Genomic DNA, 57,417 nt, shown 5'->3' with positions numbered 1-57,417 from the left:
TCTCTCTTCATGCGTGCGATGTGCGCATCGAGGCGCTGCTTGGCCTCGACATCGATCACCGGCCCGATATGGGTCGCGACGTCGCTTGGATCGCCGATCTTCAACTCGCGCGCCGCGCCCGCGATCATCTCGATCATGCGGTCGGCTACGTCCTCCTGCACGAACAGCAGCCGCAGCGCCGAGCAGCGCTGGCCGGCGGAACGAAACGCCGAGGTGACGACGTCGTCCGCGACCTGCTCTGGCAACGCGGTCGCATCCGCGATCATGGTGTTGATGCCGCCGGTCTCCGCGATCAGCGGCACGATCGGCCCGTCCTTGGCTGCCAGCGCCCGGTTGATGCTGCGCGCGACCTCGGTCGATCCGGTGAAGACGATTCCACCGATATCGGGGTGCGCGGCCAGTGCGGCGCCGATGCGGCCGTCGCCAGTGACGAGGTGCAATGCGCTTGCGGGGATGCCGGCCTCGTGCAGCAGCCGCACCGCCTCGACCGCGATGCGCGGGGTCTGCTCTGCGGGCTTGGCCACCACGCTGTTGCCGGCCATCAGCGCCGCCGTGACCTGGCCGAGGAAGATCGCCAGCGGAAAATTCCATGGCGAGATTGCCACGAAGACGCCGCGGCCGCGCATGGCCAGCGCATTGCTCTCGCCGGTCGGGCCCGGCATCGCCACATCGTTGCCGAACAGCTTGCGACCCTGCGCGGCATAATAGCGGCAGAAGTCGGTGGCCTCGCGCAGCTCCGACAGCGCATCGTCGAGCGTCTTGCCGCCCTCGCGTTGCAGCAGCGCTATGAAATGGGGCGCGCGGTTCTCCAGAAGATGCGCGGCCTGCTCCAGCGCCGCCGCGCGCGTGGCTGCGGGTGTCCGGCTCCAGGCGGCAAAGCCGGCGCGCGCCGCAGCCACTGCCGCATTGGCCTGATCCGGCGTTGCGTCCGCGATCGGCTTGAGGTCGATCGTCTCGGCTTTGACCTCCGTCAGCAACCGGTCGAGCGCGGCGCGCGCGCCGAATTCGACGCCGCGCGAATTGCGCCGCTCGGGCGCGAACAGGTCGCCCGGCAACGGAATCTTGGGATGGGCCGCGTGCTGCGGCCGGACGATGGCATCCGCCGGGCGCTGCAACAGCGCCGTAACCGGCACGCGATAATCGGACGCTTGCGCCACGAAGGAGGAGTTGGCGCCGTTCTCCAACAGTCGCCGCACCAGATAGGCGAGCAGGTCGCGATGGCTGCCGACCGGGGCGTAGGTGCGGTAGGCGATGTCCGGGTGATCCTTGGCGAGCTGCTCGTAGAGCGCCTCGCCCATGCCGTGCAGGCGCTGGAATTCGAAGCCGCCGTTCGCACCGGCAAGCTCCAGCACGGTCGCGACGCTCAGCGCGTTATGGGTGGCGAATTGCGGGAAGATGCGTGGCCGCAGACTCAACAGCTTTTGAGCGCAGGCGACGTAGTTCAGATCCGTCATCGCCTTGCGGGTGAACACGGGATAGCCGTCGAGCCCGCGCTCCTGCGCGCGCTTGATCTCGGTGTCCCAATAGGCGCCCTTGACCAGCCGCACCATCAGCTTGCGGTCGTGCGCCCGGGCGAGCGCATCGACATAGTCGATCACGTCGCCGGCGCGCTTCTGATAGGCCTGGATCGCGAGGCCAAATCCGTCCCAACCGGCAAGCGAGGGATCGGCGAGCGTTGCCGCAATCACGTCGAGGGACAATTCCAGCCGGTCGGCTTCCTCGGCGTCGACGGTGAAGTTGAGATCATGGACCTTGGCGCGCTGCGCCAGGTCCAGCAGTTGCGGCACCAGCTCGGCCATCACACCGTCGCGGCTGATTGCCTCGAAGCGCGGATGCAGCGCCGACAGCTTGACGGAGATGCCGGGCCGATCGGGCAGGGGATGGCTGCCCGCCGCCTTGCCGATAGTCAGAATCGCGCTGGCATAGGCGTCGAAATATCGCCTTGCGTCGGTGGCGGTGCGGGCGCCTTCGCCGAGCATGTCGAAGGAATAGCGCTGCCTCTCGCCGGAGCGCGGCCGGGCCCGCTCCAAGGCCTGCGCGATGGTCTCCCCCAGCACGAAATGATTTCCCATCAGCCGCATCGCCTGGCGCGTGGCGGTGCGCACGGCGGGTGCGCCCAGCCGCTTCACCAGCCGGCCGATGGTGCCATCGGGCGTCTCGCCGGGCTGGATCACCCGCGCCGAGAGGCCCAATGCCCAGGCCGAGGCGTTGACCAGGAAGGCGGTGGACTTGGTCTCGTGGTGGATGAAGTCGCCCTCGCCGAGCTTGTCCTCGATGAACTGGTCGGCGGTGCGCGCGTCCGGCACGCGCAACAGGGCCTCGGCCAGCACCATCAAGGCCAGCCCTTCCTTGGTCGAGAGCGCAAATTCCCGCAGCATATCCTCGACTCCACCAAGCCGGTCGTCGCGCTTGCGGATGGCTTCGATCAGCCGCGTCGCGGTGCGATCGATCCGCGCCTCCTGCGGCGGGCCGAGATGCACAGATGGCAAAAGGCGCGCGGCGATATCGGCGTCATCGGGCGCGTAGGCGGCGGAGAAGGGAGGCGGAATGTTCGGCATGGCGTGTCCTGTGGCTTCAATTCAGGATAATGCCCACGCTACCTTAGCTCGATAGACAATTTAGCTCATTCGGCTTAGAAAATGAAGTCGCCCAGTCATTTGACCTTACGGAATATGGAATTAGATCGAACCGACCGGAAGATCCTCTCGATTTTGCAGCAGGACGGGCGAATCGCCAATGTCGAGCTCGCGGAGCGCATTGGGCTGTCGCCGACCTCGATCGGCGAACGGCTGAAGCGTTTGCAGCGAGAGGGCTTTATCGAGGGCTATGGCGCGCGGCTAAACCCGCACCGGCTCGGCCTCGGCCTCCTGGTGTTTGTCGAAGTGCTGCTCGACAAGACCACGCCCGACAATTTCGAGCGTTTTGCCCGCGCGGTGAAGCTGGCGCCCGAGGTGCTGGAGTGTCACATGGTCGCCGGCGGCTTCGACTATCTTGTGAAGGCGCGGCTGGCAGACATGGCTGCGTATCGGCGCTTCCTCGGCGAGACCTTGCTGTCGATGCCCGGCGTGCGCGAAACGCGAACCTATGCGGTGATGGAGGAGATCAAGCGCGACGCACCATTGCCGGTGGACTAACGAAGTGCCGTCGCGATTGTCATTGCTGTGGCGTCCAATGGGCGGTCTTCGCGGGCAAATAGTTCTCCCTGTGCAATCGCAACGCCTGTCGTCGAGTGCACTGACCGTTTCTAAAATTTCTTGGCCCGGCTCCCGGATCGATCCGGGAGTTAGCAAAAGCCGGCGGGCTTATACTTTGAGGTTCTCTGCGGAGCTTTTGCCTCGGTTTGCGATCTCTTCATATTCAACCGTCTGTCCTTCGTTCAGGGACGACAGACCGGCTTTCTGCACTGCCGAGATATGCACGAACACATCCTTGCCGCCCGACGCAGGCTGGATAAATCCATAACCCTTCGTCGGGTTGAACCACTTGACCGTACCTTTAGCCATCACGACTTCTCCGCGGGTCTTCCTCCGAGATCTCGAACCGCCAGTCCCCGCCAACCGGCCGGTTCGGTCCTAATACGATACGCGGAATGTGGCTGGCTTGGTAGCTCAAACCACATCGGCATTTCGGCGAATTCCGCTCAACTTCGCGGCGTTTTTGCCGGATTTGCCCTTTTCGCGGTCACTTGGTCGGCGCGCCGCGCGCCATCCGTCAATAAGTCGCGGCCAGATAATCGACGATCTTGCTGACATCGGCATCGTCGATGGGGGCGCCATAGACCTTGATCATCTTGGTCACCTCGGCCTGCCAGAAACCTTTCTTGTCCTTCATCGGCGGCTGCGTGTTGATGTAGTCGGCGGAGTGGCAGGCGCTGCAATTGCCCTGCACGACTTCGAGATTGGGCCCGAGCTTGAACGCCGCGACCTCATCGGGGGTCTTGTAATTGACCGGTGCTGCAAGTGCCGAACCCACCACGGCGGCGAGGGCGAGCGTGATGGCGAGGAAAACGGTGCGCTGCATGATCATTCCCCTCAAGCCACGGTAACGCGGACGGTTTCGACGACGTTGCGCAAGTAACCCGCCGGATTCCAGCGCGGCGTATCCGGCTGGGTTTCGCCGCCATTGCCGGTGGCGCGCACCTTGAGCTCGTGGGAGCCCGCCGCGAGCTTCACCGGCAGCGTCCATTCACGGAATGAGTATTTGCCGAGATCCTTGCCGAGCCTGGCGTTGGTCCAGGTCTTCCCGCCGTCGGTGGAGACCGCGACCTCCTTGATACCCTTGCCGCCGTCGAAGGCGATGCCGCGCAGCGTCGTGCCGCCTGCTTTCAGCTTGGCTCCGTCCGGGACGCTGGTGATGAAGGAACGGATGGTGAAGCGGTTGATCGGGATCGTCGCCTTCGGCGCGGTGCCCGGCTCGACCGCATTGTTCGGCGTGTCCGGAATGCGATAGGCCGACTTCATCCAGAACCCGTCATAGACATTGTCGACGACGGTGATCTCGTTGAGGTGCTTGACCCAATAGGTGCCGAAATAGCCGGGCACGATCAGGCGCAGCGGAAAGCCGTTGAGGAACGGCAGGTCTTCGCCGTTCATGCCATAGGCCAGCATCACCTCACCGTCGTTGGCGTGATCGATATCGAGCGCCTTGACGAAATCGGGCGTTTTGTCGCTGACCGGACCGTCCATGCCGTTGAAGGTGACCTGCTTGGCGCCGCTCTGCACGCCCGCCATCGCCAGCACGGCCTTCAGCGGCACGCCGCGCCAGCGCGCATTGCCCATCGCGCCGTTGGCGAGCTGACCGCCGGCCACGCGCGGATCCAGGAAGCCGCGGCTGTTGCCGGAGCACTGGTTGACGGCGACGATCTCGGTCGCCTTCATCTTCCTTATATCCTTCAGCGACAGCTTGAGCGGCTTGTCGACCTTGCCCTTGACCTCGAGCGTGAACTTGTCGGGGTCGAGACTGTAGGGCAGGTCGGAAAGGTGATAGCGCACGAAGAACGCGTTATTCGGCGTGATCGGGCCGTCGTTGAACACCGCGAACGGCGTCTCGAGCTGCGGCGGGCGGCTGGTCAGGCCGATCATCGGCCGCTTCTGCGGATATTTCACCAAAGGCCGTTCGCCATTGGCAAAGGGCAGGGCGACGGTGTCGAGTGCCAGCGCTTTGGTCGAGTTCAGTGCAGTCGCAACAGCGGCAAGGCCCGCTCCTTTGAGCAGGTCGCGTCGATCGAACATGTGGTCTCCTCCCGGAGCTTTTCGTTGGATCACGGTCATCACCGCGATCTCTCACTCATCTGTCGCAACGACTCAGATGAAGTCAATTCGTGCTTTCGCAGCAGGCCCATGCCGCTGCGTTGCAGCAAGCCGGTGTTACGCCGCGACGCGTTCGCCGGGATCGACGAGCGCCGACAGCTCCCTCGCGTCCGCAACCACACGCACGGCCATCGGTTCGTCGCGGCCGCGGATCGCGACCTCCTGCTGCGGCAGCGCATCGTCGGCAAGGCCGGCGGTCCGGCGGACTTCCTCCGAGACGATCGCTTCGCAGGCCAGCGTCTTGGTCATGTCCTGGAGGCGGGCCGCGACGTTGACAGCATCGCCCAGCGCCGTGAAGACGATGTGATCGCGATACCCGATGTCACCGATGATGACCTCGCCGCCATGGATGCCGATGCCGAAGCGGATCGGCTGGCGTAGATCGTGGGACAGGAGCTCGTTGAGCTCATCGATATGCCTGGCGATGCCGGCGGCGGCCTTCAGCGCCTGCCGGCAGGCGGTTTGCGGATCGGCGCTCAGTCCGAACAGCGCCAGCATGCCGTCGCCGACAAATTGGTTCGGCTGGCCGCCATTCTCGATCACAGCCTGCGAGACGGCGCCGAGGAAGCGGTTGACGATGAACACGGTGTCGAACGGCAGCCGCTTCTCGGCCAGCTGCGTCGAGCCGCGCATATCCACGAACAGGCTGACGAGATAGCGCTCCTGGCCGATTCTGGCAGGCGTCGAGGCCTGTGTGTTCGCCGAAAGCGTATGCGCGGTGAAGAGCTGGAAGAAGGAGAGATCCGACGTCGGCCGCAGCTGGCAGGCCAGCCTGATCGAGGGGTCACTGGTGCCGACACGGGTGAGCACGAACGCCTCGCGCTGCGACGGCTCGGGCAGGGCGCCATGATCGCCGATGATGCGGATGCGGCAGGTCGAGCAGCGGGCGCGGCCGCCGCAGACGCTGGCATGCGGCACATTGTGGCGCAGGCTCGCTTCCAGCACGGAGAGGCCCTTGGGGACGCGCACCGTCTTGCCGTTGCCGTAGGACAGCGCGATCATGCCGCCGCGCCGCTCGCACAGGGCGCGCGCGCCACGCGCCAGCAGCGCCAAAGCGAGCAGTCCGAGATAGCCGGCGGTGAGGCCGCCGGTGATGCGGTCGAGCATCGCGGCCTCTGCCGTGGTGCCCAGCTGGCGGCGCGTGAGATTGTGCGTCCGCCATTCCCCGTCGTCGGCCTCGACCTCGACGCTGCGGCCACCCTGGTAGACACCCAGCAGCGACAGCGTCGGGATCAGCACGGCAGCCGCGAGCAGATAGGGCGCCGCGCGCGTGAAGAACGGTTTGAGGCGAAGCCAGAAATAGATGCCGATGCAGCCGTGCACCCAGGCGATGAGAAGCAGGATCGTCATGGTCCAGATACGGTTCGACGCGACGAAGAACAGATAGAGTTCCTGCGGATAGAGTTTTTGGTGTCCGTAAAGCGTCTGACCGAGCCGCACCCCGATCACATGCGCCATGACCAGCGCGGGGATGCTCAAGCCCAGCACGAGCTGCAGCGGCTCGACCGTCCGCCAACGGAACTGCCGGCGCTGATACAACGCGTAGATGCCGAGCCCCATATGCGTGAGCGCCGCCGTGTAGAACACGATCGCAACCGGCAGGAACTGCCAGAACAGCATGTGGTAGTAGACCCCGATCTCCATGGCATCGACCGAGATGTTGCCGAGCGCATGGTTGAGGAAATGGCTGACCACATAGGCGAACAGGATGACACCGCAAACCAGCCGCACCTGGCGTACGCTGATGGCGCGGGAAAGATCGGAAAATCGTGTGGATGCGGTTGCGGCCATGATTCTGTTGTATCAGTTCATGAAGGAGAACAGCCAGCGTCGCGTTTAATTCCGGGGGTGGATAGCGCGCCCGATCACATGCGCGGCAAGCGGCCGCAATCTCCGTGTCGTCCTGGACAAGCACCCCCGGGGGCGCACGCGGATCCGGGACGACGGTACCCAACATTGACTCCCCCTCCCAGGTTGGCGAAAAGCGCCGCCGTGAGGACAGCTCCCGACATCACGATGCTCCCCGCCGGCGCGGCGCGCCGGCCGCTCGTCATGGCCGCGGCGATCATCGCCGCGATGACGCTGCTGCGCATCGTCTACGCCTCGGTCATCGAGCTGCGCACGGACGAGGCCTATTACTGGACCTGGTCGCAGGAGACGGCGCTCAGCTTCCTGGATCATCCCCCCGGCATCGCCTGGCTGATCCGGTTCGGTACTGCGATCTTCGGCGACACCACACTCGGTGTGCGCTTCGGCGGCATCGTCGCGATGCTGGTGACGCAGCTCCTGCTCGCGGACATCGTCCGCCGCCTCACTCATGATGTGCGCGCCGTCGTGCTCGCGGTGCTGATGCCGGAGGCCGCGCTCTATTACGGACTGCTGATGGCCAAGGTCGCGCCCGATGTCGCCATGATCCCGTTTGCGGTGGCAATGATGTGGTGCCTGGTGCGGCTCGCGCAGGGCGGCGACGGCCGCTGGTGGCTCGCGGCCGGCCTGTTCGCCGGGCTCGCGATGCTGTCGAAATTTACCGTGATCATGTTCGCACCGGCGGTTGCCGCCTTTCTGCTGGTGCCGGATTGGCGCTGGCGCTGGTTGCGCAGCCCCTATCCTTATCTCGCGGTCCTGATCGCAATCGCCGTGTTCTCGCCGGTCCTGATCTGGAACGTGCAGCACGACTGGGCCGCGATTCGCTTCCAGGGTGTGCGCGCCACCACCAGCTACGGCATCTCGCTCCGCACATTCGGCGACTACATCGGCCTGCAATTCGGACTGGTCGGCTTCGTCATGCTGCCGGTGGTACTGACGGGGGTGGTGCTGACGGCGTGGCGCGGCTATAGCACGCGCGAGCCGGTCGCGATTTTGCTGTCGACCGCGGTCCTGGTGCCGTTTCTCTATTTCCTGGCGAAATCGCTGACCCTCCGCGTCGGCGACACCTGGCCGATGTTCATGTGGCCGGTCGGTTTCGCCGCCGCCGCTGTCAACCTCACCATGCTGTCGCGTGAAAAATGGTCGGCGCGGATGATCAGATCGTCGCTGTTCTGGGTCAACACGGCGGTGGTCTCCGGCACCGCCTTTGTCGTCATCGTGTTCCTCTACTACGTCGCCGCGCCCTGGAATTTACTTGGCAAGATCGATCCGATCGGTGCCGAGTCCGGTTACGAGCAGGTCGCCGCGCGCGCACAGGCCGCATTGGACGAGACTGGCGCGACCTGGATCGCCACCACGGACTACCGCACCTATGCCATGATGCGCTGGCTGTTCAGGGGCCGGGTGCCGGTGATCGAGATCAACGAGCGCGGCCGCTTCCAGGACTTTCGCGATCCGGGCATGGACCGGATCAAGGGCCACGTCGGCATCTATGTCGGGCGCGAGCCGGACAATCGCTCATCACTGTGGGAGAACATCCCCGCCAAGCGCGAGCCGCTCGGTCAGGTCGAGCGCCGCTGGCGCGGTCTCGTGATGGACACGTACACGCTGGAAAAGCTCACCGGCTGGACCCCAGAGCTGTCGCCGCCGAAAGACTCGCCGCTGTTCCGGTGGCGCGTGCTGGCGGGCGAGTTTGAGCGGCGTACGCTCGCCTAGCAAGGCGGCCTTCTTCCTTCTCCCCTTGCGGGAGAAGGTGGCGCGAAGCGCCGGATGAGGGGTCTCTATCCGCTAAGACGACTGCGAGAGGCGCGCGCGGAGAGAACCCCTCACCCGTCTCGCCGCTCTGCGGCGAGCCACCCTCTCCCGCAAGGGGAGAGGGGAAAACGAGTCCGCCGCGCAAGATGGCGTTCTACTCTTCCTCGTCCTTCTTCCGCAGCAGATCCGTCGCGAGGTCCGACAGCTTCGGCGGCGGCAGTGCGGCGAACGGCAACGGCCGTGTGACGTCGATTGCGGCGAGGCCGAGCCGCGCCGTCAGTAATCCATTCAGCATGCCTTCGCCCAGCCGCTGCGACAGCTTCGCCGCAATGCCGTGGCCGAGCATCTGCTGCACCAGGCTGTCGCTCGCCGCCATGCCGCCGGTGATGGCGAGATGGGCGATGACATGGCGGAGCAGGCGGATCATGCCCAGCGCGCCAGGCCGGCCGCCATAGAGGAAAGCGAGCTGGCGGATCAGGCGCAGCGACACGATGAACACAAACATCACGTCGATCGCCGCTCGCGGGCTCACCGCCGTGACGATTGAGACTTTTTGCGCGGCTGACGACACCAGCCGCCGCGCCTCGATGTCCAGCGGCGACATCAATTCGCGCTCGGCGAGCCGGATCATGTCGGCGCCGTCGATGATCTCGCCGGCGTGGCTCTCCAGGGCGGCACGGGCGCGCGCGAGCTGCGGGTTCTGATGCGCTATCTTGAGCAGATCCTGCACGATGATGCGGCTCTCCTTGCGATCGTCGCTGGCAAGAACAGCGGCTGCGCGCTGATGCAGCTTTTCGATGGTTGCTAGCCGCGCCAGCCCGAAAGCCTCGCGTCCGGTCACCACCGCGAGCGCAAGCGCGGTGATGAAGGCAAGGGCCACTCCGACGAAGCCGAGGCTGTCGCTGCGCGCAAACAGATCCTCGATCAGACGGACGACGCCGAGTCCGACCCCGAGCAGCGTCAGCCCGGCAACGCCGGACCAGAACATTGGGCCCCAGGGAAAGCCGCGCCGCGCCGGAAGCGTCGCTGCGATTGGCACCGGCAAATTCGCCGGATCGGGCTCCGGCGTGATCTGGATGGTGGTACGGCCGAGCCGGGTCGTCTCGTCGGCCTCGGTGACGACGACGCCGGGGTCGTCGAGCCGGAACGTCGCCGGTCGCCGTGGCTTCGATCGGTCGTTCATGACAATTTGTCTCCGATCAGGAACTGCAAGGCACGGTCGAGGCGGATGTGAGGCAGCGCCGGGTGGTCGGCCCCCTCACGTTCGAGCTTCGGCGGACGGAAGCGCAGGAAGCGAAAATCGCTCTTCCCGGCGGCCTCGGTCGAGAGGCCGCGGAATGCGTCGGTGCCGTTGAACAACGGCTCGGGATCCAAGGGCAGGTCGCCCGGAAAGGTTGCCACCTCGGTGCTGCCGTCGAAGAATTCGCCGCCGGCGCTTTCTCCCGCGGCGGGCGTTCCCAAGATCGACGGCAATTTGTCACGGCCATGCGCGACCTGCGCCTCGCGCGTGGCGCGGACGGCGGCGAGCGCGACGACGTCGATCGCCGCACCGGTATTTTCCGCGCGCGCAACGGCGCGGGTGACCGCGCGGCGCAGCACGGCCTCGAGCCGGTCATGGCTGGAATGATGCAGATGATCCGCCTTGGTCGCCGCGAACAGCACGCGGTCGATCCGCGGCCGGAACAGGCCGGAGAGGAATGTGCTGCGGCCGATGTTGAAGCAGTCGAGAATGCCCGCGAGTGCGGCTTCGAGATCGTGCAGCGCTTCGGGGCCGGCGTTGAACGCGGCGAGCGCGTCGGCCAGTACGATCTGGCGATCGAGCCGAGCAAAATGATCGCGGAAGAACGGCCGCACCACGACGTCCTTGTAGGCCTCATAGCGGCGCACCATCATCGCCCACAGCGATCCCTCCGGCGCCTGGCCACCCGCGGGTACGTCGAGCGGCGCAAAGGTCAGCGCCGGTGTGTCGGCGAGATTGCCCGGCATCAGGAAGCGGCCGGGCGGCAGCAGGCTCATCGCAAACCGCTCGTCGCGGCAGCCTTGCAAATAGCCCCTGAAGAGCTTTGCGGCCGTCAGCGTCGCCTGCTCGTCCTCGCGCGCCTCGGGCTTGAGCGTTGCGAGATGCGCGTGCCAATCCGCGGCAAGATGGACGCGCGGCGCCTCGCGTGACAAGGCGAGACTTTCGGCCGACCATTGCTCAAAACTCTTCTGAAGCAGCGGCAGGTCGAGCAGCCACTCGCCGGGATAGTCGACGATGTCGAGCGTCAGCGTGCGGTCGGCGCCGTTCTGGCGCTGGTAGTCGATGACGAGCCTGAGCTCGCTGATGTCGACAGTCGAGTTCGGCCAGCGCCGCTCCTCGATCAGCGCGCGCAGATGGCTCTCATAGGCAAAGCGCGGCACCGCGTCGTCCGGCTGCGGCGCCAGATGCGCCCGCGCGATCCGCCCGGATGAATAGGCCTCGAACACCGGAAACCGGCCGCCACGGGTGAGGCCGTGGATCAGCGCGGTAATGAACACCGTCTTGCCGGCCCGGGACAGGCCGGTAACCCCCAATCGTACCGTCGGATTGAAGAAATGCTCGCCGTAGTCGATCAGCGCCCGAGCCGACAGGCGCGCCTCCTCGATCATATCCTGGAAACTAAATGCCATATGAACGTTGGGAATCCCGGGCGAGGGCGGATAGGCAAAAAGGACTAATCACAAAAGTGGCAACTGCCTGAGGAAAATCAAGCTTCATACTTCCACCGTCTTTGTCGGCAAATCAGCCGTTTGAACGACGCGCCGATCCCGAAACACCCATACAAGAGGGTATTAACTCACCTTGCGGATTGCCATGACCGTCTTCCAATTGAAACAGCTCGCATCCTCCTCCGTCCACGCAGCCGCCGACGCGGTCGGCTGGCATTACGACCGCGCCGAGTTGATCGCCGACGGCGTGATCCACGCGATCGGCGTGCTCTGCGGCATCATTGCCGCGACCGTGCTGGTGGTGCTGACGGTGCTCTTTGCCGACGCGACCGACATCGTCGGCGTCTCGATCTACGTCGCCGGCCTGCTTTCGATGCTGGTGTTGTCGGCGACCTATAATCTGTGGCCAGTCTCGCCGGCCAAATGGCTGCTGCGGCGCTTCGACCATTCGGCGATCTATCTCCTGATCGCGGCGACCTACACGCCGTTCATCCTGGAGGTGAAGGACAGTGGGTTCGCGCTGGTGCTGCTCGCCGGCGTCTGGTGCGTGGCGCTCCTCGGCATCGTGCTGAAACTTCTCTACCCCGGCCGGTTCGACCGCGTTGCGGTCGGGATCTACCTAGCGATGGGCTGGAGCGGCATCATGCTCTACGATTCCGTGGTCAAGGCGCTGCCTGCGCTGGTGCTGGGCTTCGTCCTTGCGGGTGGACTGCTCTACAGCTTCGGCGTGATCTTTCATGCCTGGCGGCGGCTGCGCTTCCAGAATGCGATCTGGCACGGCTTTGTCTTGGCCGGCGCGGCGTGCCATTATACCGCGGTGCTCGACCTCGTGTTGAGCTGAGCAAGCTCCGCGAAGCGCAATAAGCCAAAACGGTACAAGACAAGAGGAGACGTCGCATGCAGGTGACCGGCAAGGTCGTGGTCGTCACGGGCGGCGCCAACGGCATCGGCAAGGCGCTGTGCGAAGCCTTTCACAAGGCGGGTGCGGCCAAGGTCGTCGTCGCCGACATGGACGCGGACAACGCGCGGGCGGTCGCGGCCACGGTGGATGGCGCGGCCTTCAAATGCGATGTCGCGCAGGAAAAGGATATTTCCCACGTCATCGAGGAGACCGAGCGTCAGTTCGGCCCGATCGAATTGTTCTGCTCCAATGCCGGCATCGGCGGCGGCTTCGACCCGATGTCGGTCAATGCCGGCGGCGCCTCGGATGAGCCCTGGCAGCGCAGCTGGGCGATCCACGTCATGGCGCATGTCTATGCGGCGCGGCATCTGATCCCGCGCATGAAGGCGCGCGGCGGCGGCTATTTCCTTAACACGATCTCGGCCGCCGGCCTGCTGTCGCAGGTCGGCAGCCCGGCTTACTCCACCACCAAGCATGCCGCGGTCGGCTTTGCCGAAAATCTCGCGATCTCGCACAAGGCGCACAACATCCGTGTCTCGATCCTCTGCCCGCAGGGCGTGGACACCAACATGCTGCGTTCGATCCCCAAAGGCCCGCAATCCGGCGACGGCGACCTCTCGCCCGAGCAGGTCGCCAAGGACGTGCTCGCCGGTCTCGATCAGGAGACGTTCCTGATCCTGCCGCACCCGCAGGTGCTCGGCTACATGCGCAAGAAGACCGAGAATTACGACCGTTGGATCGGCGGCATGGCCAAGATCCAGGCTAAGATGCGGGAAGATTTCGGGACGTAGGAAGGGGCCTGCCACGACCTCCGGTGTCGTCCTGGCTTTCGCCAGGACGACGGTCGGCCCTCAATGCTTCTGCCCGTACAGCACCGGCACCGCCGAATCCACGACCACCTCCACCAGGCTCGTCCCTTCGAATGCCATCCCGCGCTTGAGCGCCTCGCCCAGTTCGGCCGCCTTGCTCACCCGCACCGCATGGCAGCCCATGCCCTCGGCCAGCCGCACGAAATCGATCCCCGGCAACTCGAGTCCCGGCACGTTCCTCACCTGCATCACCTGGCTGAACGAGCGCATCGCGCCGTAGCCGGAATTGTTGATGACGATGATGGTGAGCGGCAGCTTGCGCTGCGCGGCGGTCCACAGCGCCTGGATCGAATACATCGCCGAGCCGTCACCGATCAGGCACACCGTGCGGCTCGTCGGCTTGCCGAGCGCCATGCCGACCGCGGCCGGCAGCGAGTAGCCGAGGCCTCCGCTCGCCATGGTGTAAAAACTGTCCTGGCCGCGCATCGGCATGAACTTTTGCATGGCCGGCCGGTGCGAGGGGATTTCCTCGACCAGCGACGCGCCGTCCGGCATCGCCTGCGACAGCGAATGCAGCAGGAATTCGACCGGCAACGGATCGCCGGCTAGCAGGGCCGGCGGCAGCGTTCGCCCCTTCGGTGCCGCGCGCTTGCTCTCCGGCAAGAGGTCGAGCAGCATTGCGAGCGCCGGCTTCATCGTCGCGATGATGCTGGTGCCGACCGGCGTCACCGCCGCGGCATCCGGGTCATCGGTGATCTGGAAGATCGTCGCGCCGCCGTCGAAGATCGCGGCATGGCCCTCGACGTGGAAGGTGAACACCGGCGCGCCGATCACGACGACGAGGTCGTGCTCGCGCAGCGCGTCCGACAATTGCGCCGGCGAGGCATGCAGGAAACCCGCGAATTGGGGATGACGTTCCGGGAACGAGCAGCGCGCCGAAAACGGGCTGACCCAGACGCTGGCCCTGGCCTTCTCGGCCACGCGCACCATCAGGTCGACCGCGCCGGCGCGATCGACGCCGGGGCCGACGACGAGGGCAGGGTGCTTGGCTGAATTGAATGCGGTGACCAGCGCCTTCATCGCGTCAGCTTCGGGCCCGATCTCGCGGCTGACCTTGCGTGCTTCGATGGGAGCGGCCGCATGCGCCCAGTCGTCGACCGGGATCGAGACGAAGGTCGGCCCGCATGGCGGCTGCATCGCGGTGTAATAGGCGCGCGCGATGGCGGCCGGAACGTCCTCGGGCCGCGCCGGCTCCACGCTGTACTTCACATAAGGCCGCGGGAATTCGGACGCACGCTCGGCATAGAGGAACGCCTGCAAGGGGAGGATCGAGCGTGCCTGCTGGCCCGCGGTGATCACCAGCGGCGTCTGGTTGCGATGCGCGGTATAGATGTTGCCGAGCGCGTTGCCGACGCCGGCGGCCGAATGCAGATTGACGAAGCCGGCATTGCGCGTCGCCTGCGCATAGCCGTCGGCCATGCCGACGGCGGAGGCTTCCTGAAGCGCGAGCACGTAGTCGATGTCGTCGGGCCAGTCGCTCAGGAACGGCAGCTCGGTCGAGCCGGGATTGCCGAATACCTTCTTGATGCCGAAGGAGCGTAGCAGGTCGAGCGTCGCCTGCTTGACGGTGACGGATTTGGTTGTGGCTTTGCCGTTCTTCACCATGGTTGCCGTTCCCTGTTGTCCATCGGCGCTGCTACCTCACCCGTCATTGCGAGCGCAGCGAAGCAATCCAGAATGCCGCCGCGGCGACAGTCTGGATTGCTTCGTCGCTTCGCTCCTCGCAATGACGAGGAGAGACCATCACCACACCGCGGTCCCCTTCATCGTCGGCTGCCCCTCCGCGTTCGCGGTCCACAGCTCCATGCCATCAGCGGTCTCGTTGGCGTTGATGGAGAACTCCGAGCCCTCGAACAGCGGCTGGAGGCCGCGATAGGTGAACTTCTTCGGCGGCTTGCCGCCGCGCAGCTTCGCCGCCATCTCGATGATGAAGGTTGCCTGCAACGGCCCGTGGAAGATCAGGCCCGGATATCCCTCGACCTTGGTGACGTAGTCGCGGTCGTAATGGATGCGGTGGCCGTTGAAGGTCAGCGCGGAATAACGAAACAGCAGCACGGGATCGGAGACATGCGTCTGGCGATGCTGCGCCTTCGGCGGCGGAGGCGGCGCCTTTGCCGGCGCGGACGTCGTCGTCATCTCGCGATAGACGATGTCCTGCCGCTCGCGGATGGCGATGCCGCGCGGCGAGGAGATGCTGTGCTCGACCGAGACGAAGCACAGCGTGCCGGTCGAGCCGGTCTTCACCTGTACGTCCGCGATGCGCGAGCTCCGCGTCGATTCGTCGCCGACGCGCAGCGGCTGCAGGAACTCGATCTCGCCGCCGGCCCACATCCGGCGCGGCAGCGGCACCGGAGGCAGGAAGCCGCCGCGGGTGGGGTGGCCGTCGGGGCCGAGCATCGACATCGGAAACACCGGCTGCGCCAGGCACCAATGCACCGTGAACGGCGCCGCGTCGCCCGGCTTGGGCGCGCCGACCTCCTGGAACAGCGTCGCACGCAGGCCCTTCACGAGCTGCGCGGTGACGGTGTCGGTGGCCTCTTCGCTGCGGCCGATCCATTGCCTGAGATGATCGATGTCGAGCTTCTCGGTCATGACGCCTCGCTCTTGTTATTTCTTGGATTGGGGATTTTCGCCGATCGCCGGTACAGCACCATAGCTGCGCGTCTCGCCGACAATGATCGGCGCCGGCGCGGGATAGCTGACGCGTCCCTGCGGCGTGTCCACCTCGATGCGGCGCAGATGCGGATGCTTGGTGAGGTCCGCCATGGTGTTGACCTCGGCAAAGGCGATGTCGGCCTCGGACAGCCGCTTCAATAGCTCATCGCGCGTCATCTTGCCGAAGGCATCCGCGACCGTCTTGTCGGTGAAGTCGCGGTTGCGCACGCGCTCGACCATGTTGGCCACGCGCGGATCGGCGGGCAGATCGGGCTGGTCCAGCACTTTTGCGCAAAGCGTCTTCCACTCGCGCTCGCTTTGGATCGAAATCAGGATGTCCTTGCCGTCGCTAGACGTGAACACGCCATAGGGCGCGATCGAGGGATGGCGCAGCCCCATGCGCTTGGGCGGATTACCGGCTTCGGAATTGAGCAGCGGCACGGTGCACCAGTCCGCCATCACGTCGAACATAGAGATGCGGATGTCGGCGCCCTTGCCGGTGCGTCCGCGCCCGATCAGCGCCTCCAGGATCGCCGCATGCGCGGTGGCACCGGTCGCGACGTCGACGATGGACATGCCGACGCGCGAGGCGCCGTCGGGATTGCCGGTGATCGAGGCAAGGCCGCTCTCGGCCTGGATCAGGAGATCATAGGCCTTGCGGTGCGCATAGGGGCCGTCGTCGCCATAGCCGGTGATCGTGCATGAAATCAGCCTGGGATAATCCTTCAAGAGCCGCTCCCGCGAAAAGCCGAGCTTGTCCATCGAGCCGGGCTTGAGATTCTGGATCAGCACGTCGGCGCTCGCGATCAGTCGCTCCAGTTCGGCGCAGCCTTCCCTGGTGGCGAGATCGACCACCGCCGATTGCTTGCCGCGGTTGAGCCACACGAAGTAGCTGCTCTGGCCCTTGGCCGCCGCGTCATAGCCGCGGGCAAAATCGCCCTCGGGCCGCTCGATCTTGATGACTTCCGCGCCGGCATCCGCCAGCCGCGACGAGCAGAACGGTGCCGCCACCGCCTGCTCGACCGCAATCACCCTGATCCCGTCAAGTGCTCCCATGATGGCTGCCTCAGTACGAGCGGGGCATGCCGAGGACGTGCTCGGCGATGAAGGACAGCACGAGGTTGGTCGAGATCGGCGCGACCTGATAGAGCCGCGTCTCACGGAATTTGCGCTCGACGTCGTACTCCTCGGCGAAGCCGAAGCCGCCATGGGTCTGGACGCAGGCATTCGCCGCTTCCCACGACGCATCGGCCGCGAGCATCTTGGCCATGTTGGCCTCCGCGCCGCAGTCGAGCCCGGCCTCGTATTTGCGCGTCGCTTCCTTCACCATCAGTTCGGCCGCGCGCATCGCGGCGTAGGCCTTGGCGATCGGGAACTGGATGCCTTGGTTCTGGCCGATCGGCCGGCCGAAAACGCTGCGCTCCTTGGCGTAGCTGGTGGCCTTGGCGATGAACCATTTGGCGTCGCCGACGCATTCGGCAGCAATCAAAATGCGCTCGGCATTCATGCCGGAGAGGATGTAGCGAAAGCCCTTGCCCTCTTCGCCGATCAGATTTTCCGCCGGCACCTTCATGTCGGTAAAGAACACTTCGGTGGTGGCATGGTTCATCATGGTGCGGATCGGGCGGATCTCGAGGCCCTTGTTCTTGGCCTCGCGCATGTCGACGATGAACACCGAAAGTCCATCCGTGCGCTTCTTGACCTGGTCCTTCGGCGTGGTGCGCGCCAGCAGGAGCATCAGGTCGGAATGTTCGGCGCGGCTGGTCCAGATCTTCTGGCCGTTGACGACGTAGCCGGCGTTGCCGTCCTTGCGCGCGAAGGTCTTCAGCGAAGTGGTGTCGGTGCCGCTGGTCGGCTCGGTGACGCCGAAGGCCTGCAGCCGTAATTCGCCGCTCGCGACCTTCGGCAGATATTTTGCCTTCTGCTCGTCATTGCCGTGCCGCAGCACGGTGCCCATCGTGTACATCTGGGCGTGGCAGCCGCCGCCGTTGCAGCCCGCGCGCTGGATCTCTTCGAGGATCGCCGCGGCCGCTGAAAGCTTCAAGCCCGCGCCGCCATATTCCTCGGGGATCAGCACCGAGAGATAGCCGGCCTCGGTCAGCGCGTCGACGAAGGCCTTCGGGTAGGCCATCTCACGGTCGAGCTTGCGCCAGTATTCGCCGGGAAACTGCGCGCAGAGCTTTGCGACGGCTTCGCGGATGTCGGCGTGATCTTCGGTGTGGTGTTCTTCACTCATGGGGTTTCCCGTATGTGCGGCAGTTAAGATAACGCCGGCCGATCCTCTGGCGTTGTGAAAACACTGCCAGCCCCCTATGCTCATTTGCTATAGCGTATGGAGTAGCCTTCCAGGATTGGCAAGCATGGATTTCCGTCAGCTCAGGACCTTCAGTTGCGTGGCGGAGCTCGGCAGCCTCTCCAAGGCGTCCGATACGTTGCGCGTGGCGCAGCCGGCGCTCTCCAGGCAGATCAAGCTCCTGGAACACGAGCTGCGCACGGAATTGTTCACCCGCAACGGCCGCGGCATGGTGCTCACGGATGCCGGCCGCCTCTTGCTGGCGCGCACCTCCGGTATCGTGCGGCAGATCGACCAGATCCGCGACGACATCCAGTCGTCCAAGGGGCCGCCATCGGGCCAGGTCGTGCTCGGCCTGGTCCCGACCGTGAGCTGCGTGCTGTCGGCGCGCTTCGCGCGGCGCTGCGTCGAAAAATTTCCCGGCATTTCGCTGCGCATCGTCGAGAGCTACAGCGGCCATCTCGTCGAATGGCTGCATCGCGGCGAGATGGATCTCGCCATCCTCTACGGCCGCTCCGCCGATCTGCATCTCAACGTGGAGAGCTTGGGGCGCGACAACATCGTCGCGGTTGGTCCGCGCGGTTGTGGCCTCGCGCGCAAGAAGAGCGTCGATGTCGGCTGGCTGCTGCGGCAACGGCTGGTGCTGCCCAGTCATTCCCACGGTCTCCGTGCGCTGATCGAGCATGCGGCGGCCCAGCGCAAGATCAAGCTCAACGTCCAGCTCGAGGCGGATTCGTTCCGCGTGCTCACGAGCCTCGTCGAGGAAGGCCTCGGCTTCGCGCTGCTGCCGCCCTCGTCGGTCCACGGCGAGGTCGCGGACGGGCGGCTGGAAACGGCTGTCGTCTCGAAGCCGATGACGCGCGAACTCATATTCGCCTCTCCGATCGACCGTCCGGTCTCGACGGCCTCGCTTGCCGTCACCGCCCTCCTGCGCGAGGAAGTCGCCGCCTGCCGCAAGGACGGCGTGTGGGACATCAAGTTGAGTTAGATGTGGCGGTGCGGTTTAGGACAGAAGGCCGTATGCGACCCATCGCATGTTGCGCGAGCTGTCATGCCGGAATTTTATAGCTGGGGTGGAGTCGCCCGCTCTCAATCCACCCCCGCGTGTCATTGCCCGCGAAGGTGGGCAAATCCAGTATTCCAGAGCCCGCAGTGCTTGAGCCGAGAAGCCGCGGCATACTGGATGCCCCGCTTGCCGCCTACGCTAAAGCTTCGGCGCCCCTGAACCTCAGCCCGGCGAAGCCTTGGCGTAGCCGGGTCGCGGAGCATGACAGCTGAGGTTGAGAAACACCTGCCGTATAGCGAGCACTCTACCCCGGAATCCTCACCGGCAGCGACTCGTACCCCTTGATGAAGCTCGAATAGATCCGCTTGGGCTCGCCGACTACCTCGATGCGGTCGAAGCGCTTCAGCATCTCTTCCCAGACGATCTTGAGCTGGAGTTCGGCGAGGCGCATGCCGACGCAGCGGTGGATGCCGAAGCCGAAGGAGAGATGGGTCCGCGGCCGCGGGCGGTCGATGATGAACTCGTTCGGCTTTTCGAACATCTCCTCGTCGCGATTGCCGGAGACGTACCACATCACGACGCGGTCGCCCTTCTTGATGTGCTTGCCGCCAACTTCAGTGTCCTGCAGCGCGGTGCGCCGCATATGCGCGAGCGGGGTCTGCCAGCGGATCACTTCGGGCACCATGGAATCGATCAGTTCCGGGTTGGCGCGCAGCCTGTCGTACTGCTCCGGATTCTCGTTCAATGCCAGCACCGAGCCGGTCATGGTGTTGCGCGTGGTGTCGTTGCCGCCGACGATGAGCAGGATGATGTTGCCCATGAGATTATCGGGGTCCATGAAGCGCGTGGCGTCGTTGTGCGCCATCAGCGACAGCAGGTCGTTGCGCGGCGCGGAGTTGACGCGCTCGTTCCAGAGCTTGGACATGTAGGCGTAGCATTCGTCCATCTCGCGGCGGCGCTCTTCGGCCGAGGCCACGATGCCGCTCTTGGGCAGCGCGGTCGCGACATCGGACCAGCGCGTCAGCTTGCGCCGTTCTTCCCAGGGGAAGTCGAACAGGGTGGCTAGCATCTGCGTCGTCAGCTCGATCGAGACGCGCTCGACGAAATTGAAGGTCTCGTTGCGCGGCAGATTGTCGAGCACGGTCTGCGAGCGCTGGCGGATCAGTTTTGCCAGTTCGTCCAGATGCGTCGGCGTGAACATCGGCGACACCGTCTTGCGCTGCGACGAATGACGCGGCTGGTCCATGGCGATGAAGCTCGGCCAGTCATAGCCTTCCGGCACGTCGCGGATCCCGATGCCGCCGAGCGTTGAATCCGAGGAGAACAGGCCGTGATTGGTGTCGACATGCATGATGTCGTTGTACTTCACCACCGACCAATACGGCTCGATCGGCGCATTGGTGCAGTAATGCACCGGCTCTTCCTTGCGCAGCCGCTCGAACCACGGCCACAGGGTGTCGTCCTGGAACAGCCTGGGCGCGCCCGGGTGGAATTGCGCCAGCGGCGTCGCATAGGCCTCCTCGCGCGCCCTGCGCATGCGTTCGGCCTTGTCCACTTGAACCGGCGCTTGGATGTTCATGGTGGTTTGCTCCAGTTGCTTGCTTGACCTCTCCCGCGTGCGGGAGAGGGGGCACAGCTTCCTTGTGGACGTGTCGAACTCATCTTTGCGAATCTAAGCCGCGATCTTCACCGGCAAGGTTTCAAGACCCTTCACGAAACTCGAATAGACCCGCTTGGGTTCGCCGACCACCTCGATATGGTCGAATCGCTTGAGGATCTCTTCCCAGATAATCTTGAGCTGGAGTTCGGCAAGCCGCAAGCCGACGCAGCGGTGGATGCCGAAGCCGAACGAGAGATGCGTGCGCGGCCGCGCGCGGTCAATGATGAATTCGTAAGGCTTTTCGATCGCATCGGCGTCGCGGTTGCCCGAGACGTACCACATCACGACCTTGTCACCTTTCTTGATCTGCTTGCCGCGGAACTCGAAGTCCGCAAGCGCTGTGCGCCGCATATGGGCCAGCGGCGTCTGCCAGCGGATCACTTCCGGCACGAAGCTGTCGAGAAGCGCTGGGTTTTCGCGCAGCTTGCGATATTGCTCCGGGTGCTGGCTCAGCGCGTGGAGCGAGCCCGACATGGTGTTGCGGGTGGTGTCGTTGCCGCCGACGATCAGAAGGATGAGATTGCCGAGGAAGTTCTTCGCGTCCATGTCGCGCGTCGCGGCGCCATGCGCCATCATCGACAACAGGTCGCTCTTCGGCGGCTGTTCGATGCGTTCCTTCCACAGTCGCGTGAAATAGCCCGCGCATTCCGTCAGCTCGGCCTGACGCTCGTCTTCGGTGGCGACGAGGCCGTCGGGGCCGGGAATGGTGGTCGCGATGTCCGACCAGCGCGTCAGCTTGCGGCGATCCTCCCAGGGAAAGTCGAACAGCACCGCGAGCATCTGCGTGGTGAGCTCGATCGAGACATGGTCGACCCAGTCGAACACCTCGCCGCGGGGCAGATTGTCCAGGCACTCGGCCGAGCGCTGGCGGATGCTGAGCGCGAGATTGTCCAGATGCGTCGGCGTGAACATCGGCGCCACGGTCTTGCGCTGCGCCGCATGGCGCGGCGGGTCCATCGAGATGAAGCTCTCGCGGCGCAGTTCCGGATCGATGTCGCGGATGGTGATGCCGCCGAGCGAGGAGGCCGAGGAGAATACCGAATGATTGGTCTCGATCTCCATGATGTCGTTGTAGCGCGTCACCGACCAATACGGCCCGAACATCGAGTCCTTGCAATAGTGCACGGGATCTTCGCGGCGCAGGCGATCGAAATAGGGCCAGAACGTATCGGTCCTGAACAGCTCTGGGTCGCCCGGATCGAACTGCTCCAGCGGCAGTGACGTAGCGCGTGCGCGTAACGCGTCGAGCTTCGCCGCGTTTTCGATGGTCCCATGCATGACCGCTCTCCCTGACATCAACCGCGCGTTCTCGTTGAATTCTGCGCTGCGGTATTTGATTTGCAATTACAGCCGGTTGTCTGCGCCGGAGCAAGGGCGAGTTTTGCCACATGGGTGTGATGTAGCCCGGATGGAGCGGAGCGAAATCCGGGATTCGGTCCGCCACTGCCGCTGTCCCGGATTGCACTGCGCTCCATCCGGACTACGAGGCCATTGATCCAACAACGTGATCTCGCGCACGCCCTCGGCCGTGGAATCGTGCCAGAAATCGACCGGAATCGAGCTAAATCGAACCCGCCCATCTTGGGGATCGACTAATCTCTGATCTATAAGTTTGATCGAACCAGGTCCGCACCCCGAGGTTGCCGCCGTGAACGACATGCAATGGGCCCCCATCGGCTCCGAACCCTTACCCCCGCCGCTGCCGCCCACGCGGGTCGATTTCACCGGCAACCGTACCGAGTTTCGCAAATTGGTCACCAAGGGTGCCCTGCTCGAGCTCGTCACCTTCGGCTTCTACCGGTTCTGGCTCGTCACCGACATCCGCCGTCATCTGTGGGCGAACACCGCGGTTGATGGCGACGCCGCCGAATATACCGGGCGGGCCAAGGAGCTGCTGGTCGGCTTCCTGTTCGCGCTCGCGATCCTGGTGCCGATCTACCTCGCTTACTTCCTTGTCGGTATCGAGTTCGAACGCTGGCAGGGCTTTGCCTCGACGCCGCTGTTCATCAGCTTCTACGCCTTTGGTCAGTTTGCGATCTTTCGCGCGCGGCGCTATCGCCTGACGCGCACGGTCTGGCGCGGCGTGCGGTTCTGGATGGACGGATCGGGCTGGGCCTATTCGTTCCGCGCCATGCTGTGGGGCTTGCTCGTGTTCCTGACGCTCGGGCTCGCATTGCCGTGGCGCGAGGCCTCGCTCGAACGCTACAAGATGCGGCACACCCATTACGGCGATTTACGCGGCGATTTCGAAGGCGACGGCTGGACATTCTTCAAGCGCGGCTGGTGGCTGTGGCTGCTGAGCCCGATCGCGATGGTGATCTTCCCGCTCGCGCCGTTCTTCTATGCCGAGTTCAAGGCGCGCGAGTGGCGCTGGTGGCTCGACGGTATCCGCATCGGCGACGTCAGCGTGTCCTCGCAATTGCCGCACAACGCATTCTACGCGTTGTACTGGAAAGTGATCGGCTGGTGGATGCTGCTCTCGGCCATCTTCGCCGCCTATATCGGCGGAGCGACCATGCTCGTCGTCAAGCTGAGCGGTCTTTCGGTCGAGCAGGCGTTGGTGCGGGGCAATGCCGCCAAGAGCATCCCGACGCTGGTGATGATGGTGATCGGCTACTTCACACTCGCTCTCGCCCTCAACATCGTCATGCGGGTCTATCTCCAGCGCGATCTCTGGGCCAAGGTGCTGGAAACTGTCGAGGTGCACAACATCGGAGCCGCGGCGGATGTGCGCGGCAGCGCCGAGCTCGCCAGCGCGCTCGGCGAAGGCTTTGCCGATGGACTCGATGTCGCGGGATTCTGAGCTGTGAGTGAGTTGTCCACAGAGGTCCCGGCGCAATCCGCAAAGCCGACGATCTTCTTCGACGGCGTGTCGAGCCGCAGGCGGCAGGTGGCGCTGACGCTCGGTGACGCGCTCGAGATCCTCGAAGAGGGTGCGACGCCCGTTCGCTGGGCCTATGCCGACATCCGCCGCGCCGATAGCCCGCCCGGCATCTTGCGGCTCGCCTGCGCTTCCGCTCCGCCGCTGGCCCGGCTGGAAATCCGCGACGCTCTGCTCGCGTCAGACGTGACCGCGCGCTGCATGCGGCTCGACGAGCACCAGACCTCGCGCCGCGGGGTCGCAAAAATCGTCGGCTGGTCGATGGCTGCCGCCGTCTCCATTGTCTGCGTCGTGCTGTTCGGCGTGCCGCTCGCTGCCGACCGCCTCGCGCCGCTGGTGCCGAAACCGATCGAGCGGCGCATTGGAGATGCGGCGGAGGTTCAGGTGAAGACGATCTTCGGGCGCAGCGAGTGCCAGGATGGGGCGGGGAAAGCCGCCTTCGTCAAGCTCGTCAATCGGCTGCGCGATGCCGCCGGCCTCGACGACGATTCCATGACCGCGGGCGTGCTGCCGACCCCGGTGCCGAACGCGTTCGCGCTGCCGGGCGGCAAGGTGTTCGTGCTGAAGGGCCTGCTCGACAAGGCCGAAAATGCCGACGAGATCGCCGGCATCCTCGCCCACGAGCTCGGTCATCTCAAGCATTACGACAACATGCGCGGCCTGATCTACAACGGCGGCACCTCGTTCCTGATCGGCCTGTTGTTCGGCGACGTCACTGGCTCGAGCGCCGTGATCTTCGCCTCGCGCAGCGTGGTTGAGGCTTCCTATTCGCGCGAGGCCGAGACCGCTGCGGATACGTTTGCCATCGAGATCATGCACAAGCTCGGCCGTTCGCCTAAGCCTGCAGCCGAATTGATGTTCCGCATCACCGGCAAGGAAGGCGGCGGCCTCACGTCGATCCTGGCGAGCCATCCGCTGACCGAGGACCGCCTCGCGCGCATGACGAAAGAAGACCGCCCCGCCAGCGGCCCGCCGCTGCTCACGGATGCGGAGTGGCAGGCGCTGAAGGGGATCTGCGGCAGCGGCAAGGTGTGACGGCCCGCCCTCAGCGCATCACTTCGCGGGCGCAGCAGGTGGATTCGATCCGGTGGTGACGCTCGGCGCGTTGTTCGGATTGGAGGTCGTGGTCTGCGGGCCGACGTCGCGTCCATTGTAGAAGAAGACGGCAGCGACCACGGCGATCACGAAGATCGCGCCGATCGCCCAGCCCACCGGGCTGTTGCGGCGTGCTCTGTCTGCCCTGCGGTCATCCTGATAGGTCATCGTGCTCTCCATCGTAGAGCAGGAAAACCTTGCGCGAGCGAACCTGTTCCTAACGTGACGCGGTTTGCAAGCCGGCGCCTATCTCGTCCCGTAGGCGCGGTCGCCGGCGTCGCCGAGGCCCGGCAGGATAAAGCCGTTCTCGTCGAGACCTTCATCGACTGCGGCCGTCCAGATCGGCACGTCAGGATGCAGTCCGCGCAGCCGTTCGAGCCCTTCGGGGGCGGCGATCAGGCAGGCGAGGCGAATATCCTTGGCGCCGCGCTCCTTCAGCCGGTCGATTGCGGCCACAGCCGTGTTGGCGGTCGCAACCACGGGCGTCACCACGATCGCCAGGCGCTCGCTGAGATCGGACGGCGATTTGAAGAAGTACTCGACCGCGGCAAAGCTGTGCGGCTCGCGGTAGAGGCCAATATGGGCGACGCGCGCGGTCGGCACCAAATCCATCATGCCGTCGACGAAAGTGGTGCCGGCGCGCAGCATCGGCACGAACACCAGCTTCTTGCCCGCGATCTTGGCCGAATGCATCGTCGCCAGCGGCGTTTCGATAACGGTATCGGCGAGCGGCAGGTCGCGCGTCACCTCGTAGCACAGCAGCATGCCGATCTCCTTGATCAGCTCCCGAAACGATTTGGTCGAGATCGATTTGTCCCGCACCAGGGTCAGCTTGTGCTGCACCAACGGATGATCGACGATCGTGACGCCTTGCATGATCGGATGCCTTTCTTCCTTCTCCCCTTGTGGGAGAAGGTGGCGCGAAGCGCCGGATGAAGGATCTGTTTCCGCGAACTCGAACGAGAGACTAGAACACCGTACCGTCGCTGATCACCTTGAGCGGCGGCGAACCATCGGGCCGGCGCGCGAAGGCGATGGCGCGGCCCGCGGCCCAGGTGCCGCCTTCGAGAATGCTGGCGAGCGGCAATGTCTCAGGAGTGCGCCCGAGTTTGGCGCGGACCAGTTCGGCGAGCCGGTCCAGCAGCGCCACGGTCAGCGCGCGCCACTCGACGACGAGCAGGGAATCCACCGCATGCGCGCGCTCGGCATCGGCGGCGTCGCGCAGGCGCAGCACCTCGTGATCGACGAACAGCCCGCCATTGCGATATTCGGCAAGCCCGGTCAGGCCGTCGATGTCGGTGACGTCGAATCCGGCGCGCTGCAGCGGCTCGATCAACGAATAGCTCAGCCATTGCGACAGCTTGTGCAGGGGCACAAGGCCCGCGGTAGCGTCATCGGCCTTGATCGCCGGGTGGCGCCAGCAATCGCCGAGCGGAATCCCGGCAAGCTCCAGCCGCGACGGCCAGATCGGTCCGAGCTGATTCAGCACCGCCGAGAGAATCGCGGGCGCGGGAACCGCGCCGCCCTTCGCCTGCGCCGCGATGTGATCGAACAGCCCGCCCGGCCGCGGGGTGTCGTGCGCGCCGAACACGTCCGCCCGCTCCGCCACCAGCTTGCCCAAGCGGCGCAGCAGATCGGTCCGCCCCTCGACCCCGAGCAGCGGATTGGCATCGCTCACCTGAAAGGCCGAAGTGAGCGCGGCGAGTGGCAGTCGCGCGAGCACGTCGGCATCGGTCCTGAAGGGCGCGCGGGGATCGTGGGAAAAAAGGCCGCTTGCGAACATGTCGAGGCTCGCAATCGCGAGTCCCTCGGATCGGCCGATGCTCTGTCCCGTCACCGCGTCGCGGTATCGCCACGCGGCACCCGCGCCGGCGTCGAGCAGCACGCTGACGATGGCAAGGTCGAACTCCGCGCGCGCCCGTGCCGCGCGGTCGGGCCATGACGTCGCGTCCGCGAGCCGCGCCCAACGGTCGACGCCATCAAGCACGAAATGCCGCCAGCGCGCATGGAACGGAATCTCCAGCGTCGGATAGGCCTCGCGCGTCACGGCGAGAACGGCGTCGGCAACGCCATCCATGCGATCGAGATCGATGGTGAAATGCGTCAGCCCGCCGTTCAGACCGATCCCAAACATCTCGCCGGCACGCGCGCGAACCGCTGCTGCGCTAAGCAGCGAACGGGCCTGCAATTCCAAAGCGTCTGCCATCAATCGATCAGTATTTTTCCAGCGAACGCCCGACCACGCCGTCGACGTCCTTCTCCGGCGCAATGTCGGTGGAGTAATAGCCGGCGGCCTTCTTCGCGGCGATCTCGACATAGGCGTCGGCGGGAATGAGCTCGGGCGGGATCGGCACGCGCTCGACGATGTCGATGCCCTGCGAGGTCAAAGCGTCATGCTTCATGTCGCTCATCGAGAGGAAGCGGTCGATGCGCTTCAGGCCCAGCCAGTGGATGGTGTCGGGCATCAATTGCTGGAAGCGCGCGTCCTGGACGCCGGCGACGCATTCGGTGCGCTCGAAATAGGCGGCGGCCGCATCGCCGTCCTCCTGGCGCTTGCGCGCATTGTAGACCAGGAACTTCGTGACCTCGCCGAGCGCGCGGCCTTCCTTGCGGTTGTAGATCACGAGCCCGAGTCCGCCCTCCTGCGCGCCGCGCGCGGATTCCTCGATGCCGTGAATGAGGTAGGGCCGGCAGGTGCAGATATCGGAGCCGAACACGTCGGAGCCGTTGCACTCGTCATGCACGCGGCAGGTGATCTTGGTGCGATGGTCCGGCAGCTTGGTGACGTCGCCGAACATGTAGACGGTGGTGCCGCCGATCGGCGGCAGAAACACCTTCATGTCCGGCCGGGTCACGAGCTCAGGGAACATGCCGGCGGTCTGCTCGAACAGCGTGCGCCGCAGCTCGGTCTCGTTGGTCGCAAAGCGCTCCGCAAGGCCTGGCAGATACCAGACCGGATCAATCGCGATCTTCACCACCGACACGCTGCCATTGGCGTGCACGACGTCGCCGTCGGCGCGCAGGCGCTTGGCGGCGAGCGCCTCGCGGATCTCCGGCAGGTCCAGCCGCGCGCGCGTCACCGCGATGCTCGGCCTGATGTCGATGCCCTCGGCGATGTCCTTGCCGAAATTCTCGGCGACGAGATGCCCCCAGGGATCGAGCGCGACGATCTTGGCGGGATCGCTCCATTGCGGGAACGGCCCGATGGTCGCCGCGGGAAACGTGTTGGTGAGGTCGGGCCTACGAATCGGATCGAGCGCGCCGGCGGACACCGCGAGCGCGCGGTACATCGCATAGGAGCCGCCATGGCTGCCGATCACGTTGCGATCTCCCGCGCGCGACACCGTGCCGATGATCGGACCGCGGGTGCGTGCGTCGGCGGCGCCCCAGTGGATCGGGAAGGCGGCTGTCCTGCCCGGCTCCGGATGGGAGGTGAGGCGGATGTGGTCGGTACGGTTCGCGCGGCTCATGACCAAACTCCTAAAAAGCCAACGGCCCGCCGCTCGGACGGGCCTTGGCTCGTCGCGCTGCCGATGCGGAACACCGGCGGCGCGAGCTCAATCCAACATATTGTAGCGGGCAGTCGCGACAGACAAGTTAATCGTGCTGCGCGGGGGCGGGGCGGTTCGCGGCCAAATTCCTGTCGTCCCGCGACCCGGCAGCGCTTGCCCGAGTCCCACGCTACCGCACTGGCGGAGCTCTCCGCCACCGCAGTAAGATGATGAAGTAATTATGGTTTTCACGTTTTCAAGAGGCGCCACACGGTTGGCGTGCCGGGCGTCGAGTTTCCGGACAAAACGTGTCATCAAACCAAAACGTACAGATCGCCTTTGCCGCATCGCCTTCCTTGGAGACCGCCATGCCCGCCCCCGCCTACATCGACCCCCGCAACGGTAAGCTCTATCCGCTGGACCAGCCGCGCTGGTGCTCGGACGAGCGCACGCCGCTGCTGGTGACGCCCGGGGCAGGGATGTCGCGGGAGGAGATCGAGCCGCGCACGCGTTCGCTCTGGCGCTACCGGGCGGCGCTGCCGGTCGAGATCAAGACTCCGATCACGCTCGGCGAAGGCTGCACGCCACTGGTGCAGCAGGCCTGGGGCGAGCTGCGCCCGTTCTTCAAGCTCGAATGGTTCAACCCGACCGGCAGTTTCAAGGACCGGGGCTCCGCCGTGATGCTGTCCTTCCTTCGGCAGATCGGCGTCGACGCCATTCTGGAGGACTCGTCCGGCAATGGCGGCTCGTCGATGGCGGGTCTCGGCGCCGCCGGCGGCATGCGCGTGAAGATTCTCGCGCCGGCCTCGACATCGCCGGCCAAGATCGCGCAGGTCCGCGCCTATGGCGCGGCGGTGCAGCTGGTCGAGGGCCCGCGCGAGGAATCGGAGGCCGAGGCAATCCGGCAGTCGAGCCAGACCTTCTATGCCAGCCACAATTGGCAACCGTTCTTCCTCGAAGGCACCAAGTCGCTCGCCTATGAGATATGGGAGGACCTCGGCTTCCGCGTCCCCGACAACGTCATCGTGCCCGTCGGCGCCGGCAGCAGCCTTTTGGGTTGCGCCCTTGGTTTCCGTGAGCTGTTGAAAGCCGGCCAGATCACCAGGCTGCCGCGCCTGTTCGCGGCGCAGCCGCTCAACTGCTCGCCGATCGATGCAAGCTTCAAGGCCGGCGTCGACACCCCTGTCGCGCGCGAGGTGAACAAGACCATCGCCGAAGGCACCGCGATCAAGCATCCGCTGCGCCTGCGCGAGATCATCGGCGCGTTGCGCGAGAGCGGTGGCGGCACTGTCGCGCTGACCGAGGACGAGATCGTCGCCGCGCTGCGGCGTCTTGCGCGGCAGGGCCTGTTCGCCGAGCCGACCAGCGCAAGTGCTGCCGCCGCGCTGGAGAAACTATCCGTCACCGGTAGCATCAAGGCGACCGAGACCACGGTCGCGGTCCTCACCGGCACCGGCCTCAAGGCCGCGACCATCGTTGCCGATCTCGTGCAATAGGACCGCCAGGGAGGCGAAGCCGTCGCCGTCATGGGCTTGCGTTGAACCTTTGGCATCCGTCGTCAGCCTCATGAAAAACTGACATTGAGCGAAGGGAGAGTTCCATGGCCGACCAAGACCCGTTTGCTGGTTTCAAGGCAGTCCAGAAGGAAGCCTGGTCGCTGTTCACGCCGATGGAAGTGTTCACCACGCCCTCGGCCGCCAAGCTCGTGAGCTTCGCCGGGGTCGCGACCGGCCAAATGCTGCTCGACGTCGGATGCGGCACCGGCGTTGCCGCGATCACGGCGGCGCGCCGCGGTGCGAAGGTCAGGGGTCTCGACCTGTCGCCGGTCCTGCTCGAGCGCGCCCGCGAGCACGCGCAGCTGGCGAATCTCGATGTCGACTTCGCCGAAGGCGACGCCGAAAGCCTGCCCTATGGCGACAACGAGTTCGACGTGGTGCTCAGCCAGTTCGGCCACATGTTCGCGCCGCGTCCCAAGGTCGCCATCGGCGAGATGCTGCGCGTGCTGAAGCCCGGCGGCACCATCGCCTTCTCCACCTGGCCGCCGCATCTCTATGTCGGCCGGATGTTCGCGCTGATCGGCCGCCATCTGCCGCCGCCCGAGGGCGTGGCCTCACCGGTGTCGTGGGGCGATCCGAAGATCGTCGCCGAACGTCTCGCAGGGAAAGCGAAGGATATCACCTTCGAGATGGACATCATGACGCCGTCCGCACTCAGCCCGCAGCATTTCCGCCGCACCATGGAAACGACGATCGGGCCTTTGATCAAGCTCGTCGCCCAGTACAAGGACGAGCCGGACAGGCTGCGGAGTTTTCGCAGCGAGTTCGAGGCGCTGATCTCCGAATATTACGACGGAAGCAACAACGTGATGCGCCAGCAATTTTTGATGTCGAAGGCGAAGAAGGCGTAAAGCCGCGCCACGGTGCTTTCCTTCTCCCCTTGCGATCTCACTCCTTCAGATCGTTCACGCGCCTTACCCAAATGCGTACATCGGTGAGCACGTCGGGCAGCGCCGCCTTGACCTCAGCCACGGTCATGCCGGCCTTGATGCGGGGATCGTAGAGCAGGTTGAGGATGTACTGGTCATAGACGTCGAAATAGCCCATCGAGACGTTGTCGTTGAACATGGTCCAGGGCACGCTGGCGGTGTCGTTGATCGGGCCGAGCGATTGCAGCAGCTCCTCATAGGCGCAGTCGAGGAAGGTGAAATCGCCGTTGTCGACGGTGAGGATGACGTCGGAATGCTCGATCTCGAAATTGTCGTTCTTGCGGAAGCCGGACAGGCATTGCGGATCGAGCGAGGTGCGGATCTCGCGGGCCTTCTCCGCACCGTAGAAGCTCGAGATGGTGCGGAACAGATCGCGGTCGCGCACGAGCTTCACGCGCACATTCGCCGCTTCGCTGGAGTCGATCATGGCGATGTCGAGATGCTGCACGCGCTTGCCGATGTCGGCTACGACTTTCGCGAGCTGCGCCTTGCGGTCGGCGCGATCGCTCTCGGCGAACACGCGCACCGGTCCGTCGAACTTGCGGATGCGATCGACACGGCCGGCAAGGTGGTATTCGGCGCCGAACGCCGTCTTCAGAAAGCCGTCGACGATCTCGCCGTCGGTAAAGCTCTTCTTCTCGGCGCGCTGGCGCGAAGCGATCGCGGGCAATTCGCCCGCGACGGCGATGGTAGCGGTGTCAGGCGCGAACGCGACGGTGGCGAGCGCCAGCAGCACGATGCGAAAGCCGGACGGAGACGGGGCCAATGCGCTCATTGCCAGGCGACGCTGCCGTATTCGGAACCGACGCACAAGGCCGCATATCCACGCGCCGCCGATTCTTGCTAGTTGTTCAGCACGACCACCGTGGTGCCGACCCCGACGCGGCCGTAGAGGTCGGTGACGTCGTCATTGGTCATGCGGAAGCAGCCCGAGGACACCGCCTGGCCGATCGTCTCCGGCTCGTTGGAGCCGTGGATGCGATAGAGTGTCGAGCCCAGATACATCGCGCGCGCACCGAGCGGATTTTCGACGCCGCCCTTCATGTGACGCGGCAGGTCCGGCCGGCGCGCCAGCATCTGTGACGGCGGCGTCCAGTCCGGCCATTCCTTCTTGGCGGTGATCCGGTGCACGCCGCCCCAGCGGAAGCCGTCGCGGCCGACACCGATGCCGTAGCGCAGGGCCTGGCCGTTCTGGAGCACCAGATAGAGCCGGCGCTCCGAGGTGTTCACCACGATCGTGCCCGGGGCGTAGTTGCCGTTATACATGACGGTGGTGCGGGGAACTGGGCTCGAGCCGCCGCGGAAGAAATTCGGGCCGCCGCCCATGATGTCGCGCGAGTCGAACTCCTCGGCGAAGGCGCCGCCGGCGGTCGCCGACAGCAGTGCGATGGCGGCAATCGGCGCGGCAAAATACCGGATCATTGTTCCCCCAGCAAAAAATCGATTCAACTGAAGTTACAGGCCATATTTGCGGGCTTTCCGCAAGCCACGGCCTCGTGAGACGGGGCATCCTTAACGGTTGGCGTTACCAAACCGGCAACCGCGCCAATTTGCCGGAAAGTATTAGCCAAACCAGCGCATCGCCGCGCGGGGCAGGGCGGCGACGCCGGCTATTGCTTTGACGAGACGAGCGAACAATGATTGATCGGATGGATTGTTGGAACATTGCCGGTTGCGGGAGCTGACGGATGAACGGTGCGGAAAGTCTGGTGCGGACGATGGTCAAGGGCGGGGTCGACGTCTGCTTCTCCAACCCCGGCACCTCCGAGATGCATTTTGTCGCAGCGCTCGACCGCGTGCCCGGCATGCGTTGCGTGCTCGGCCTGTTCGAAGGCGTGGTGACCGGCGCCGCCGACGGCTATTTCCGCATGAAGGGCACGCCGGCCTCGACGCTGCTGCATCTCGGCCCCGGTCTTGCCAACGGCCTTGCCAATCTGCACAACGCCAAGAAGGCGAATTCCGGCATCGTCAACATCGTCGGCCAGCACGCCGTCTACCACATCGACTACAACGCGCCGCTGACCTCCGACATCGAGGGCCTGGCCCGGCCGATGTCGTCCTGGGTCCGCACTTCGCCGGACTCCAAATCGGTCGCCGCCGACGGTGCCGCGGCGATCGCCGCCGCCAAGAGCGCGCCGCCGCAGATCGCGACCCTGATCCTGCCCGCCGACACCGCCTGGAACGAAGCGGACGGCATCGCCGAGGTTCCGGCCGAGCAGCAGCGCGCGAGCTATTCGCCGCAGGCGGTCGAGCAGGCCGCAAAGATCCTGCACGGCGACGGCGAGGGCACGCTGCTGCTGATGACCGGCAGTGCGCTGAGCGAGCAGGGCCTGGCGCTGGCCGAGCGCATCGCCGCCAAGACCGGTTGCACCGTGATGGGCCCGACCTTCCGTCCCAGGATGGCGCGCGGCCGCGGCCGCTTCTCGATCGACCGCATCCATTACGTGATCGACAACGCGCTGCAGATGCTGGCCAGGTTCCGCCATATCGTGCTGGTCGAGTCCGACGATCCCGTGGCGTTCTTTGCCTATCCGAACAAGCCGAGCATCCTCAAGCCCGAGGGCTGCGAGGTGCATCGCATGACCTCCTGGGGGGAGAATTCGGTCGCTGCACTGGAAGCGCTCGCCGGCGCGGTGAAGGCCAGCGCGAAGGACGTCAAGCCGCAGGCCGCGGCTGAGCTGCTCAAGCCGACCGGCGCACTGACCCACGCCTCGATCGCGCAATCGATCGCCTATGCGATTCCGGAGAACGCGATCCTGGTCGACGAATCCCTCACCACCGGCCGCGCCTTCTTCCCGCCGACAGCGGCGGCTGCTCCGCACGACTGGCTCCAGAACATGGGCGGCTCGATCGGCTTCTCGACGCCGCTCTCGATCGGTGCCGCGATCGCCTGCCCGGACCGCAAGGTGATCTGCATGGTCGGCGACGGCAGCGCGATGTACACGATCCAGTCGCTGTGGACGCAGGCGAGAGAAAACCTCAACATCGTCACCATCGTGTTCGCCAACCGCATCTACCAGATCCTGCGCGGCGAGTTCGACAATGTCGGCGCCGGCGAGCCCGGACAGCGCGCCAACGACATGCTGCGGCTCGACCGGCCGACGCTGGATTTCGTGGCACTGGCCAAGGGCATGGGCGTGCCCGGCCGCGCCGTCACCAACGCGGACGAGTTCAACAAGGCGCTGGCCGAGGCCGTCGCCGAGCCCGGACCGCGGCTGATCGAAGTCCAGATGTAGGGCACCGCATCAGGAGCGCCGAGGGCCGGGGGCAAGATGCAGACCGAGCTGAACAAGGTGATCGCGGCACTCCGGGACTTCTACGCACACGAAACATTCCTGTTCGAGAAGGACATCGGCGAGCGTGCCATCACGCACCGCTTCGCCGTGCATCTGGAGAAGCAGTTCTGCGGCTGGTCGGTCGATTGCAACTACGACCGGCTAGGCGAGCGTACGCTGCATCTGCCGCACGGCACCATCATCTCGACCGACGATCATCTGGGCAAGTCGATCTACCCTGACGTCGTGGTGCATCAGCGCGAGATCCCGAACAATTTGCTCACCATGGAGATCCGCAAGGCCAGCAATCACACCGCGCTCGACCACGACCAGCACAAGCTGATGGCGTTGACCGATGCGCATGTCTGGTTCGCCTTTTGGATCGGCGTGCTGCTGGTGCTGGACAAGGACAACGTGACGATCTCGGAAGTCTATGTCAGCGGCGTCCTCGATCAGCCGCTGTCGCGCTGGTTCGCCACGCGGCTGGAGGAGGTCGGCCTCGGGATGGCGCGTTAAGGCGTGTGCCGAATTGTCGCCTTTAATTCAGCTATTCCCTTGAGTCATAGCCCAAGCGCGATCTCGGCCCATTTCAGCATGCGGTCGCTATTGAGGAACGCCAGCACCGCCGGCTCGAGCGACGCGGTGGCGCCCGGTGCGAGCAAAGCCGTCGCGGCCACCATGTCGCAGCGTTGATTGAAGGCGAGTGAGAGCGCGGCCTTGGCGTTCCCCTCGACGCGATATGCCCGGCTGCGGCCGCGCATTGGACCGACAAGGATCTCTCGGCCGGCGGCCGTCGGCGTTGCCTTCCCAATCAGCGCCAGGTCGCCCATCTGCTCGAGGTCGCCGTCATCGGCAATGCCGGTGGCGCAATTGCAAAAGCCGAGCTTGGCGCGAACGTAGAGCTGGACTTCGCCGCCGCAATCCGCGGCCTTGCAGCGGAACGCTTTTCCTTTCCCCCAGGGATCCGCACCGAAAGGCCAGTCGATTTCCGTCCACACTGGGCGAACCTCGCCGGAGGTCGCTGTTGCGCGTGCCGGTTCACCGGATCGCAATATCCAGAGCGCTGTGGCTGAGCAGAACAGTGCGATGGCTGCGCTGGTTGCAACGAGCTTGCTTGTCAGGCGCATGGAAGTTGCCGCGACATCTTTGCTAATTCTGAGCCATCAACTTTCGTGCGGCCGCGAGGTCCTCTCGCGATGAGTCGCCATTTCTCGCGGTTTCGACGACTTTCGCGTAGTACTGGCGGGCCTTCACAGGATCCCCCGCTTTCTCGGCCGCGTGAGCGGCGCCGATCGTCGCGCCAAATCGGTTCGGCTCCTTGCGCATGGTGCTTTCGAACGCGACCAATGCCTCCGTCGCCATGCCGCGTTCGAGCAGCATGGTCCCGTAAAGCTCGCGTGCGGGGGCAAGTGGACCCGGCGTCACGATGGATTTTTCGGTCTTGTCTTCGGCATCGGCGGCAAGGCGCATCGCTTCCAACGCATCCGCCTGCTTCCCCAGGGCGTTGAGCTGCCAGGCTGTAGCGACCTGCCGCTGAATGTCCACGATTTCGGCCCAATAGGCGTCCTTGTCCTGCTGCAGCTTGTCCCGCAACTCCGCCAGCTTGGCGATGTCCGCCGTTGCCGCGTCTGCATTGCCGGAGCGCGCGGCGCCAAGGGCGCGGGCGAAATAGGTGATCGCATCGACATAGGCAAACCGGCTCGGCTCGACCTTCAGCGCGGCGGCGCCCTGCCAATCACCGCGCTCGACCATATAGCGCGCTTGGCTGGCTGCTATCGCGTAGGGACCGGCGCGGACAGCCGGCACATAGCCAGTGGTCGCAATCATGTCCGCGATGACCTCGCTGGCTCGGCTGTCCTGCGCAAGCTGGAGCAGCGCGTAGACCATATAATCGTCGGCATGCAGCTGCTCGCTGGGGTCTTTGCCCTCCTTGGCAGCCTTCGCGGAACGGCTATTGGCGTCGATGGATTCGTTCCAGTAGCCGACGCGCGTGAAGATGTGCGACGGCATATGCAAGGCGTGCGGTGCCGCCGGCGCGATCTCGGAATAACGCTTAGCAGCGTCGAGTCCTTGCTCTGCGATCGCCGGATAGTCATAGAGATGGATCAGGTAATGTGCGACGCCGGGATGCCGCGGCTGGCGCTTGAAGATCGGCTCCAGGATAGCGGCGCCCTTGAGCTGGTTGGCATAGGACTTGTCGTTTGGTGACGCCGTGACGTTCAGCGTAATGGCGTAGGCGATCTGCGCCTCGTCATCATCGGGATAGCGCGCGGCGACGGCTTCGGTTGCCCTGAGATAGGCCTGCGCACGCTGTCCAAACGTCGTCTTTTCGTCGCCCGAATAGAAGGCCAGCAGCGCATCGATATAGTCGCGTTCGCGTTCGCTCTTGGCGCCGAGTGCCTTCGCCTTCTGCAGCGCGGCGAGCCCTCCGGTGAGGTTTTCCTTCGGCGCGGCAAAATGCGGATTGTACAGCAGGCTCAGCGCAATGCCCCAATAGGCGATCGCGCATTCCGGATCGGCCTGCAGCGTCTCCTCGAAAATTTCCTTTGCGGGCCGGTACCAGAACGAGTGCTGATAACGCATCCCGCGATCAAAGCGGCGCTGCGCCACCTCGTTGCAGGAAGTCTGGAAGTGCACCTTGCCAAATTGCTCATCGGCCCCGTCTTCCGCGCGTGCGGCGGGCGTGCCGGAAATCGAGCCTAAGGTAGCGAGGGCGAGAAGAGAGACGGTTCTCAAGGCGAGCGCGCGCATCGGCCCCTCCGTTTCTGTTCAGAATAAATCTGGTCAGATGGCGCCGATAAAACCGAGGGCGCCGAAGTTCGTACTGCTGAGATCGGCAATGGCAATTGCGTTGTTGAAGGATTTCTCCATTCGCGATGCGAGTCAACAGGAAGCGGACGGATTTGCGTTAGGGAAGCACGCCTGCCAGGATCCATCCGCCCGCGCGTCGAGGCGAGTGGGTCACAAGGCCGCTCGCACGACGAGCGGCCTTGCATCATCGACCGTCATCCCCTCAATGCAGCGGATCGCCCTGGCCGAGCGCGTAGGCGACGAGGTCCTTCAGCGCGAAGCTGGAGCCGGTCACCGGCGTCCATTGCGGGTCGAGCGACAGCACGGAGGAATTATCTCCGAACATCATGCCGAGGAAGACTTCGGCGACGATGCGACCGCCCACCGGTCCGAGCTGCGGTGTCTTGACCGTGGCGGGCCCACCAGTCGCGGAGATTGGCACGTCGGTCATGTTTTGCCGCGCCTCGGCCAGGATGTAAGCCCACAGCGGACAGTTGCCGGCGAACGCGCCGTTCGCGATGCTCGCGATCTTGACTTGCGGATCGCCCGTCCCGGGCTCGTCGACGGCCTTGCCGATGATGATCTCGTCGTCGCTCAGCGGCGTCAGGTTCATCGCCCTGGCGACGGCCTGGCCCGACGGCAGTCCGAGCCGCCAGCTGCGCTCGAGATTGCGCAGCGCCAGCGACGCCGGATTGGACGCGACTTCCGGCGGCAGCTTGCGCAGCGGGTCCACCAGCGAGGCATCGATGCGATAGGCAAACTGCAGCCGCCTCTTGTTGTCGGGATTGGTGTCGACGTCCTCGACCCCGTAGGGGCGCGTGTCGAGATCGATGAAGCGGCCCCAGTCCATGGCGCGTCCCGGTCCCATGGCGCGGAAGCCGGTCAGTGCGTTGTGGTCGGGATTGTTGGGATCGGGGAAGATCTGCAGCAGCATGTTGGCCGCGTCGTTCAGCCGGTATCCAGGGCGGATCATGGAGTGCCCGAGCCGGTAGGCCGCGACCGAGAACTCGACCGGCATGAACGGATAGGTCTTCCAATGGTAGTAAGCGAGCTTGCTGCGATCGTAGTGACCCGCGGTCTTCAGCTGGTCCAGCACGCTGGCGTGGACGATGCGCGGCAGGAAGTCGTTCAGCACCACATACTGATAGTGGAATCGAACGCGCTGCTGCACGTCTTCGAACGACAGGCTGTCATTGTCGTCGACCATGCGGTTGTGAAAGCGCAGCATCAAGGCCTGGAATTGCGAGACGATGCTGTTCTCGTCGTTGCGGGGTCGCCGATCAGCGCGCGGCCCTTGAAGCGCGGCAAATCGACCGCATCGGGCACGCCCGCGCCGGTGACCTTTTCGCCGAGGCGGAACTTGATGCCGTCATACATGTAGGGCTGGTCGTTCGGACCGCGGCCGTAGACATTGTCCATGTCGAGCGACGGCGTGCGGAAATCGACGAGACCGTCGGGGTCCTGCTGCTTGGTCAGCGAGCTGACCGGATCGAAGGTGATGTCGTGGTCGATGAACTGGCCGAAATAAGTGTAGAGCGAGGGAATGCCGCTCTCTTCCGCGTCCGGTCCGTCCTTCGGCCCGTCGAAGCCGGCGACCATCTTGTCGGCGAGCGCCGACAGGTTTGCGATCGTGTTGGAATCGTTCGGGCCGAATTTGGCCGGTGCGAGCTTGCGGAACATGCGGCCGAAGCGGCCTTGCGAAAGCGGCGAACGCGTTGCGTTCAGACCGCGCGGAACAATTGCGTGGCGGCTGCTCATTGAAACACCTTCCTGAAAAGTCGAATGGAAAGATCGGGCTAAGGTTTCTCGCGCTGGAGTTTGCAGCCTAGGCGCGATCACGCCTGCCACGAGCGAGATGGATCACAATTGCCCGGTATCGAAATTTTCGGAAGGTGCGCCTTGGCCCGCAAGCCACGGCTGCGCATCGTGAATTTCTCGGTGCTGATGACGGATAACATTCTCGTCATCGACGGACGCAAGCGGCTTCGCACAGTTTCAATTCGCCGGCACGTCGGCGAAGCGGGTCGTCTTCACGCAAAAATTGTGGCGGCGCGCGCGTCATACGCGCACGCCGCCAATTCGTCAGTAGTCGCGCTGCTGCGAGAACGCGTAGCGCGGGTTGATGCCGCAATAGGACGACGTGCCGGAGGCGGTAGCGAGGCACTGCTGATAGCTGGCGAACTGGCAATTGCCGGGATAGCCCCACGAGCGGCCCTGGATGCAATATCGATCGTTCGCAGGATGTGCCTGGGCTGCCGGGGATGCTACGGCGAGCAGGGCCGCGAGCGATGCGAGAGTGAGGATCGTGCGACGCATGTCAGTCTCCTTCGAGAGCGAGTGGGTGGGAATGTCAGCGAGCCTGGCTCGTCTGTTGCGCAGTCATGCCTGTATTGGTGTCGCCAGAATGCTTTGCGTTCGCGACAAGGCGCATCATGACGCAGCCTGCTGCCGGCAATGTGATCTCGGCCACAGTTCACCATGGGGTTCGAGCCCATCGTGAACGGACTTGCACGCGTCGATCCCGCAGAAATACGCTTGCCTTATTCGGATCAGGTATTTTGGAGGTTCTAATGCAGAAATCATACTTGCTGGCTGCGACAGCAGCGCTGGCGCTTCTCATGCAGACACCGCTCGCGTTGGCGCAGGGCGCACCAGCCGCCGCCGGAACCGCGGCGCCTGCGGCGACAACCGCCGCGCCGGCAGCGACGCCGGCAGCGCCGGGCGCAACCAACGACACCTCCAGCCAGCCGACCGACTCCAAGAAGAGTGCGTCGAAGAAGCCGGCGAAGAAGAAGATGACGCGGCAGCAGGAGATCGATCACTCGGTCGACAGCGGCACGGTGCCCGCGCGCTACCGCAGCTCGGTGCCGAAGCAATACCAACAATACATTCCGTTCGATAAGCAGTGACGGATCGCACGGCAGCGCGGCGTGATCGGGCATCGCCCCGCCAATGCCATCACGTGAAATAGGATCTTGGCCGGACGGAATCCGGCCATACATCCCCAGTGGCGGTCCGCGCGAGCGGTGCTAGAGTAGGTCGAAGCCTGGGGGGAGTAATGAGTGACGACGTGAAGGATGCTGGCCTCGTGGCCATGATCAGCAGCATCCTGGGAGGCAACAGGCGCGCCGCAGAAAGCATTGCGCCGCCGCCGCTCATCGAGGTTCCGCCGCCGACCGCGCCGACGAACGGATTTGAGCTGGTCGAGCCGCCCGCCGCCGATACGCCGCCGGCCAACCTCGAGGGCAAGCCCGAAACAAATTCCGAGAACGCGCCCGATGCGGCGCTGGCCCCCGCGAAGCCAGTCGAGCCGCCAGCGAAGATCGCCACGACACCTGATGGCAAGCAGTTGCTGCCTGCTGAAGCGATCGCCGATCTCGTCCTGGGTGAGTTGCGCAAGCTCGAGAATTTTCCGGCGACCGGCGCCTCCGTCACGGTCTACGGCTACAGGCACTGGAACGCGATGATCACCTTCGCGCCGTTCTCGACCACGTTCCGGGATGCCACGCGGTTCCGGCAGGCCATGCCGGACATCGTTTTCAAGCTGCGCCGTTTCGTCGTACTTGAGATATGATCCGGGATGATCGCCAGCTTCTGCCCGCCGCGATTGCTTGCGGCGCGAAGGCGCGGGCCGTGAGCCCGAACAGTTCGACAGGATTTTCGACTTGAGCGTTGCCTTTACCAAGGAAGAGAGCGCGGAAACCGCCGCCGAGACGCTGTTGCCGGATCGGCCGATCTCGCCGCATCCAAACCTCGTGACGGAAGCAGGCTTGCAGGCATTGCAAAAGCAGCTTCAGGACGCGCGCGAGGCCTATGAAGCCGCGCAAGCCATCGAGGACGTCAACGAAAAGCGCCGGCAGTCGGCGGTGCCCTTGCGTGACGCCCGCTATCTCACCGAACGGCTGCGCACGGCGCAGGTCATTCCCGCCCCGGCCTCGACCGATGTCGTCGCCTTCGGCAGCACGGTGACCTTCAGCCGCGCCGATGGCCGCGTGCAAACCTATCGCATCGTCGGCGAGGACGAAGCCGATCCCAAGGCCGGCACGATCTCATTCGTGGCACCGGTGGCGAAGTCGTTGATGGGGAAGGCGGTCGGGGATGTCGTGGGGTCCGGTGCGCAGGAGATCGAGATTTTGTCGATTGGGTAGGGGGCGTTTATCGATGGTTTCCGCTGTGTCCGCGCAACAAGGCGCGATAGCTGGATGAGGCGGTTTCTATCGGGAGCATTGCCGTTTTACGCGCTGGCCGGGTTGGCCATGTGCATGTACCTCGTCCTGTACAGGACAAACCTCTTCGACCTGAACGCCATCGTCCAGGATGCGACCGGTTCGGCGTGGTTTCCGGCTTTCATATTCGTCTGCGTGCTGCTGGAGGCGGTCTTCCCGTATTTTGGCTATTTCCCCGGAACCGCTCTCATCTTGATGTCCGTGGCGCTCAATCCGAAGCCCGCGGACGTCTCCGTTTTCATCGTGGCATGGCTGGCCATCATCCTGGGCGCCGTCCTGAGTTACGGACAGGCTCGTTTTTTCAGACCGCTGTTGCAGCGAGTTGCCTCAAAGGCGGCACTGAACCGGTGTGAGTCCCTCCTCGACGCCTACGGTCCTTACGCGCGCATTGCGCTGTTCGTTCATCCTAACGCCTGCGCGATGTATTTCACGGCACTCGGACTCCTCGGCCGCAAGCTGACGCGCGAGCTCGCCTATCTCGGCGTGGGTGCAGCAGCCTCCGTGGGCATTCTGTTCGTCGTGGTGACCAGACTTGTGTCGTCCGTAGGCACCACGGACGATGGAGAATTGCAGCTGCTGCTGGCCGCAGCGCTGGTTATTATCGGCACCCTGGTCGGTTTGTACGCAGCCTGGCGACCGGCGCGGGTTGCGTGAAGCTTGATGCGATCGCGCTTCAGGTCCCCGCGATGATGCCATCATGCCGGTGTTTTGCCCGACGAGTCAAATTCTATTTCGGAAAAGTCGCAATCCCGTAACTCATTGATCCGACTGAGGTCGGCTACTGTGCATGGGGTTGTTTTCGCTGTTTTTGATTTGGACGGGTGAAGACAGCCGCCGAGCGTCGGTTATCTTCCGCAGCAAATTATGGTTCAGGAAGGTGAATGGTGGGCGCACAAGGGATCGAACCTTGGACCTCTCCCGTGTGAACCACAACTGGTGGACTGTAGCCAACCTAATCCAGCCATAGTTTTATTGCAAAAGTCCTTGTAAGGTAAGGACTTGTGGCCATATTGGACCATCCGTGGCCTCGGTTGGCCTTACCACATGTTGTATGTCCCTGCTGTGCCCTTCGGAGGATTTCCCGTAGGGCACATTAACTGACGCGAAGGCAATGGCTTGTGGTCCATTTCTTCTAGGATCGCCGCGACCCGTCTCAGGGCGCAAGGAGCGAGAGCACAAACGATGGAAAAGAGTAAAGAATCTCTCAGAGCTGAAGGAACGACGAACTACCTGAGACTCACTGACGCGGCCATCCGTGCGGCGACGCTGCCGCCGGGCAAATCGCAGCACTATCTGCACGACACAGAGCAGCCGGGGCTCGCGATCAGGATGCGCGCGACGGGTGGCAGGACCTGGGTCTTCATGTTCACAAAGCCTGGGACGAAAGGCACCCAACGCAAGACGCTGGGTGCATGGCCCAAATTCAATGAGAAGGCCGCGCGCAGGGCCGCCGCCGTCGTCGCTGGGGAGGTGGTCATTGGGATCGATCCCAATGAGGGCAAGCGCGAGGCGAAGCGGCAAGCGCTGGCCGAGCGGCAGTGCACGACACTGGCGACCTTGATCGTTGAAGATGGCCCCTACGAAATGTCCCTGACCGGGCGCCAGGTCGTCAACTGGAAACCGGCTATGTCGGCACTCCGACGCGGTCTGAAAGATCATTTCGACCTCGCCATCGCCGAGCTCACGCGACGGCAAATCATGGCGGCGGTGGACAGGATCGGCAAGACCGGCAAGCGCGGCGCAGCAAAGGACTTGCGCAAGCACACGCACACGTTCCTCGAATGGTGCGTCGGCGAAGGCTACGTCGAGCACAACGTGCTCGCCGGCTATCGCGTGCCCAAGGAGACGCGCGCGCAGCGGGTCGGGCGCCGAACGAAGGGCCGGGCGCTGCCCGACGAGGAGATCATCAAAGTCTGGCACGCATCCGGCAAGCTTGGGACGTTTGGGCTATTGACACGAATGTGCCTACTTGGCGGCCCGCGCCGCAGCGAGCCAGCCATGATCGAGTGGCAAAATCACGTCATGGATGACCGCATCACTTTCGAGGCAGCATGGACCAAGATGGGCGTTTACCACGACGTGCCGCGTACCCACCTCGTTGACGAGGTGCTTACGGCCGCAAAACATTTCCAGCGTGCGACGTCGGACTATGTCTTCCCGTCACCGAAGACCGGCGGCCAGATGTCGGGCTTCACAAACTTGGTCGACCGCCTGGTCAAGGAAGCGGGTGTCGCCAAGTTCACAATGCATGACTTAAGGCGCAGCTTGCGAACCATCATGTCACGCTGCGGCTATGACAACGAAATCCAGCGGTTGTGTGTCGGGCAAAAGCCGCGCGGGATCGATCAGGTCTACAATCACGACGAACAGTGGATCATCCGCAAGATGGCGTTCGAAGCTGCTCATGACTACATCGCGGAGTTGGTCGGCGCTAAACGGGGAGGCAAGGTCGTGCGCCTGCAGCGGACGAATCCGCTCGATCCCATCAAGGCCGAATTGCTTGGCCGTCTTCGCGAGCATTATGCGGCTGCGACGACTTAGTTGTCTCATCCCGTCCGGCCAGATAGTCGCGCACCGCATCAACTCGGTAAAGCGGGCGGCCATCGACGTAGCGCCATTTCAGCGGGTGGTTCGGATTGCGCCGCCATAGCTCCAGGGCTCCAGGCGTGCGCCGGATCACGGCGGCCGTTTCTAATGCCGTTAAGTTTGAGCTGCCCGGCAGCGAATCGATATCGAACGTCGCGGGCGGCGGCATGCCGCGATTCTTCCGAGGTCGCTTCATGGTGCGGAGCGTCTCCTTCAAGTGGCCCATCGTCAACTCTCACGATTGAAGCGAGCGAGGCTCTGTATTCGCCTGGTCGCTTCTTGGGCGGGGACGTCAAGAGAATCAACGCAGTCGTCGAACTTTCCCTGTCGAGTGCCGCCGATTTGACCATCATGCTCCGGTTGATGTTGCATAGGAACACGTTAATTGCGCGTCGTAGGATTGGATATCAACGCGAATAGAAGAAAAGTTGCTGGTACTAGCCGAGACCACTCCGCTCGCATTGCGGCCCTGCGAGTGGCCACGTCAGCGGCCCGGTCACGCCCGCAGGCTATTGGCCGTCATGGGAAGCATGTCGAAGAATGAAAAACGAATTGATAGGTAGTTCGACGCTTCGTAGCTACATCGAGGCGGGCCGGCGGACATCGGAATTGATTTGGCAATCTTGCTTGGCGCCAAAGGCGCCTCACGGAAACGACTCGGCACGACGCCACTAAGACGGCGCGTCATGGAAGAACTTCGATGATCCATCTACCGACCGCTTTCAACTGGCGTTCCATAAAAGCGACGCACCGCGTTCCAGGATCGGGTTCGTTCGCTGGCGGCCATTCCTATGCGCCCAATGCACGCGAGCGCCATGGGAATCTGTGTCAACCTGGCGATAAGATCTGGCTCCTTCATCGCGTCGGGCGCATTAGCCCCAAGGGCCATTCTGGCAGCAGAGTCAACAGTTCAGACGACATTGCCGCTGGAACAAGATATGTTTAAGGATCATTATCGATAAGAAGATCTGTTCACGATTCGCTTGACTGCGATGTGCGCTCTGTTTACATATCATTTCGGTGCTAATGATCCGAGAACATATCATGCCTTCGGCTCCAAACCCGCTGCTCGAGGAACTTGGCCTGCATTTTCGCAGAGCGCGAAGGGCTGCTGGCCTCTCCCAGGAGCAAGTCGCCCTCCGGGCGAACATTAGCAGGCCCCGCTATCGCGACATTGAAACGGGTGCCGCTGCAGCGCGCGCAACGACACTCGTCAACGTTGCTCGCGCCCTTGGCATGGAAATGATGCTGATTCCGCAAGCGATGGTACCGGCTATTCAATCAATGCTGCAGCCAGCTACGGGCGATGATGACCATCCTGCGTTCACGTCAGATGTTGAGGAGGAGCATGAATAAGCCTGTCCTCGCGGCTGAACGTATCCAATCGCTCGACATCTCATTAAACGATCTTGCCGTCGGCACGCTCGTGCGAACGCCGGGCGACTACAGCGCATTCAATCTCTTGCCGGCGTATCGGAGCTTGAACGATCCTCCGATCTTCAGCCTGTCGCTTCGCTCGGCGGATGGCAGCCTCCGCCGGGATCCCAAACCCATACGCGGCGCGCTGCCGCCGTTCTTCGCGAACTTGCTGCCCGAAGAGAAACTGCGCGAAGCAATGGAAAAGCACCACGCAGCGTCAGTAAGACCTGGAAACGACTTCGATCTCTTGGCAGCACTGGGGACAAATCTACCGGGAGCGGTACGAGCGTTGCCGAGCGACGGCGTTCCCGTTCCGGCCGGGCCAGAATCAGAAGGCAAGAAGAAGGCGCGCTTTTCGCTCGCCGGTGTCCAGATGAAGCTCTCCGTCATAAAAAATACCGGAAAAGAAGGGGGGATCACGCTCGCCGTCGACGATGAGCAAGGGCAGTACATCGCGAAATTTCCCTCCCTCACCCACATTGGGCTTTCGGAAAACGAATTCGCGATCCTAGCCTTAGCGGAAGCGCTAGGGATGGAAGTGCCTGCACGTGAGCTCGTCGAAAAGACGGATTTCGCCGGCATTCCGGAAGAGTTTAACACCATGTCCACGGGCAAAGTGCTTCTTGTCCGTCGCTTCGATCGCGGTGCCGATGCAGCGCGCGTGCATATGGAGGACTTTGCACAGGTCTTCGGCCGCTATCCGTCCGAGAAATATACCGGTGCGGCGTATCACAATATCGCGGCCGCGCTGAACAGCGGTATCTCGTTCGATTCGGCGATCGAATTTGTCCGTCGTCTTGCGCTCACCGCGATCACGGGCAATGGCGACATGCATCTCAAGAATTGGTCGTTACTGTATCCTGGAGACGGACGGAGGCCTACGTTGGCGCCAATCTACGACGTGCTCTCAACAATTTCGTATATCCCGAAAGATAGTCTAGCATTGAGCCTTGCGGGCGAAAAGTCATTTAAGGCCCTGACTCCAGAGCGCTGGCGCAATTTCGCGAACCGCAGCCGTCTTCCAGAGGGGGCAGTGGTGACGGCTGTAGCTGAGACCGCGGCGGCCGTGCGCGACAGGTGGTCAGTTCTTCCAGAACGCGACGTCGTGCCTGGGCAGGTTCTCGAACGGATCGATGCACATATCGACGAAATGGTACCCATCCTTGACCCTTAGGCGCGGCACTGATTGCAGCACGACCTGGGCTGATCAAGAACCAAGAATAGTATGAGGATTGCTGGATGCGAAACAATTCAGCATCACATGGATTGTGGGCTCTCACCGCGCCACCGGCGCCAGACACTGTTTCCCTCGCCAGTGACACCGCAGCGGATGTGATCGTGATTGGCGCTGGATATACCGGGCTGTCGTCTGCACTTCATCTCGCCGAAGGAGGGGCGCGCGTCGCGCTGTTGGAGGCGTCCGAAATTGGGTTCGGCGGTTCGGGCCGGAACGTCGGTCTGGTTAACGCGGGCATGTGGGTGATGCCTGACACCCTTCCGGATAAGCTCGGCGTCCCGTTCGGCGAACGGTTGATTGAACAACTCGGCCGTGGACCGCAAAAGGTGTTCGACCTCATCCAAAAGCATGGCATCGAATGTGAAGTGGAACGTGCCGGTACCCTGCATTGTGCCGTCGGACGTAAGGGCTTGCAAGAGATCGAGGCCCGCGCCGAACAGTGGCAGAAGCGTGGCGCCCCTGTCGTAGTGCTAAATGCAGATGAGACACGCAGGAAAGTCGGCGGTGGCGAATACAGCGGGGCGCTGCTCGATAAGCGCGCCGGGACGATACAGCCGCTGGCCTATGTGCACGGTCTAGCGAGAGCCGCGCTTGCAGCGGGGGCTAGGATATTCACACAGAGCGAGGCTGTTACTGCGCAACACAACGGCCTGCGCTGGAGGATTAGCACAGAAAGCGGATCGGTAGATGCGGAATGGGTGATCGTTGCGACGGATGCCTATGCTAAAGGACTTTGGTCGCAGGTACGGCAGGAGCAGATCCATCTGCCCTACTTCAACTTTGCTACAGGTTCTCTGCCGGATGGTCTGAGGAAGTCGATCCTGCCTGAACGGCAGGGAGCGTGGGACACTCGAGAGGTCCTCTCTTCATTTCGCTTGGATCGCTCCGGGCGCCTCGTGTTTGGCAGTGTTGGTGCCCTTGAGGGTATTGGCGCATCCGTTCACCGGGCATGGGCTCAGAGATCGTTGCGCAAGCTGTTTCCGGGACTTCAGCATGTCGAGTTTGAAACCGGCTGGTTCGGAATGATTGGAATGACCTCGAACAACCTGCCGCGCTTTCACGAGCTCGACCGCAACGTCGTTGCTTTCAGCGGTTACAACGGTCGCGGCATCGCACCTGGCACAGTCTTTGGCAGTGTGTTGGCTTCGTACGTTCTGGGTCAGATCGCGGAGAACGATCTTCCGCTGCCGGTCACTGCCGTTGAACGGCGACGCTTTCGTGCCGCGCGGGAAGCCTTCTACATCGCGGGGTCCCAACTTGTTCACCTAATGGATACCCGGTTCTGATTACTCAAACGAGTTCGCCAAGTATGGGACTGTCATCGGCATGCTCATGACTCAACTTCGCGCTCCGACGGCCATTGACCTCGATCTGTTGCTACGAGGCGAGAGATTTTGTGTTCTGTACGTTCAGTCGAGCTTCACACGGAATTTAAACGCTGGCGACGGCCTCTCTTTGGCGGCGGTATAGACCGTGCTGTCATCGAGCGACGGGTGCTAAACTCGTCCGAACTTCGAATGAAAACGAGGAAATCATGTCGCGTTATTTCTCCGCCCAGAGGTAGATGCCGGCCTCGACTATCCCAGGTTGATCGATGCCTTAAGCGAAGCCGTCCGGCGCGGCGGAGAAGCGATGCCAGTGCGGCAGAGCTATAATGTTGGTACCGCTGCAAGCCCAGGTCGTCTCCTGACAATGCCGGCTTGAGAGCGGGGCAAGGCACTCGGCGTGAAGCTGGTGACCGTGTTTCCGAAGAGCGGGGCATGCGGTCTCCCTGCCTTTCCTCGCTTTACATGCTGTTCGACGGCAACCGGCCGGCCGCGCGCAATGATCGATGGCGAAACACTCACTAATCGGCGTACAGCCGCCGCCTCCGCGCTCGCATCACGACATCTCTCACGCCCCGACAGCCGCACGCTGCTGCTGATTGTAACCGCCCTGCTCGCCTCCTATTTGGCCGTTGCCCATCGCGCAGTTAGGCCGATTGAAGCCGTGCTGGTCTGGGGATGCAATGCGCAACGTGTCCAAGCTCTCGCGGACACGCTTGAGCATCAGGGTCTCAAGGCGAAACCGGCTGCTGATCTGACGGACGCTCTCTCGGTGGCGGACATCGTTAGCTGCGCCACCACGTCACGTGAGCCGCTGATCGTAGGCCAGCACCTCAGGCCAGGAACACATCTCGATCTCGTCGGCGCATTCACGCCAGAAATGCGTGGACCGACGACGATGCTGTTTGCCGCAGCCGCGTGTTCGTAGATACTATGCGGGTGCCCCCAAAGAAGCCGGTGATCTGCTCCAGCCGATTGCGGGTGGCCGGTGGGACGCCTCAATGATTTGTGGGGGATCTTCATGAGTTAACCAATGGTTTGAAGTCTGGCCGCCTTTCGCAGCAAGAGATCACTCTCTTCAAGTCTGTTCGGGCCGCAATCGAAGATCTTGCGGCTGCGAATCTTCTTACATGAGAAATAATGGTTTTGAAAAAACACGAGATCGCGTATTAACACTGATGTGCGCCTTCATGCGAGGTTGCCGACTCTGAAGTGTTTCGCCGAAGTCAGATCGAGGCATGTAAGCGCGAAGAATGCTGACGCCCTAGGCGAATCACTGTTGACGCATCATGTAGCTGATAGCGCGAATCATCCTGTACGCAGATTTTCTGCCGATACCTCGCCTGAGCTGCCAGTCTTGATCTCGAACCTGATCAAGGCCCCCTCTGCAAGACGGTATAGCCGGCCTTCTCGACCGCCCTATGTGCACGAAAACGTCGGCTCCGCCATCATCCAGCTTGATAAATCCATAGCCTGGGTCGCGTTTAACCACTTTACGATGCCAGTCGTCACTAAGTATCTCCAATTCCAAATGACGGGATCTACCTAATGGCTAGAGAGGGATCAAGTCCGTACTCGTTGCCAACGTGCGATCTTGTCGCCGCGCAACATGAACCGGCAATAGCAAGCAGCTTCGCGGAACGGTTAGACTGAGCGCGCCCTTGGCTACTTCCGGCGGCGAAGCCTGCGAATCGCGCTGTGTGAGAATTCTGGGTATCGAGAGCTGAAAATTCACGTCGTCAACCAAACTCAGGCAACGCGACCGCCGCAGATATTAGCGGCATCTGCCGGAGCCCGCGCTCGGCTTCAAAACAAGGACCTGAAAAGTAACGGTAGTGCACGGATCTGCCCGCGATTCGGACGCAAATTCAGAATGTCCTTTCGGATTTCGGGAGAGGCCCTTTGATGTTTTTTCTTTCCGGGCCGTTCGGCACGACTTGCCGGCTGTCCAGCATCGAAGCTGATCCTGGACAGGCCAGTGCTCCACGAAGGCGAGCCCACATTTCCCGAAGAGACGCAGCCAAAAACTCGCGAGAGTGAGTTTCCAATCTAAGGTCACGACAGAGCAAGAAGATTGAAAACTACCATACGCGCGTGAATGTATCGGCACCCTTCAACTTGCCGGGCTTGCCGTTCTTGTCAACGTAGAACAGCGTCCATGAGGTCGGCATTTGAGACCCGTTGAGCTTTCCAACCCACCGGGTGAAGGAATTGCACTGGGCAAAGGTAACAACAAAATACAAGCCAGCAGGGCTAACGGCTCCCGATGCAGGATATGGAATGCCCTGGCACGCAAACCCTTGAGCATGGTTTGTGAAAGTCCCTTGTATTGCCCCGCTATTGGCGGACCAAACAAAAAGTTCTGAACCTCGTTCATTCTTCCAGTACGAGGGGGCAGGAAGCCCCTGTGCGATGGCCTCGGCGGAAAGGAAGAAGGAATGGGCGAGCAGCAAGAGTCCCAGAAGTCTCTTCATATTGAAGCCCCAAAAGAGGTCACTTAAAGGTCGCAACGTGGATCATCTAGCGTGATACAACTTGAGGTCATATTCACTGCCATTATCTCGCGTTCGGCATAGGAATGCGGCGCATATACTCGAAATCGCGCTGGATCGCGGCGTAGCCGACCCTGTCGAGCCCTCGGCGCTTCTCATCCTCGAATCGGTTCGCCTGGGCGGCCGAGCGCCGAACCGGTGCTCGGTTATTTTGATGTGCCACGCCTGTGGTCGTCGGAGGAGATGCGGAGAGTAGAGGTCATTGTCCACGAGCTGTATCGGATCGGGCAATCCGCGCCAGGACTCCGACGCGATCGAATGAGCTGCGCCGGGCAATGGGGAACCCACGGCCGTCGACAGCGCGGGCGCACCGAGGCCGATCGAGCAGAAAGACGGCGCCTAACAAGGACAAACGCTGCTAATCGCCATGGTTGCAATGGCAAAGTTCCCATTGACTGGGGGCAACATGGTTAAGGCATTTCGCAATACGGTCATGGCACTTACTTTTATGGGAGTTGCCGGCTGCAACATGTTTTGGAATTTCATGAATGACTATATGGTCTGCGGCCTTGCGCTGGCGGCTTCAGTGACAGCAGGCTTTTGCGTTGAGCGCATCTTCATCGAGCGGTCCCGTCGGGAGATGATCCGCCTCTACGGCGCGGACTGGCATTCGGCGGAGAACCGACAGCTCGACTCATGAACGTAACCCGTCGCCCGCCGTCATTTTCATCATCCAATTGTTCGCATTCGACCCGAGGAGCCTGGCCCGATCGAGCCTGGCCCGATGATTAAACCGGTCCATCCATTCCGGTTCGCTCGCATCGAGCGCCTGCGAGAGCTGCTTGAACGAGACTACCGAATAGTAGTTGACCCGAATACGGGCGTGAGCACCACGAAGCTGGTGAGACACGATCCGCAGCTGCTTGATGCAGTTTTGGTACTCGATCGTGATCCAGAAGGGTGCGAGCTGGGTCCTTGGTCGAGAGCCTGCGAGCGCTACGGCACGCAACCGGTCGATACGCCCGAGTAGCATCACGATCTGGAAGGGCCACCACCACAAGCTGGTAGGGGGCGATTGGACGCGCCCGTGCATCCACCACCCGCATCGCCAAGAGCGGACTTTTGGATTCCATACGCAACAGAATGTTGCGGTTGAATCGAGGTGGATTTGTATGCCGGCTGGCAAGGCTCACGTCGCGAGCCCACGACACTCCAGAGCGTCTTCGCCTATCCGCCGCTGGCGCACCGTATCAGCTCTCGTTTTGAATGCAACGCTGGCTCGGCCAGACGTGAGTTTGTGCGTGCGTTCGAGGCCTATCGGTCGCGAAACCTTCACGTCCTTGTCAGCTACAGTGACACGATTCATTCCGATCGCAGATCTCGCGAAGCTCAATGAGAAAGTCCTCGCGGATGATACGGTTGTATCTGAGCGCATTCCACGTCATTCCCAAGGAGCGAGATTGGGCATTTCGGCTAGTCAGGGGGCAAGTGATTGAATTTGTGCTCGTTGCGCGTCCGTAGAGCTTCACTGGATTGTCCGGTCTCACAACCTCATTTGCTCAGCGGGGGTCATTCCTGGCCAAATGAGCCGCTTCTCGTAGAAGATCACTGCATATCCGTGCAACATCCCTTCCCTGCGGCGAACATAGCCAGCGCTCTCATAAAGTCTTTGGGCCCCTACTTGGATCGTTGTTGTATCGAGCATTATCCACTTGAAACCGAGAGCAACAGCTCGCGACTCCAATTCACGAAGAACCCTCCTTCCAAACCCTCGTCGCTGAAAGACGGGGTCGACCCGCATACGTTTTAGTTCTGCGACATCATCATGAAAAGGTTTCAGCCCACCCATGGCAGCGAACCGGGGACCAATATGCGCAACTACGAAGTCACCGCCCGAGGCGATGTATACTTCCCCGATATTGCGTAAATCATCCTCCCAAGCCCCTTCCGGGCCACACACACCAACATCCTGCGATGCGCTTCTGTGCAGATGCCATGCATCATCGCTATCCCCGGACTCGAACCGACGAAGGATCAGTTCGTCTTGAGACATCGACTATTACCTCTCGACCGGTGGCGGACGCCTGCGCCTTTGTTTTTAGCCACGCAGAGACCACCGTCGGCTTACGGGCGCGCCTCTGTCAACAGCCTCTGAGAAAGGACAGCCTCAACACTTTCCGATACCTCAACTCCGACAACTGGACGACCCGGCTCAACCGTATATTTTAAGGCCGTACTACGATGCATCCGGGTAAACCGATCCAGTGCACAAACACAGGACGTGCGCAGCGTTCCGATTTCGCCGCCGTGATGCTCCACGACTGGCGAAATGGTCGCAACCCTGGGAAAGTCCGCTTTCCCCTTTAGCCAACCTGGCTTGAGCGGTGCACTCCCTTTACCTGACGACAGCCAGCGGAATACCTCGTGAATGCATCTCTGCGGATAATATTCGGACAGCCGGTACAGATCCCTATAAAATTGCGGTTTCTGGTGGAAGAGTTCTTCACCGACCAGTAGCACCGAGACCGCCACGATACGGGCCGAGAAGCGGCCGCTTGGACCAAGCGTATTCTTATAAGGATTCTTTCCGTAAAACACACGAAATTGGCCAAATAAGTCCGGCGACATATGTTCATAAAAGCGCGTCAGAACATTGTTTGCTGACTCAAGGCGCTCCAGGCATGTCGCAAGACATTGCCCCGCATCCACGTCGGCCACATCACGCAACTTGAGCAGAGCGTCCATTGCTGACTGCAATTCGCTCTCGATGATCTGGTGGCCCAAGCAAAAATCTCGCTCCTCGACGCCGGCCGCGCCGAGGCAGTATACGCGTGGATCGTTCTGCAGCGGATTCGTAAGGATCATATCTTCATAGGAGAGGACCTCAATGCCAGGCCGCCGTTGACAAGTCGAGCGCGCAAGGCGGATCAGTACCTCTCCCACCGTCAGCTCGGCGTCCACGGGATGAAGGCCGGCAAACGCAGACATCTGATAAGCACAATTTACGAGATATTGGATGTCTGTCTTAGCGATCTCGAAGTCCGACTGCGGCAGACTTAGCAGCTGCGCTTCATAGTCCGCCTCCGCAATCATCGCGTTGATATTACGCCCAAGAGCCTTAACCGCTTCATCTGGTCGTTCACTGCATTTGATCTCCGCAATGCAGTGCGGCAGTTGATCGGCGACAAAATTGCTGACAAGCCCAAGCGGGCGTTCTCGCTGCCGGCGATCAATGCTATCGGACAGATGCGAAAATATCTCCTCCGCCTGGCAGGGCGAGCCTTGCGGGGTGGAAACGGAAAAAGGAGCGACCATAAATGAGCGCGCACGCGACTTCATCGAAACGCAACTTGCATTTCGGCACTTGACCCGTATCGTGCGGCCGGTGAGTAATCGTGCTTTTCGAGCAGATCAGTTCGTTTGTCTCTTATCCTACTGTCGTTGTACGCGACCCGCTCGAGTATATTGTTCGAGAAAAATAGGAGCGATACGGCGCCCGAATTGATAGTGCCGGCGGCAGTTAGCGAAAGCAGGCCGTTTGAAATGCAGATGAGTCCTGCCGCGTTCAAGAGTTCAAGCTCGCGGCCAAAGCATTTCTCGATCGACACCCCAAACTCCCGCTCGAAGCGGGAGAGCAACACCCCACTGCTTCGCAGGGCAAACATTACCGTTCTGCGCATGAGATCATCTTGCGACAGGACAACACCCTTCCACACAGGCTTCTCGCCCGCCTCAACCCTATATAGGTAGCGATCTAAATCTGCCTCGTTATAGAACTGGCACTGGCTCATGTAACCAAACCCGGCAACCCCAAACGGGACCAGATTATTGTCGTTCCAGGAATCGTATTTGCGGCTCTGCTGAATTGAGTGCGGCTGCGACTGCTTACTCCAATAGAAAATCGGCCCATGGCGATAGCCGAGTTTCGTGAGGATGTGCTCGGCCATAAAATGCATGATAATGCGCTCCTTAGCCCCGGCAAATTGATATCGTCCGCTAGCCAAATGGCGGGCTACGGGGTCTGTAGATTTAAACATCAATGGGAATACATTGAACTTCTCTATTCCCATATCCAGTAAGCCGATAAGTGAGTCGTACCAGCTCCGGAGCGTTTGCTGCGGCAACCCATACATGAGATCAAGCGACAGATTCTGAACGCCCATCTCATTCAGTAACTTTACGAGTTGTACTACCTCGTCCACGTGGTGCCCGCGGTTCAATATGCGTAAAATGCTCGGATCTAGACTCTGAACGCCCAATACGAAGCGGTTTACGCCGGCTCTAAGCAGTGTGGATATGCGATCTGCAGCGTCCACTTGCTTTGCAAGAGAGGGATGCAATTCGAAACTCACTTCCGACTTAGACAAGTCAAAGCGCCGGCTAATCATGCCAAATAGCGTTTCGAGTTGACGGTTGGTTAAGAACGAGGGAGTGCCGCCTCCAAAAAAAGCAGTCTCAACAGCTCTGCCACCCAGCGCTGCGTCCGACCAACTCATCTCTTTATCTAAAGCCGCCAGATAGCGCTCCACTCGCCCGGAAGATGGATTGATTTCCTTGGCGAAGTGGCAAAAGGTACAATACTGATCACAGAAGGGGATGTGAAAATAGAGATCAATTGACGACGAAACCTGAAGCAACAACTTTTCGGCATTCAGGTCGCCCATTGCCTTGAGAGGCGGATATGTGCCGACAAGATAATCGTTGTGCATGTCAAGGTGCAAATTCCGTGACCTCAACATGTCAAGGTTGATGTCGTACGAGCGGTCGATCGCGAATTCCAAGGCCTCGGAATAGGACGGCGCACGCATTTTTTTAAACTCCTCTAGCTTTCTTGTGAAGGCAAGGCCCGATGGCAGCTTCGTTGCTCGTGTCACATCGCGCTCTTAAGCTCGGGCTCGATACTGAAGTCGTGCAATTCGATCAGACGCGGATTTGTCGGCTCCTACTCGACGCAACCACCGTAGAGCAGACCGAGTGTCGCCATCCGCTCGGGGACACGCGGGATGATTATGGTTCGGCGAGGAAGACAGATGCCGTGGCCGAATGTCCTTCGGGCGTTGCGAAACGGCACCGAGAAAGACTTCAGGGGCTGAGGAGTGCGAATACTGCTGGAGAAAATGGTGCTCCACCTTCGAGTGTGACCCGCGCCGGGTCGGGCGCCGAGCTCGATCTGCTCCAGGGTGCCATTGAACAACTTCTGTCCGCTCCCCTCTTCGACAGGAAGCGGCCATTGCTCGAGACCAAGCTTGATTTGGTTTCCTCCCGGTCCGACGCCAACATTCGCATGCCGCTGCATGCATTCGACACAGAGCCGCCCAAACGTGTCACACTGGTTCGGATTTGCTCGGGAGTAAGCGCGCTCAATGCTAGTCGTGTCTGGTGGTCTTGAGAGTTACCCGACGCGAAGAACGACAGCGGCACCCGCGAGGGACGCGGCAAAGCTTTAGGCGGGACCGCACTCAATAGCGCAGGTCCAAGGCATTGAGTCGAGCAAGTTTCATTTGAACTCCTGGGCCGGCGAATGCGAGATCGTCATGGTCGTGCGGATCCATTTACGGTGTCCCAGCAATACACGTGCCACCAAAGACATTTGCGAGCCTGGCTTGAAGAGGGCAAAACCATGTGCTTCGTGTCCACCGACGGAATACTCGCGCCTCAGTGTCTGGTCCCGGACATTAACGTCTTCAGCCGGACACGGCTGAACACGACAACGCGGAATGTTGAATGACGTTGGCGGCCTCTCATGCCGAACTCGAGCATCTGCTCCAACGGCCACCTTACGACCGAATCGCCCGGCTCATGAAGGCAGCGTCCCGGCACGTGACGGATATGCAAATGAACTCGTCGCTTTCTTGCGGCGCGGTGGCCACGGAGCGACTTCGATCTATTGGCAGCGCTCGGCGCGGACTTGCCAGGCGCGGTGCGTGTCGTACCGAGCGACGAGCTCGGGCGCAGAGCATCGGCGCGGCCGACTCTTCGGTCAAGGTACCGTGGATCATTCTGCCCGGTTTCATCGATCTCCATGACCATCTCACCTGGAATATCCAGCCGCGATGGCTGACCGGCCGGAGTTTAACAATTGCTAAGAATGTTAGGATTCGCGGAATAGGACTGCTTGCTGAACAATCCGCACTGCCGGGGCAATCCCGACTTTGGCCTGCGAAGCGGAGATGTACGCGGAGATCAAGGCGCTTGCCAGTGGGGCGACCTCGGTCCTCGGGGATTGCTGAGCAGCGATAAGAGCTCTGCAAACCATCCGTGCGTGCGGGACTTGCCCGAGCTCTGGATAGGGGGTGCCGGCTTCTCGCAAAGCAACCGGTCTCCGACCGGCCTTGCGCCGGGCAGCCTCAACCTGCACGCACCAAACCCATTGGCACTTGCTGCGGAACGCGCCTCTGTGCAAGACAATTCGTCCCAGAACGGCAGTAAGGAAACCGCACTGTGACAGCTTCTCTTGATGGCGAAATTCGCGACGGCGGCCATCATATGCAGGTCCGCGTCTATTTCGAAGATACTGACTCCGGTCAGATTGTTTATCACGCAAATTTTTTGCGCTTCATGGAACGCGGTAGAACGAACTACTTGCGCCTGCTCGGAACCACTCAGCAAGCGCTACTCAGAGAAGCCAAGAAAGATGCGCCCGGCTTTGCCTTCGTTGTCCGCTCCATGACGATCGATTTTCTAAAACCGGCGGTCTTGGATGACCTGCTTGACGTCGTCACAGTCCCGCAAGAGGTGAGGGGAGCGTCGATTGCGTTGCTGCAGGAATGCAGGCGCGGAGACGATCTCCTAGTCACGGCGCGTGTACGCGTGGCGTTTATTTCAGCCGGAAAGGCGCAGCGCATCCCGAAGTCGCTGCGGCTCGCTATGGAAGGGCTTCGATAGATCTGCCGCTTAGTTCAAGCTTTTGCCTTCCAGCGCCCCACTGAAATCAAGTCATTAAGCTTCTGTTGCGACCTAGTCAAACCAGTGTTCGGGGTAATCGGCATCCAATCGGCCGAACGCCGATTGACACCTATGCTTGAGGTCGGCCTGGTCGCCGCGTTTCGACTTGTAGACGTACAGTGCACGATCGATACCTTCCAGTCGCTGCGCAACTTGTCGACAAGTTCG

General features: G+C 62.6%; 50 protein-coding genes and 1 pseudogene (1 of these 51 only partly in view). 22 read left to right on the top strand and 29 right to left on the bottom strand.

Annotated features, from left to right (window positions below):
• On the bottom strand, positions 1-2,558 hold the 5' portion of the coding sequence (gene putA, locus IVB50_RS14265) for a bifunctional proline dehydrogenase/L-glutamate gamma-semialdehyde dehydrogenase PutA (protein ID WP_018453672.1). It extends 442 nt beyond the left edge of the window; only the first 2,558 of its 3,000 coding nucleotides appear in the window; its start codon is at positions 2,556-2,558; its stop codon lies beyond the left edge, outside the window.
• A 114-nt stretch (positions 2,559-2,672) separates the two neighbouring features.
• On the opposite strand from putA, the gene IVB50_RS14260 reads away from it, so the two are divergent.
• Positions 2,673-3,134 carry an Lrp/AsnC ligand binding domain-containing protein gene (locus IVB50_RS14260; protein WP_018453673.1) on the top strand — a complete coding sequence of 154 codons (462 nt, stop codon included), beginning with the start codon at positions 2,673-2,675 and terminating at the stop codon, positions 3,132-3,134.
• 168 nt (positions 3,135-3,302) lie between these two features.
• On the opposite strand, the gene IVB50_RS14255 is transcribed toward IVB50_RS14260, so the two are convergent.
• The 4 genes from IVB50_RS14255 to IVB50_RS14240 all read right to left on the bottom strand — a co-directional run bounded on the left by IVB50_RS14255 (position 3,303) and on the right by IVB50_RS14240 (position 7,100).
• The gene (locus IVB50_RS14255) at positions 3,303-3,503 is read right to left on the bottom strand and encodes a cold shock domain-containing protein (protein WP_007596519.1); all 201 of its coding nucleotides are present in this window, start codon (positions 3,501-3,503) and stop codon (positions 3,303-3,305) included.
• A 208-nt stretch (positions 3,504-3,711) separates the two neighbouring features.
• Positions 3,712-4,020 carry a sulfite:cytochrome C oxidoreductase subunit B gene (locus IVB50_RS14250; protein WP_026232570.1) on the bottom strand — a complete coding sequence of 103 codons (309 nt, stop codon included), beginning with the start codon at positions 4,018-4,020 and terminating at the stop codon, positions 3,712-3,714.
• Between the two features lie 11 nt (positions 4,021-4,031).
• Complete coding sequence (locus IVB50_RS14245) at positions 4,032-5,231, bottom strand: molybdopterin-dependent oxidoreductase (protein ID WP_018453675.1); 1,200 nt, start codon at positions 5,229-5,231, stop codon at positions 4,032-4,034.
• A 135-nt stretch (positions 5,232-5,366) separates the two neighbouring features.
• Positions 5,367-7,100, bottom strand: coding sequence for an adenylate/guanylate cyclase domain-containing protein (locus IVB50_RS14240; RefSeq protein WP_018453676.1), 1,734 nt, complete (start codon positions 7,098-7,100; stop codon positions 5,367-5,369).
• A gap of 225 nt (positions 7,101-7,325) precedes the next feature.
• Between IVB50_RS14240 and IVB50_RS14235 the strand changes: the two genes are divergently transcribed.
• A complete protein-coding gene (locus IVB50_RS14235) occupies positions 7,326-8,891 on the top strand; it encodes a glycosyltransferase family 39 protein (protein WP_018453677.1) in 1,566 nt (521 codons plus the stop codon).
• A gap of 193 nt (positions 8,892-9,084) precedes the next feature.
• On the opposite strand, the gene IVB50_RS14230 is transcribed toward IVB50_RS14235, so the two are convergent.
• A complete protein-coding gene (locus IVB50_RS14230; protein WP_018453678.1) occupies positions 9,085-10,113 on the bottom strand; it encodes a TIGR01620 family protein in 1,029 nt (342 codons plus the stop codon).
• The gene (locus tag IVB50_RS14225) at positions 10,110-11,579 is read right to left on the bottom strand and encodes a YcjX family protein (protein WP_026232571.1); all 1,470 of its coding nucleotides are present in this window, start codon (positions 11,577-11,579) and stop codon (positions 10,110-10,112) included. The genes IVB50_RS14230 and IVB50_RS14225 overlap by 4 nt, the downstream gene beginning before the upstream one ends.
• Before the next feature lie 184 nt (positions 11,580-11,763).
• Between IVB50_RS14225 and IVB50_RS14220 the strand changes: the two genes are divergently transcribed.
• Both IVB50_RS14220 and IVB50_RS14215 read left to right on the top strand, forming a co-directional pair.
• Entirely contained in the window at positions 11,764-12,459 is a 696-nt protein-coding gene (locus IVB50_RS14220) for a hemolysin III family protein (protein WP_018453680.1), read from the top strand.
• A gap of 56 nt (positions 12,460-12,515) precedes the next feature.
• A complete protein-coding gene (locus tag IVB50_RS14215) occupies positions 12,516-13,310 on the top strand; it encodes an SDR family oxidoreductase (protein WP_018453681.1) in 795 nt (264 codons plus the stop codon).
• 60 nt (positions 13,311-13,370) lie between these two features.
• On the opposite strand, the gene mdlC is transcribed toward IVB50_RS14215, so the two are convergent.
• The 4 genes from mdlC to IVB50_RS14195 form a co-directional block, all read right to left on the bottom strand.
• Positions 13,371-14,993, bottom strand: a complete 1,623-nt coding sequence (gene mdlC, locus IVB50_RS14210; protein ID WP_247296115.1) for a benzoylformate decarboxylase — start codon at positions 14,991-14,993, stop codon at positions 13,371-13,373.
• A gap of 138 nt (positions 14,994-15,131) precedes the next feature.
• Positions 15,132-15,980 carry a MaoC family dehydratase N-terminal domain-containing protein gene (locus IVB50_RS14205; protein WP_018453683.1) on the bottom strand — a complete coding sequence of 283 codons (849 nt, stop codon included), beginning with the start codon at positions 15,978-15,980 and terminating at the stop codon, positions 15,132-15,134.
• Positions 15,981-15,995: 15 nt separating this feature from the next.
• On the bottom strand, positions 15,996-17,099 hold the full coding sequence (locus IVB50_RS14200) for a CaiB/BaiF CoA-transferase family protein (RefSeq protein WP_026232572.1): 1,104 nt from the start codon (positions 17,097-17,099) through the stop codon (positions 15,996-15,998).
• Between the two features lie 10 nt (positions 17,100-17,109).
• Entirely contained in the window at positions 17,110-18,279 is a 1,170-nt protein-coding gene (locus tag IVB50_RS14195; RefSeq protein WP_018453685.1) for an acyl-CoA dehydrogenase family protein, read from the bottom strand.
• Between the two features lie 124 nt (positions 18,280-18,403).
• Between IVB50_RS14195 and IVB50_RS14190 the strand changes: the two genes are divergently transcribed.
• Positions 18,404-19,324: a LysR substrate-binding domain-containing protein gene (locus IVB50_RS14190; RefSeq protein WP_085349559.1), complete on the top strand. Its 921-nt coding sequence runs from the start codon at positions 18,404-18,406 to the stop codon at positions 19,322-19,324.
• A gap of 322 nt (positions 19,325-19,646) precedes the next feature.
• Here the strand turns inward: IVB50_RS14190 and IVB50_RS14185 are convergent, their stop codons facing one another.
• Positions 19,647-20,921: a cytochrome P450 gene (locus tag IVB50_RS14185; RefSeq protein WP_018453687.1), complete on the bottom strand. Its 1,275-nt coding sequence runs from the start codon at positions 20,919-20,921 to the stop codon at positions 19,647-19,649.
• A gap of 93 nt (positions 20,922-21,014) precedes the next feature.
• The gene (locus IVB50_RS14180) at positions 21,015-22,280 is read right to left on the bottom strand and encodes a cytochrome P450 (protein WP_018453688.1); all 1,266 of its coding nucleotides are present in this window, start codon (positions 22,278-22,280) and stop codon (positions 21,015-21,017) included.
• A 370-nt stretch (positions 22,281-22,650) separates the two neighbouring features.
• Here IVB50_RS14180 and IVB50_RS14175 point away from each other — a divergent pair, with 370 nt between their 5' ends.
• Positions 22,651-23,805, top strand: a complete 1,155-nt coding sequence (locus IVB50_RS14175; RefSeq protein ID WP_247296113.1) for a YjgN family protein — start codon at positions 22,651-22,653, stop codon at positions 23,803-23,805.
• A 3-nt stretch (positions 23,806-23,808) separates the two neighbouring features.
• Positions 23,809-24,918: a M48 family metallopeptidase gene (locus tag IVB50_RS14170; RefSeq protein WP_026232574.1), complete on the top strand. Its 1,110-nt coding sequence runs from the start codon at positions 23,809-23,811 to the stop codon at positions 24,916-24,918.
• A gap of 18 nt (positions 24,919-24,936) precedes the next feature.
• Here the strand turns inward: IVB50_RS14170 and IVB50_RS14165 are convergent, their stop codons facing one another.
• The 4 genes from IVB50_RS14165 to IVB50_RS14150 form a co-directional block, all read right to left on the bottom strand.
• The gene (locus IVB50_RS14165) at positions 24,937-25,146 is read right to left on the bottom strand and encodes a hypothetical protein (RefSeq protein ID WP_026232575.1); all 210 of its coding nucleotides are present in this window, start codon (positions 25,144-25,146) and stop codon (positions 24,937-24,939) included.
• Between the two features lie 78 nt (positions 25,147-25,224).
• Entirely contained in the window at positions 25,225-25,854 is a 630-nt protein-coding gene (gene upp / locus IVB50_RS14160) for a uracil phosphoribosyltransferase (protein WP_007614501.1), read from the bottom strand.
• A gap of 91 nt (positions 25,855-25,945) precedes the next feature.
• Positions 25,946-27,184 (bottom strand): URC4/urg3 family protein, encoded by a 1,239-nt coding sequence (locus IVB50_RS14155; RefSeq protein ID WP_247296112.1) that lies wholly within the window; start codon positions 27,182-27,184, stop codon positions 25,946-25,948.
• A 7-nt stretch (positions 27,185-27,191) separates the two neighbouring features.
• Positions 27,192-28,448, bottom strand: a complete 1,257-nt coding sequence (locus IVB50_RS14150) for a GTP cyclohydrolase II (RefSeq protein ID WP_018453693.1) — start codon at positions 28,446-28,448, stop codon at positions 27,192-27,194.
• A gap of 389 nt (positions 28,449-28,837) precedes the next feature.
• Here IVB50_RS14150 and IVB50_RS14145 point away from each other — a divergent pair, with 389 nt between their 5' ends.
• Positions 28,838-29,965 (top strand): threonine synthase, encoded by a 1,128-nt coding sequence (locus IVB50_RS14145; protein ID WP_026232576.1) that lies wholly within the window; start codon positions 28,838-28,840, stop codon positions 29,963-29,965.
• Between the two features lie 104 nt (positions 29,966-30,069).
• Positions 30,070-30,876 carry a class I SAM-dependent methyltransferase gene (locus IVB50_RS14140; protein ID WP_018453695.1) on the top strand — a complete coding sequence of 269 codons (807 nt, stop codon included), beginning with the start codon at positions 30,070-30,072 and terminating at the stop codon, positions 30,874-30,876.
• Positions 30,877-30,913: 37 nt separating this feature from the next.
• On the opposite strand, the gene IVB50_RS14135 is transcribed toward IVB50_RS14140, so the two are convergent.
• On the bottom strand, positions 30,914-31,729 hold the full coding sequence (locus tag IVB50_RS14135) for a DUF2927 domain-containing protein (RefSeq protein WP_018453696.1): 816 nt from the start codon (positions 31,727-31,729) through the stop codon (positions 30,914-30,916).
• Positions 31,730-31,797: 68 nt separating this feature from the next.
• Complete coding sequence (locus IVB50_RS14130; RefSeq protein WP_007596474.1) at positions 31,798-32,376, bottom strand: L,D-transpeptidase; 579 nt, start codon at positions 32,374-32,376, stop codon at positions 31,798-31,800.
• A 266-nt stretch (positions 32,377-32,642) separates the two neighbouring features.
• Here IVB50_RS14130 and IVB50_RS14125 point away from each other — a divergent pair, with 266 nt between their 5' ends.
• Positions 32,643-34,190, top strand: coding sequence for an acetolactate synthase large subunit (locus tag IVB50_RS14125; RefSeq protein ID WP_085349553.1), 1,548 nt, complete (start codon positions 32,643-32,645; stop codon positions 34,188-34,190).
• 36 nt (positions 34,191-34,226) lie between these two features.
• Complete coding sequence (locus tag IVB50_RS14120) at positions 34,227-34,745, top strand: hypothetical protein (protein ID WP_018453698.1); 519 nt, start codon at positions 34,227-34,229, stop codon at positions 34,743-34,745.
• A 44-nt stretch (positions 34,746-34,789) separates the two neighbouring features.
• Here IVB50_RS14120 and IVB50_RS14115 read toward each other — a convergent pair whose 3' ends face one another.
• From IVB50_RS14115 to IVB50_RS14095, 4 genes and pseudogenes are all read right to left on the bottom strand, one after another.
• Positions 34,790-35,356: a hypothetical protein gene (locus IVB50_RS14115; protein ID WP_247296111.1), complete on the bottom strand. Its 567-nt coding sequence runs from the start codon at positions 35,354-35,356 to the stop codon at positions 34,790-34,792.
• 22 nt (positions 35,357-35,378) lie between these two features.
• Positions 35,379-36,980 (bottom strand): hypothetical protein, encoded by a 1,602-nt coding sequence (locus IVB50_RS14110; RefSeq protein WP_018453700.1) that lies wholly within the window; start codon positions 36,978-36,980, stop codon positions 35,379-35,381.
• 262 nt (positions 36,981-37,242) lie between these two features.
• Positions 37,243-38,777: pseudogene (locus tag IVB50_RS14105) on the bottom strand (heme peroxidase family protein).
• Positions 38,778-39,101: 324 nt separating this feature from the next.
• A complete protein-coding gene (locus IVB50_RS14095) occupies positions 39,102-39,335 on the bottom strand; it encodes a DUF3551 domain-containing protein (RefSeq protein ID WP_007596464.1) in 234 nt (77 codons plus the stop codon).
• Positions 39,336-39,589: 254 nt separating this feature from the next.
• Here IVB50_RS14095 and IVB50_RS14090 point away from each other — a divergent pair, with 254 nt between their 5' ends.
• The 5 genes from IVB50_RS14090 to IVB50_RS14070 all read left to right on the top strand — a co-directional run bounded on the left by IVB50_RS14090 (position 39,590) and on the right by IVB50_RS14070 (position 43,786).
• On the top strand, positions 39,590-39,928 hold the full coding sequence (locus tag IVB50_RS14090; RefSeq protein WP_018453701.1) for a hypothetical protein: 339 nt from the start codon (positions 39,590-39,592) through the stop codon (positions 39,926-39,928).
• A gap of 149 nt (positions 39,929-40,077) precedes the next feature.
• Complete coding sequence (locus IVB50_RS14085; protein ID WP_018453702.1) at positions 40,078-40,593, top strand: hypothetical protein; 516 nt, start codon at positions 40,078-40,080, stop codon at positions 40,591-40,593.
• Positions 40,594-40,684: 91 nt separating this feature from the next.
• The gene (gene greA / locus IVB50_RS14080; RefSeq protein WP_026232577.1) at positions 40,685-41,167 is read left to right on the top strand and encodes a transcription elongation factor GreA; all 483 of its coding nucleotides are present in this window, start codon (positions 40,685-40,687) and stop codon (positions 41,165-41,167) included.
• A gap of 54 nt (positions 41,168-41,221) precedes the next feature.
• A complete protein-coding gene (locus tag IVB50_RS14075) occupies positions 41,222-41,899 on the top strand; it encodes a hypothetical protein (protein ID WP_247296109.1) in 678 nt (225 codons plus the stop codon).
• A gap of 528 nt (positions 41,900-42,427) precedes the next feature.
• Positions 42,428-43,786 carry an integrase arm-type DNA-binding domain-containing protein gene (locus IVB50_RS14070; protein ID WP_247296107.1) on the top strand — a complete coding sequence of 453 codons (1,359 nt, stop codon included), beginning with the start codon at positions 42,428-42,430 and terminating at the stop codon, positions 43,784-43,786.
• Here the strand turns inward: IVB50_RS14070 and IVB50_RS14065 are convergent.
• On the bottom strand, positions 43,731-44,048 hold the full coding sequence (locus IVB50_RS14065) for a hypothetical protein (RefSeq protein WP_247296105.1): 318 nt from the start codon (positions 44,046-44,048) through the stop codon (positions 43,731-43,733). The genes IVB50_RS14070 and IVB50_RS14065 overlap by 56 nt on opposite strands.
• Positions 44,049-44,875: 827 nt before the next feature.
• Between IVB50_RS14065 and IVB50_RS14060 the strand changes: the two genes are divergently transcribed.
• From IVB50_RS14060 to IVB50_RS42680, 4 genes are all read left to right on the top strand, one after another.
• Complete coding sequence (locus IVB50_RS14060) at positions 44,876-45,187, top strand: helix-turn-helix transcriptional regulator (RefSeq protein ID WP_247296103.1); 312 nt, start codon at positions 44,876-44,878, stop codon at positions 45,185-45,187.
• Entirely contained in the window at positions 45,180-46,424 is a 1,245-nt protein-coding gene (locus IVB50_RS14055; RefSeq protein WP_247296101.1) for a type II toxin-antitoxin system HipA family toxin, read from the top strand. The genes IVB50_RS14060 and IVB50_RS14055 overlap by 8 nt, the downstream gene beginning before the upstream one ends.
• Positions 46,425-46,489: 65 nt before the next feature.
• Positions 46,490-47,773 (top strand): FAD-binding oxidoreductase, encoded by a 1,284-nt coding sequence (locus IVB50_RS14050; protein ID WP_247296099.1) that lies wholly within the window; start codon positions 46,490-46,492, stop codon positions 47,771-47,773.
• A 439-nt stretch (positions 47,774-48,212) separates the two neighbouring features.
• The gene (locus IVB50_RS42680) at positions 48,213-48,740 is read left to right on the top strand and encodes a hypothetical protein (protein ID WP_345946472.1); all 528 of its coding nucleotides are present in this window, start codon (positions 48,213-48,215) and stop codon (positions 48,738-48,740) included.
• Positions 48,741-49,893: 1,153 nt separating this feature from the next.
• On the opposite strand, the gene IVB50_RS14035 is transcribed toward IVB50_RS42680, so the two are convergent.
• Complete coding sequence (locus tag IVB50_RS14035; protein WP_039798703.1) at positions 49,894-50,286, bottom strand: avidin/streptavidin family protein; 393 nt, start codon at positions 50,284-50,286, stop codon at positions 49,894-49,896.
• Positions 50,287-50,770: 484 nt separating this feature from the next.
• Between IVB50_RS14035 and IVB50_RS14030 the strand changes: the two genes are divergently transcribed.
• Positions 50,771-51,004 carry a hypothetical protein gene (locus IVB50_RS14030; protein ID WP_247296097.1) on the top strand — a complete coding sequence of 78 codons (234 nt, stop codon included), beginning with the start codon at positions 50,771-50,773 and terminating at the stop codon, positions 51,002-51,004.
• Here IVB50_RS14030 and IVB50_RS14025 read toward each other — a convergent pair.
• From IVB50_RS14025 to IVB50_RS14010, 4 genes are all read right to left on the bottom strand, one after another.
• A complete protein-coding gene (locus tag IVB50_RS14025) occupies positions 50,999-51,397 on the bottom strand; it encodes a hypothetical protein (RefSeq protein ID WP_247296095.1) in 399 nt (132 codons plus the stop codon). The two genes, IVB50_RS14030 and IVB50_RS14025, sit on opposite strands and share 6 nt — an antisense overlap.
• A 450-nt stretch (positions 51,398-51,847) precedes the next feature.
• Positions 51,848-52,357 carry a GNAT family N-acetyltransferase gene (locus IVB50_RS14020; RefSeq protein ID WP_247296093.1) on the bottom strand — a complete coding sequence of 170 codons (510 nt, stop codon included), beginning with the start codon at positions 52,355-52,357 and terminating at the stop codon, positions 51,848-51,850.
• 71 nt (positions 52,358-52,428) lie between these two features.
• Positions 52,429-53,643 (bottom strand): hypothetical protein, encoded by a 1,215-nt coding sequence (locus IVB50_RS14015; RefSeq protein ID WP_247296091.1) that lies wholly within the window; start codon positions 53,641-53,643, stop codon positions 52,429-52,431.
• Positions 53,640-55,112 carry a coproporphyrinogen-III oxidase family protein gene (locus IVB50_RS14010; RefSeq protein WP_247296089.1) on the bottom strand — a complete coding sequence of 491 codons (1,473 nt, stop codon included), beginning with the start codon at positions 55,110-55,112 and terminating at the stop codon, positions 53,640-53,642. Before IVB50_RS14010 ends, IVB50_RS14015 begins: the two co-directional genes overlap by 4 nt.
• 1,633 nt (positions 55,113-56,745) lie before the next feature.
• Between IVB50_RS14010 and ybgC the strand changes: the two genes are divergently transcribed.
• Entirely contained in the window at positions 56,746-57,189 is a 444-nt protein-coding gene (gene ybgC / locus IVB50_RS14005; protein ID WP_026232585.1) for a tol-pal system-associated acyl-CoA thioesterase, read from the top strand.
• The last annotated feature ends 228 nt before the right edge of the window (positions 57,190-57,417 follow it).

It is taken from the genome of Bradyrhizobium sp. 87 (assembly GCF_023073015.1).
Taxonomy (GTDB): domain Bacteria; phylum Pseudomonadota; class Alphaproteobacteria; order Rhizobiales; family Xanthobacteraceae; genus Bradyrhizobium; species Bradyrhizobium canariense_D.
The sequence above is the reverse complement of the archived record's forward strand: the minus strand, read 5'-3'. Positions and strand labels throughout refer to the sequence as shown.

Coding starts and splice junctions, on each gene's coding strand:
- IVB50_RS14195 (WP_018453685.1), bottom strand. CDS start 18,279: ATGAGTGAAGAACACCACACCGAAGATCACGCCGACATCCGCGAAGCC.
- IVB50_RS14220 (WP_018453680.1), top strand. CDS start 11,764: ATGACCGTCTTCCAATTGAAACAGCTCGCATCCTCCTCCGTCCACGCA.
- IVB50_RS14205 (WP_018453683.1), bottom strand. CDS start 15,980: ATGACCGAGAAGCTCGACATCGATCATCTCAGGCAATGGATCGGCCGC.
- IVB50_RS14085 (WP_018453702.1), top strand. CDS start 40,078: ATGAGTGACGACGTGAAGGATGCTGGCCTCGTGGCCATGATCAGCAGC.
- IVB50_RS14235 (WP_018453677.1), top strand. CDS start 7,326: ATGCTCCCCGCCGGCGCGGCGCGCCGGCCGCTCGTCATGGCCGCGGCG.
- IVB50_RS14135 (WP_018453696.1), bottom strand. CDS start 31,729: ATGAGCGCATTGGCCCCGTCTCCGTCCGGCTTTCGCATCGTGCTGCTG.
- IVB50_RS14075 (WP_247296109.1), top strand. CDS start 41,222: ATGAGGCGGTTTCTATCGGGAGCATTGCCGTTTTACGCGCTGGCCGGG.
- IVB50_RS14145 (WP_026232576.1), top strand. CDS start 28,838: ATGCCCGCCCCCGCCTACATCGACCCCCGCAACGGTAAGCTCTATCCG.
- IVB50_RS14245 (WP_018453675.1), bottom strand. CDS start 5,231: ATGTTCGATCGACGCGACCTGCTCAAAGGAGCGGGCCTTGCCGCTGTT.
- IVB50_RS14215 (WP_018453681.1), top strand. CDS start 12,516: ATGCAGGTGACCGGCAAGGTCGTGGTCGTCACGGGCGGCGCCAACGGC.
- IVB50_RS14030 (WP_247296097.1), top strand. CDS start 50,771: ATGGTTAAGGCATTTCGCAATACGGTCATGGCACTTACTTTTATGGGA.
- IVB50_RS14050 (WP_247296099.1), top strand. CDS start 46,490: ATGCGAAACAATTCAGCATCACATGGATTGTGGGCTCTCACCGCGCCA.
- IVB50_RS14165 (WP_026232575.1), bottom strand. CDS start 25,146: ATGACCTATCAGGATGACCGCAGGGCAGACAGAGCACGCCGCAACAGC.
- IVB50_RS14120 (WP_018453698.1), top strand. CDS start 34,227: ATGCAGACCGAGCTGAACAAGGTGATCGCGGCACTCCGGGACTTCTAC.
- IVB50_RS14155 (WP_247296112.1), bottom strand. CDS start 27,184: ATGGCAGACGCTTTGGAATTGCAGGCCCGTTCGCTGCTTAGCGCAGCA.
- IVB50_RS14070 (WP_247296107.1), top strand. CDS start 42,428: ATGGAAAAGAGTAAAGAATCTCTCAGAGCTGAAGGAACGACGAACTAC.
- upp (WP_007614501.1), bottom strand. CDS start 25,854: ATGCAAGGCGTCACGATCGTCGATCATCCGTTGGTGCAGCACAAGCTG.
- IVB50_RS14015 (WP_247296091.1), bottom strand. CDS start 53,643: ATGAAGTCGCGTGCGCGCTCATTTATGGTCGCTCCTTTTTCCGTTTCC.
- IVB50_RS14230 (WP_018453678.1), bottom strand. CDS start 10,113: ATGAACGACCGATCGAAGCCACGGCGACCGGCGACGTTCCGGCTCGAC.
- IVB50_RS14250 (WP_026232570.1), bottom strand. CDS start 4,020: ATGCAGCGCACCGTTTTCCTCGCCATCACGCTCGCCCTCGCCGCCGTG.
- IVB50_RS14225 (WP_026232571.1), bottom strand. CDS start 11,579: ATGGCATTTAGTTTCCAGGATATGATCGAGGAGGCGCGCCTGTCGGCT.
- IVB50_RS14260 (WP_018453673.1), top strand. CDS start 2,673: ATGGAATTAGATCGAACCGACCGGAAGATCCTCTCGATTTTGCAGCAG.
- IVB50_RS14190 (WP_085349559.1), top strand. CDS start 18,404: ATGGATTTCCGTCAGCTCAGGACCTTCAGTTGCGTGGCGGAGCTCGGC.
- IVB50_RS14060 (WP_247296103.1), top strand. CDS start 44,876: ATGCCTTCGGCTCCAAACCCGCTGCTCGAGGAACTTGGCCTGCATTTT.
- mdlC (WP_247296115.1), bottom strand. CDS start 14,993: ATGGTGAAGAACGGCAAAGCCACAACCAAATCCGTCACCGTCAAGCAG.
- IVB50_RS14130 (WP_007596474.1), bottom strand. CDS start 32,376: ATGATCCGGTATTTTGCCGCGCCGATTGCCGCCATCGCACTGCTGTCG.
- IVB50_RS14125 (WP_085349553.1), top strand. CDS start 32,643: ATGAACGGTGCGGAAAGTCTGGTGCGGACGATGGTCAAGGGCGGGGTC.
- IVB50_RS14090 (WP_018453701.1), top strand. CDS start 39,590: ATGCAGAAATCATACTTGCTGGCTGCGACAGCAGCGCTGGCGCTTCTC.
- IVB50_RS14035 (WP_039798703.1), bottom strand. CDS start 50,286: ATGAAGAGACTTCTGGGACTCTTGCTGCTCGCCCATTCCTTCTTCCTT.
- IVB50_RS14025 (WP_247296095.1), bottom strand. CDS start 51,397: ATGCACGGGCGCGTCCAATCGCCCCCTACCAGCTTGTGGTGGTGGCCC.
- IVB50_RS14095 (WP_007596464.1), bottom strand. CDS start 39,335: ATGCGTCGCACGATCCTCACTCTCGCATCGCTCGCGGCCCTGCTCGCC.
- IVB50_RS14010 (WP_247296089.1), bottom strand. CDS start 55,112: ATGCGTGCGCCGTCCTATTCCGAGGCCTTGGAATTCGCGATCGACCGC.
- IVB50_RS14150 (WP_018453693.1), bottom strand. CDS start 28,448: ATGAGCCGCGCGAACCGTACCGACCACATCCGCCTCACCTCCCATCCG.
- IVB50_RS14240 (WP_018453676.1), bottom strand. CDS start 7,100: ATGGCCGCAACCGCATCCACACGATTTTCCGATCTTTCCCGCGCCATC.
- IVB50_RS14140 (WP_018453695.1), top strand. CDS start 30,070: ATGGCCGACCAAGACCCGTTTGCTGGTTTCAAGGCAGTCCAGAAGGAA.
- IVB50_RS14055 (WP_247296101.1), top strand. CDS start 45,180: ATGAATAAGCCTGTCCTCGCGGCTGAACGTATCCAATCGCTCGACATC.
- IVB50_RS14180 (WP_018453688.1), bottom strand. CDS start 22,280: ATGCATGGGACCATCGAAAACGCGGCGAAGCTCGACGCGTTACGCGCA.
- IVB50_RS14110 (WP_018453700.1), bottom strand. CDS start 36,980: ATGCGCGCGCTCGCCTTGAGAACCGTCTCTCTTCTCGCCCTCGCTACC.
- IVB50_RS14255 (WP_007596519.1), bottom strand. CDS start 3,503: ATGGCTAAAGGTACGGTCAAGTGGTTCAACCCGACGAAGGGTTATGGA.
- IVB50_RS14185 (WP_018453687.1), bottom strand. CDS start 20,921: ATGAACATCCAAGCGCCGGTTCAAGTGGACAAGGCCGAACGCATGCGC.
- IVB50_RS14115 (WP_247296111.1), bottom strand. CDS start 35,356: ATGCGCCTGACAAGCAAGCTCGTTGCAACCAGCGCAGCCATCGCACTG.
- IVB50_RS14020 (WP_247296093.1), bottom strand. CDS start 52,357: ATGTCTCAAGACGAACTGATCCTTCGTCGGTTCGAGTCCGGGGATAGC.
- IVB50_RS14200 (WP_026232572.1), bottom strand. CDS start 17,099: ATGGGAGCACTTGACGGGATCAGGGTGATTGCGGTCGAGCAGGCGGTG.